Raw genomic sequence first — 55,623 nt, 5'->3', positions numbered from 1 at the left:
CCGGCATCGAGGTCTTCAAGAACCTGCCCAAGGACGCCCCGCTGATCGTCGTCGAGGCCGTCTGGCAGTACAGCCACCATGTTCTGGCCGGGTTGCGCGGCCACCGCGGCCCGATCCTGGTCGTGGCCAACTGGAGCGGCGAGTTCCCGGGCCTGGTCGGCCTGCTGGGCCTGGCCGGCAGCCTCACCAAGGCGGGCATCGACTACTCGGTGCTGTGGAGCCCCGACTTCACCGACGACTGGGCGCGCGAGGGTCTGCGCACCTGGCTGGAGACCGGCACCCTGACCCACGACACCGGCCACGTCCGGCCGCTGCCCGAACTGCCGAAGGACGCCGAGACCGAACTCGGCACGGCCCTCGCCCGGCAGCTGCGCGAGGAGAAGGCGATCATCGGCGTCTTCGACGAGGGCTGCATGGGCATGTACAACGCCATCATCGACGACGAGTTCCTCAACCCCCTCGGCATCTACAAGGAACGCCTCTCGCAGAGCGCCCTGGTCGCGGAGATGAACAAGGTCTCCGATGTGGAGGCCCAGGCAGTGCGCACCTGGCTCGACGACGCCGGCATGACCTTCCACACCGGCACCGACGAGGCCACCGAACTCACCGACGCCCAGCTGCTCAGCCAGTTCAAGATGTACATCGCCGCGCTGCGCATCTCCGACGACTTCGGACTCGACGCGGTCGGCATCCAGTACCAGCAGGGCCTCAAGGACACCGTCCCGGCCAGCGACCTCGCCGAGGGCCTGCTCAACAACGTCCAGCGCCCGCCGGTGCACAGCCGCGACGGTGCCCGCGAGCTGTACGCCGGCGCGCCGCTGCCGCACTTCAACGAGGTCGACGAGGGCGTCGCCGTCGACTCCCTGGTCACCAACCGCATCTGGACGGCGATGGGCCTCGACCCGGCCACCACGCTGCACGACATCCGCTGGGGCGAGGAGTACGACGGCCGGTTCGTCTGGGTCTTCGAGATCTCCGGCTCCGTCCCCGCCTCCCACCACGGCGGCTACGACAAGTCGTACAGCATGCGGCAGCCGCCGATGTTCTTCCCGCTCGGCGGCGGCACCCTCAGCGGGGTCTCCAAGCCCGGCGAGATCGTCTGGTCGCGCGTCTTCCTGATGGACGGCCGCCTCCACGTCGACCTCGGCCGCGCGAGCGCCGTCGAGCTGCCCGAGGAGGAGACGCGGCGCCGACTGGACGCCACCAACCCGCAGTGGCCGATCATGCACGCGGTCCTGCACGGTGTCACCCGCGACCAGTTCATGGCCCGCCACCGCGCCAACCACCTCAACGTCGCCTACGCCCCCGACGCGGCCACCGCCGACCGGGCGCTGCGTGCCAAGGCCGCCCTCTTCGCCGAGCTGGGCGTCGAGGTGCACCTGTGCGGCGACGTGGCGCTGTAGTACTGCGCCGTCACCGGGCGGTTCGTAGCATGAGGCCATGAACGGCACAGTCCCGGAGACCATGCGGGCGGCGTACATCGACGCCGTCGGTCCGGCCGACGCCATCCGGTACGGAGAACTCGCCGTGCCGCCGGTGGGCCCCACGGACGTGCTCGTGCGGGTGGCCGCCGTGGCCGCCGACCCCGTGGACACCTTCGTACGCTCCGGTGCGTACGCCACACCGCTGCCGCTGCCCTTCGTCGTCGGCCGTGACCTGGTGGGCGAGGTCGCGGTGGCCGGGCCCGGCGCCGCGGACCTCACCGTCGGGCAGCGGGTGTGGTGCAACAGCCTCGGGCACGCGGGCCGGCAGGGATCCTTCGCCCAGTACGCGACGGTCGCCGCCGAACGCCTCTACCCGGCGCCGTCCGGCATCGACGCGGAGCACCTCGTGGCGGCCGCCCACCCGGCGGCCTCCGCCTGGCTCGCGCTGTTCCGGCACGGCCGGCTGCGGGCGGGGGAGACCGTGTACGTCGGGGGCGGCGCGGGGAACGTGGGCGGCGCCGCCGTCGCCCTGGCCTCCCGGGCCGGGGCCCGCGTGGTCGCCACGGCGCGTGCACAGGACGCGGGGGCGGTCCGTGAGCTGGGCGCCGCCGAGGTCCTCGACCACCACGCGCCCGACCTCGACGCCCGGGTGCGCGCGGCCGCCCCCGACGGCTACGACGTGCACCTGGACACCTCCGGGCACGGGGTGCTCGCCGACGCCGTGGACTCGCTGGCGCGGGGCGGGCGGCTGGTCGCGATGGTGGGACTGGGCACCGGGCCGGCCGCACTGTCCGTGGGCGGGCTCTACACGAAGGACGCGAGCATCGTCGGGTTCGCCATCAGCAACGCCACGACCGCCGACCTCGCCGAGGCGGCGCGGGGCGTGGTGGGCGTCCTCGCGGACACCCCGTGGCGCCCGCGCATCGCCGACCGGCTGCCGCTGTCGATGACGGCCGAGGCCCACCGCAGGCTGGAGGCCGGCCAGGTGCGGGGGCGTCTGGTCCTCAGGCCCTCTTGATCGTCTTTCCGGCCGGCCGGATGCGGTCCATGATGGGCATGTCGAGGAAAACTCAGAAATTCGAACCCGGAAGCCGAAACCCGAAACCCGTGACAAGAGCGTGGGGGTCCAGGAATGCGCCGTGAAGACCTGCCGGCACCGGAGTCGGGACTGCTGCTCACCCACTTCCTCACCGTGGCCGACGTGCCGCGCTCGCGTGCCTTCTACTCCGAGGTGCTCGGCGGCGAGGTCGTGCTCGCGGAGAACCCGTGCATCGTCAAGCTCGCCAACAGCTGGCTCATCATGAACCCGGGCGGGGGCCCGACGCCGGACAAGCCCGACGTCACCCTGCGCCCGCCGGACGACCCCGGGACGGCCACCAGCTTCCTCAACATCCGGGTGGCCGACATCGAGCGCTGCCACCGTGAGTGGAGCGCGCTCGGCGCCGAGTTCCTCACCCCGCCGATCGACCGGAAGGCCGAGCTGCGGTGCTACCTGCGCGACCCCGACGGGTACCTGATCGAGGTCGGCCAGGCCACCGGGCTGCTGGAGGGCATCCTCGCCGATCCGCCCGCCGGCCGGGGCTGACCCCGCCGGGGGTCCGGCCCTCCAGCGGGTCCGGCAGGGCTTCTCAGGGCTGCGGACGGACGGTCAGCATCTGCTGGGCGTGACCCACGGGGCCGTCCAGATCGTGCAGCACGGTGCTGGTGATGCCCTGACCGGTGGGCCCGAAGACGACGGTGGTGTCCAGTCCGGTCCAGCGCCCGCGCGGCGTGCGGTGCAGGTGCAGGGTCAGATCGACGTTCGGGAACATCCATTCCCGCGGCGACTGCCGCACCGCGATGCCGTTGGCCGTGTCGACCAGCGTGACGTAGGAGGCCAGCGGGCTCGCGCTCTCCCCGGCGACCAGGTCGAGGCCGGTGGAGACCCAGGCGGTGGTGCGACCCGGCCGGGGCGGGGCGAGCGGGCGTACGTCCAGGGAGGCGATGTATCCGCCGGGCCACTCGGTGTCCATCGGCCAGCGGGCCAGCGTGTCCGGTGGGGCGAGCCGGTCGGCACCGCCACCGGCGACGGCGCTCGTGTCCCCGTCGGCCAGCAGCCACGCCCTGGCCCGTGCCACCGACCGGTCCGCTATCAGCACGGTCGCCTCGACCAGCTCGATGGTGCGTCCCGGCCGGACGGTCTCCACCCGTATCTCGCACTCGTCGAGCGCCGGGCGGCCCAGGATGTCGAAGCTGATCCGGCTCAGTGACATGGCCGCACCGGCACGACCCGCCAGATGGCGGTCCACGGCGTGGACGATCAGACCCCCGAGCGGACTGAAGTGCTGCTCGTCCGGGCTCCACGCGCCGCCCGCGTGCGGGGTGGGCTTGTAGCGGTGCTCGTCGATCCGCTCGTAGTAGCTGTCCGGGGTCGCTGTGCTGGTGTTCAACGGGCTGCTCCTGAAACGACGGCGGGGCCGCGACCAGGATAGTTCGGCGGTGAATCACCGCCCCGACCGAGTGGGACGCCCGCGGCTGGGAACCCGGGTGACCCGGATGCCGATGTGAGGGCCGGGGAAGAAGTGAGGCGCCATGGACGGTGACGAGCAGGACCGGACCCGGGACGACTTCCACGAACTGGTGAACATGACACCGGCCGGACTGGACCGGTGGCTCGACACCGACGAGTCGGGCGACGCCGGGCACCACCAGGACGGCGGAGAATCCGTCGGACACGCGTCCGGACGCCGGATCGTCGAGATCCTGCACAAGAACAAGGCCGAACTCTCCGACGACGACTACGAGCACATGCGCAAGGTCGTCGGCTACGTCCGCCGCCACCTGGCCCAGCGCCCGTCGGGCGACGTCGAGGACACCCGGTGGCGGTACTCGCTCATGAACTGGGGCCACGACCCCCTGGCCCACCGTGGATGATTGGAGACGACCGAGTGCGGACCCGGAACCACCCGGACCACACGTCCCGCCCGGACGGCCACAGAACCTGACGGCCACTGAAACTGACGGCCGCCGCCCGGGTCCGCCCGCCCGGGCCTCAGTCGCGCCCGCGGGCCCGCTTGAAGCGGTCCAAGCCCTCGGAGAGGCCGACGATCGGGTCGGGGTAGGCGTCGTACGCGGAACGCTCCGCCTCCGGCAGCCGCCAGGGCTCGTGCACGGAGCGGCCCGCCAGTCCGGCCAGCTCGGGCACCCAGCGCCGGACGTACGCCCCGTCGGGGTCGAACCGCCGTGCCTGCGCGGTCGGGTTGAGGACCCGGTGCGGCCGGGTGTCGGTACCGGTGCCCGCGGCCCACTGCCAGTTCAGCTGGTTGTTGGCCACGTCGCCGTCCGCGAGCAGCTCCAGGAAGTGCCGGGCGCCGACCCGCCAGTCCAGGTACAGCGTCTTGGTGAGGAAACTGGCGACCAGCAGGCGGCCCCGGTTGTGCATCCACCCCTCGTGCCGCAGCTGGCGCATCGCGGCGTCCACCACCGGGTAGCCCGTGCGCCCGTCCCGCCACGCGGCGGCGTCCGCCTCGGCGGCCGCGCCGGTGCGCCAGCGGTCGTGCCGGGTGCGGTAGTCGGCGGCCGAGGTGTGCGGGCGGGCGGCCAGCACCTGGTGGTGGAAGTCCCGCCAGGCCAGCTGCCGTACGAAAGCCTCGGCTCCGGGGCCGCCCGCCCGCCGGGCCCGGTGGACCAGCTCGACCGGGGAGAGGGCGCCGAGGTGCAGGTCGGGGGAGAGCCGGGAGGTGGCGTCGCCGGCCAGGTCGTCGTGGTGGTCCGGGTAGCCGGCGAGGCCGCCGCGCAGCCACGCCGTCAGACGCTTCCTGGCGTCCCGCTCCCCACCGGTCGCCAGCCCGGGGGACAGCCCCGTCAGGTCCCCGCGGGCGGGCAGCGGCTCCGAGCCGACGCCGTCCGGGACCCGGACCCTGCGCGGGGCGGCCAGCGGGTCGCGGAGGGCTCGCTCGCTCCAGCGCCGGAAGTACGGCGTGAAGACCGCGAAGTGGTCGGAGGAGGCCGGGGTGACGGACCCCGGGGCCAGCACGGTGGTCACGGCGTCGTGCACGTGCAGCCGGCCGCCCAGGGCCGCGAGGGCGGACCGCAGGAGTTCCTCGCGCCGCTGCGCATACGCGCTGACGTCGGCCGCCAGGTGCACCTCGTCGGCCTCCGCCTCCCCGGCCACCGCGCACACCTCCTCGACCAGGTCGCCGGAGCGGACGACCAGCCGACCGCCCCGGTCCCGCAGCCCCGAGTCCAGGTCCCGCAGACAGTCGGCGAGGAGGGCGAGCCGGTTGGGTGCGGCGAATCCGGCGGCGGCCACGGCCCGGTCGCGGACGAACAACGGCACCACGGCTTCGGAGCGGTCCAGAGCCGCACGCAGCGGCGGATGGTCGTGCAGCCGCAGATCGCGGGTGAACAGGACGACCGACGTGGCCATGGCGCTCCTCGCAGGGGGTGTCGGGCGGGCGACGGTACCGGACCGGCGGCCCCCCGGCGCGGGGACGCGCTGACCGCCGCCGCGCCCGGTCGGTGCGCCCGCCCAGCCCCGCCCCGCCCGGGTCGGGCTCAGGAGCCGGTGCCGTCGGGGGCCGGGCCCGGTGGTCCGGCGGCGCGGGTGGCGGCGCGGGCGATGTTGCGGGCCATGCCGCCGAAGACCACGGCGTGGAAGGGCCACACGCTCCACCAGTAGGCCTGGCCCGCCAGCCCGTGCGGATGGAACAGCGCCCGCTGGCGGTACCGCGTTCGCCCGGCGTCGTCGGTCTCGGCGTACATCTCCAGCCAGGCGAGCCCCGGCAGCCGCATCTCGGCGCGCAGTCGCAGCAGCCGCCCGGGGACGATCTCCTCCACCCGCCAGAAGTCCAGCGAGTCGCCGACCCGCAGCCGCGCGGCGTCCCGGCGTCCCCGGCGCAGGCCCACCCCGCCCACCAGGCGGTCGAGCCAGCCCCGTACCGCCCAGGCGAGCGGGAAGGAGTACCAGCCGTGGTCGCCGCCGATGCCCTCGACGACCCGCCACAGCGCGTCCGGCGGCGCGTCGACGGTCAGCGCGCGGTCGTCGGTGTAGAGGCTGCCGCCGGCCCAGTCGGGGTCGGTGGGCAGCGGGTCGCTGGGCGCCCCGGGCACGGACGCGGACGACCAGCGGGTGGTGACCCGGGCCTCGCGCACCCGCTGCAGGGCCAGCCGCAGCGCGTCGTCGAAGCCGAGGGGGTAGCCCGGCGGCGGCGGCACGTACCGGACGATGTCGTTCTCGCGGCACACCACCTCGTGCCGCAGCGACTCGGTGAGCGGCCGCGCGATGGCCGCCGGGACCGGCGTGACCAGCCCGACCCAGTGGCTGGACAGCCCGGGGGACAGCATCGGCACCGGCAGGATCAGCCGTCTGGGCAGCTCGGCCACCCGGGCGTAGCGCTCCATCATCTGCCGGTAGGTCAGGATGTCCGGGCCGCCGACGTCGAAGGTGCGGGAGACCTCCTGAGGCATGGTCGCACTGCCCACCAGCGCGCGCAGCACGTCCCGCACGGCGACCGGCTGGATGCGGGTGTGGACCCAGTTGGGCGTGACCATCACCGGCAGCCGTTCGGTGAGGTAGCGCAGCATCTCGAAGGACGCCGACCCGGAGCCGATGACGACCGCCGCGCGCAGCACGGTCGTGGGCACGCCGGAGGCCAGCAGGATCCGGCCCACCTCGGCGCGGGAACGCAGGTGCGGCGACAGTTCGCCCTCCGGCACCCCGGCCGGGGTCAGGCCGCCCAGGTAGACGATGCGCCGCACGCCCGCCGCCTCGGCCCGCTCGGCGAAGGTGCGCGCCGCCCGCCGGTCGGTGGCCTCGAAGTCCTCGCCGGTGCCGAGCGCGTGCACCAGGTAGTAGGCGACGTCGACGCCCTCCATCGCCCGCGCCACCGAGTCGGCGTCGGTCACGTCGCCGTGCACCACCTCCACCCGTCCCGCCCACGGATGGTCGCGCAGCTTGTGCGGGGAGCGGGCCAGGCACCGCACCCGGTGTCCGGCGTCGAGCAGTTCGGGCACGAGACGCCCCCCGACGTATCCCGTCGCGCCGGTGACCAGGCAGCGCAGGCCCGCCCCGGCACCCCCGCCGCTCGTACTGCCGGATCCTTCGGCTGCCTGGCTCATGCGGCTCCGTCGCTCGCGGGACAGTTGTCACCGTGACCCCTTCCCCCGAACGGGACGGGTTTGACGCGTCCGGGCCCAGGTCGACCCTTCTATACGCTGATCACGTGGCGACAGCGAACCAGCGCGGACAGCACGCGCACGAGCGGGGGGCCGGACCCGGTCCCGAGGCGAGCGACCTGCACGTCCTCGCCGTCCAGCTGCGGCGGATGAACGGCGAGATCAACCGCGTCGTGCACGGTTTCGCCGGTGCCCACACGCTGCACGCCACCGACATCCAGGCCCTCGCGGCGATCCTGGATGCGCCCGAACCCATGACGCCGGGACGGCTGCGCCGGCACCTGGGGCTGACGTCCGGCGCGGTGACGGCGTGCGTGGACCGGCTGGAGCGCGCCGGACACGTGCGCCGGGTCCGGGAGAGCGCCGACCGCCGGGTCGTCCACCTGCACTACGTGCCCGAGGCCCGTGAGGCGGCCCGGCGGTACTTCCGTCCGCTGGCCGACGCCGCGGTGGCCGCCCGCGCACACTTCGACGACGGCGAACTGGCCGTCGTGGCCCGCTTCCTGGCGGCGTTGAACGAGGAGCTGGGCCACGTGGCGTCGGACGACCGCTGAGTCGGCCGCCGCCCCGACGGGCGGCGGCGGGCAGCGCCGCCCGGCGTTCCGCTGCCACCCCATAGTAACTCGATGATTGAGATTGTTTATGATCGAGCTGCATTTGGTGCCAGCGCCCCCCGAGATTTGGAGACCCGACACCGATGTCCACCCCCTCCCACCCGCCCCGAAGTGCCCGGCGCGCCCGATGGCTCGTCCCGGTGCTCCTCCTCCTGGTCTGGCTCGTCGTCGGCGGCGCGCTCGGCCCCTACGCCGGCAAGCTCGGCGAGGTCGCCACCAACGACCAGGCCTCCTTCCTGCCCCGAAGCGCGGAGTCCACGCGGGTCGTCGAAGCGCAGCAGGCCTTCCAGCAGGACGAGACGCTCCCCGTGATCGTCGTCTGGACCGCCGACGGCGACGGCGACGCCGCGGTCACCGCGCACCAGCAGGCCGCCACCCGCTCGGTCGCGGGCCTCGAAGGCGACCCGGGGATCGTCGGATCCGCGAGCCCCGCGCTGCCCGCGGACGACGGCCGGGCCCTCCAGGCCGTCGTCCAGGTCGAGCCGGACCTCGGCGAACGGCTCCCGGACGTGCTGGCGGACATCGGCGACGCCGCCGGGCAGGTCCCCGGCACCCGGGCGCAGCTCGCCGGGCCCGCGGCCTCCCAGGCCGACCTCTCCGACGCCTTCGCGGGCATCGACGGACTGCTGCTCGCCGTCGCGCTGGTCACGGTCCTGGTGATCCTGCTGCTCGTCTACCGCAGCGTGCTGCTGCCCCTGGTCATCATCCTGAGCGCGGTCTTCGCGCTGGCCCTGTCGTGCGCCATCGTCTACGCCCTGGCCGACCGCGACGTCCTGCGCGTCGACGGACAGGTCCAGGGCATCCTCTCCATCCTGGTCATCGGCGCCGCCACCGACTACGCGCTGCTGCTCACCGCCCGCTTCCGCGAGGAGCTCGCCCGCCACCCGGACCGCTTCGCCGCCGTTCGCGCCGCGCTGCGCGACTCCTGGGGCGCCGTCGTCGCCAGTGCGGCCACCGTCGCGCTCGGCCTGCTGGCGCTGCTGCTCAGCGACCTGACCAACAACCGCGCGCTCGGGCCCGTCGGCGCCATCGGCATCGTCTGCTCGGTGCTGAGCACGCTCACCTTCCTGCCCGCCGTCCTGGTGCTGCTCGGCAAGGTCGCCTACTGGCCGGCCAAGCCGGTGCGGACCGGCGACCCGGAGGCCGGACACCGGCTGTGGCACCGTGTCGCCGCGCTCGTCGACCGCGCACCGCGCCGCATCTGGGCCCTGTCGCTGGCCGCGCTGCTCGCCTGCGCCGCCTTCGCGCCGACCCTCAGCTCCAAGGGCGTCCCGCTCGACGAGATCTTCGTGAACGACGCGCCCTCGGTCGCCGCCCAGCAGACCCTCGCCGAGCACTTCCCCGGAGGTTCCGGCAACCCCGCCGTAGTCATCGCCGAGGCCGATCGCCTCGACCCGGTCCTCCGGGCCGCCCGCGACACCGACGGCGTCGCCTCGGCCGCCCCGGTGACCGATTCGGGCCGACCCGGCGCCGGTACGCCCCTGGTGGTCGACGGACGCGTACGCATCGACGCGACGCTCCAGGCGCCCGCCGACAGCGACGCGGCCAAGAGCACGGTGGTCCGGCTGCGGGCCGCCGTCCACCAGGTCTCCGGGGCGGACGCCCTCGTCGGCGGCTACACCGCCCAGCAGTACGACACCCAGGAGACCGCGGGCGAGGACCGCACACTCATCGTGCCGGTGGTCCTCGCCATCATCCTGGTCATCCTGATCCTGCTGCTGCGCTCCCTGCTGATGCCCCTCCTGCTGGTGGCGACGGTGGCGCTGAACTTCCTGGCCACCCTGGGCGTCTCGGCGCTCGTCTTCACCCATGTGTTCGGCTTCAGCGGCACCGACGCCTCCGTCCCGCTGTACGGCTTCGTCTTCCTGGTCGCCCTCGGCGTGGACTACAACATCTTCCTCATGTCCCGGGTCCGGGAGGAAGCGCTGCGCCACGGTGTGCGCGAGGGCATCCTGCGCGGGCTGACCGCCACCGGCGGCGTGATCACCTCGGCCGGCGTCGTCCTCGCCGCCACCTTCGCCGCGCTCGGGGTGATTCCGCTCGCCTTCCTGCTGCAGATCGCCTTCATCGTGGCCTTCGGGGTCCTGCTGGACACGCTGGTGGTGCGCTCCCTGCTGGTCCCGGCGCTCGCCCGCGACATCGACGCCGTCGCCTGGTGGCCCGGGCGGCTCGGACACCGGACCCGGGCGGGACGGGACTGAGCCGCCCCGCCCCGGCCGTCACGCCTCTGGACGCCGCTCCGACGGGCGCACGGTGCCGAGGAAGCGCCGTACGTCGATCTCGATGACGACCCGCTCCGGGTTCGCCCGGGGCTGCCGGTAGCGGGCCGCGTAGCGGGTCTCCGCGTCGCGGACCGCTCCGGCGTCGTCGCGCACGGAGGCCACGCCCTCCAGCGTGGACCAGCGCCGGCCGTCCACCTGGCCCACGGCGACGACCGCCCCGGCGGCCCGCCGCACGTTGCGCGCCTTCGCGGTGTCCCGGCTCGTGATCACCCGCGCCGTGCGGGTGGCATGGTCGTACGTCACCCCGACCGGGACCAGGTGCGGCGTGCCGTCGGCCCGCCGCGTCGACAGGAAGCACACCCGGCGCTCCTGCCAGAACCGGACGAACTCGCCGTCCGCGTCGTGCTGTTCCCCGGTGTCCATCCACTCTCCTCGGCCGTGCCACGTGTGTCCCGTGCGCACCAGCATCGCCCGGCGGTCCGTCCGGCCGCTCGGCGGGGTGCGTGGGCGGGGCCGGATCACCCAACAGCCGGTCCTCCAGGTACGTCATGTTCGCGCGGCGGGTGGGTAGGCGGCTCCGTCGAAGGACGAGTCGCCCCCGAGGAACGGAGCAGCCGAGCCGATGTCGCACACCTCCCCGTCCGCCGAACCGGCCACGAACCCGCAACTGGCGGGCTCGTGGTCGGACTGGGCCGGCGAGCACACCACCGCACTGATCGGGATACCGCTGCGCATCGCGCTCATCGTGGTGATCCTGCTCGTGCTGCGCGCGGTGGCCAAGCGGGCCATCACCCGGGTCGTCCAGCGGGTCCTGGAACCGTCGGCGGGCGAGGCCGAACGCAGCCGCCCCCGCAGACCCGCCCGCGGCGCCGCCGTCCTGCACCGCGACCGGTCCCGGGCACGGCAACGCCGGGAACAGCGGGCCCGCACCATCGGCTCGGTGCTCAGCAGCGCCGTCACCATCGTGCTGTTCATGGTCGGCGTGGCCATGGTGCTCGACCAGGTCGGCATCGCCCTCGGTCCGCTGCTGGCCAGCGCCGGGGTGGTCGGCCTGGCCATCGGTTTCGGCGCCCAGAGCCTGGTGGCGGACTACCTGTCCGGGCTGCTCATCATGGTCGAGGACCAGTACGGCGTCGGCGACTCGGTCGACCTCGGCGAGGCCGTCGGCGAGGTGGAGCACGTCGGCCTGCGCCTCACCCACGTCCGCGACCTCAACGGCGGCCTGTGGCACATCCGCAACGGCGAGATCCTGCGGGTCCGCAACGACAGCCAGGAGTGGGCCCGCGCCGTCCTGGACGTCGCCGTGTCCCACGAAGCGAACCTCGACACCGTCTACCGCGTGCTGGAGGACACCGGCCGGGCGCTGCGCGAGGAGCCGGACTTCGCGGACGTCCTGCTGGAGGACCCCGCGGTGTGGGGCGTGCAGTCCCTGGACGCCGACGGCGTGCTGGTGCGCCTCGCCGTCAAGACGGTGCCGCTCCAGCAGTGGGGCGTCACCCGCGAGCTGCGCCGCCGTACCAAGGAGGCACTGGACGACGCGGGCGTCGAGATCCCCTTCCCGCGCCGGGCGGTGTGGGTGCGCACCGACAGCGCCGGCGGCGCCGACAGCGCCGGCGGCGCCGACACCGCCGGCGGCGACGCGGCGGCGCTCACGCGCTGACGGACCGCTCGCCGGCGCCGGATTTGCGGGACCGGCAAAGACTTTTGGCGCCGCCGGCCCGGCCGGGGCAGCCTGCACACGGAGCGCGCGGCCCGCGCGCCGCCCGAGCAGACGACCCCGGCCCCAGGAGGCACCATGACCGACATCCCCGCCCCGGCTCCCGCCGCGGAATTCTGGGAGGCCCGCTACCGCGACTCCGGCCGCGTGTGGAGCGGCCGCCCCAACGAGCTGCTGGTGCGCGAGGCGGCCGGCCTGACCCCCGGCACCGCCCTGGACCTCGGCTGCGGCGAGGGCGGCGACGCCGTGTGGCTGGCCGCGCGGGGCTGGCGGGTCACCGGCGTGGACATCGCCGTCACGGCCCTCGAACGCGCTGCCGTGCACGCCGCCGAGGCGGGCGTCGGAGACCGTGTCGCCTGGCAGCGGCACGAGTTGGGCGAGTCGTTCCCGGAGGGCACCTTCGACCTGGTGAGCGCGCACTACCTGCAGTCGCCGGTCGCCCTGGACCAGCGGGGGGTCCTGCGCCGCGCGGCGGCCGCCGTCGCACCCGGCGGCACGCTCCTGCTCGTCCTGCACGCCGGCTGGCCGTCCTGGCAGACCGAACCTCCGTTCGACGCCGAGTTCCCCACCCTGGACGGCGTACTGGCCGACCTCGCCCTGCCGGACGGCGGATGGACCGTCGAGACCCGCGAGACCGTCCGCCGCGCCAGTACCTCGCCCGACGGCGTCGAAGGCCACCGCGAGGACCACGTGTGGCGGTTGCGGCGAAACCAGTGATGCCCGCTTTGCCTGATTTGTTGAAAAAGTTATCTCATGAGTTTTTTGAGAGATAGGCATGGTTTTGTGAGTACGGGGACACCTGTGGTGTGAAGGCTATTGGCCGACCAGAGGGAGATGGTGACATGCCTTCCAAGGAGACGGTGACCGAAGAGATCACCCGCACCCCGAACATCGACATCGACGCGGCGCTCGACCCGGCCGAGGCGGAAGGCGTCTTCCGCGACAGCCGCGAGTGCGCGGCACTGGCCCTGGCGGGCGGCGACTACGGCCTGCTGCTGTCGCCGCCGACCCCGCGCCCGAAGAAGGGCTGACCGACCGACAGGAGCAGTGAATGCACCAGCCAAGCACTTCGTCCTTCCTGACGGACGCGGTGCGGGAGTTGGCAACCGGCGTGGCCTCCGCTCTCAGCAGCGGGGGCCACGGCCCGGTGTCCGGGGACCTGTCGCCCGCCGCCGGCGCCGACGGCTTCGCACCGGCCGCCGTCCGGGTCCTGGGGGCCGACTTCCTGCTGCCGCACCACCTCTTCGGCACCCGCCCGGGCGAGGCCGAACTCGCCCTGTTCCGCCAGGCCGTGGAGAGCTACCCGCCACGTGCCGACGCCGCGCCCACCGTGGTGTGGAGCCACTGGGCGATGACCCGGACCCTGCACCGGGCGGCAGGACCCGGCCCGGCCGGCCCCGAACCGGCCGCCGGCTGGCTCGACGTAGCCGACTGGCGGACCCTGAGCCACCAGCTCGCCGTCCTGGCCCCGCTCGCGCTCCCCGGCGAGGAATGCGCCGTGGCCCGCGTGGCCCGGCAGCGCCCCCTCGACCTGGCCCGCGGCTTCGTCCGCGCGGTCCGCCGCCGGGACTGGCTCCAGGCGGCCGGCGCCGGCCGCTGGCTGACGCTGCTGGACGGCGTCCCGCAGACCCTCGGCCTGGAGTCCGGGCTGGACTTCGTGGAACTCATGGCCGACGGCGACCCGCAGGTGGGCCTCCAGGTACGGGCGGCCCGGCTGCTGCGGGCCGGAGCACTCGTGTGAGCGCCGCGCCCGTTAGGGAGGCGGTCCGCAGCGTACGGGACGTGGCGGACACGGCACTGGCCTGGGCGGACGCGCACCGCGACGCGTTCACCCTGGGCGACGACGCCCTCGCCGCGCACGCCGAGGTCGACCGCACCTGGAAACCGCTCGGCGAACTGGCCCAGGTGTGCGCCACCGTGACCGCGCTCACCGGCCCCGCCGACCCCCTGCACACCCGCGCCCGCGACCTGCTGGCCCACGCCTGGGACCAGACCGGCCGGGGCGCGCTCCTGGCCGCCCTGCAACGCCGGGAGCCCTTCGCGACGTACCCGCTGGAGGTCTACGCCGCCTTCGCCGCGGCCGGGCTGCGCCACCGCGACTACGAGCGGGCCGCCGCCACGGTGGCCCGTACCCGGGGCTGGCGGCTCACCGAGCAGGACCCGACCCGCCGGCTCGGCGTCCTGGCGGCCGAACGGCACAGCGGCATCACCCGGCCCGGGGACGACCCCGGCGCCGTACGGGACGGCACCTGGCTGGGCGGCCTGCCCGAACCGTGGACCTTCGAACGGTCCGCCGGATACGCCCTCACCCATGTCGTCTTCCACCTCACCGACTGGGGCCGGGCCGGTCCGGCCGGTGTCCCGGCCCGTCTCGCGCAGTATCTGACGCAGTGGCTGCCGCCCTGGCTCGACACCTGCCTGGACGCCGGCCAGTGGGACCTGAGCTGCGAACTGCTCGCCGTGGCGGCGAGCGTGCCCGGCTCCCTCGACCCGCCCGCCCTCCAGGAGGGGTGGCAGCGCCTCGCGGCGGCCCGGCACCCGTCGGGCGCCCTGCCCGAGGTGGCCGCGGCCCCCGCGGACGACTTCACCCACTGCTACCACTCCACCCTCATGGCCGCGTTCGCGGCGACCCTCACCCACGTACACCTCGGCGGACAAGGAGCGCTCGGATGACCGCCACGCGCCTGATGCACACCGTCGGGGCCCGCGCCCTGGAATGGCTGTGGGCCCACCGGGACGGCTTCCGGCTGGAGCCCGACGCGGACCCGGAGGTGGGTTTCCTCCAGCGCTTCAAGCCGATCGGCGAACTGGCCCTGATCTGCAAGGTGCTCTTCCGCGAGGGCGTGGCCGGCTCCCGGCAGACCGAACTGGCCCGGCGGCTCCTCGACCACGCCTGGCGCGAGAGCCTGGACGGCGGCCGCATGCTGGTGCGCGGCCAGCGCACGGAACCGATCTCGTCCATCCCCTTCGAGGTGTACCTGCCCTTCAGGGAACTCGGCCACAGCCAGCCCGAGCTGGAGCGGGCCGCCGTCCTCAACCACCGGCTGGACAGCTGGGCGGCCTTCGAGCGGACCCCCACCCGAAGACTGGGGCTGGCCGCGTTCCAGCGCCGCTTCGGCCTGAGCCCGCACCCGTCCGAGGCCGAGGCACTGAGCGACACCTGGCTGGCCCGCACCCCCGAACCCTGGACGGTCGAGGGCCACATCGCGTACGACATCACGCACGCCGTCTTCCACCTCACCGACTGGGGCGAGAACCCCACCGGCCTGCCGCCCCACGTCGCCGACTACCTCACGGCCTGGCTGCCGAGCTGGATCGACGACTGGACGGACCTGGAACGCTGGGACCTGCTCGGCGAACTCCTCGTCGTCGACGCCTGTCTGCCCGAACCCGTCCTCGACGAACGGGCCTGGGAGGCGTTCGCCGCCGCCCAGCAGCCCGACGGGGCCATGCCCGCCATCCGCGACATGCCCGAGGGCGACCCCGACGAGGTGTTCGACATCGTCTACCACCCGACGCTCGTCGCCGCCTTCGCCTCCCAGCTGGCCACCTCCCGCGCCCTCACCGAGCTGGCGCACTCCGCGTCGTGACGGGCCCTCGCACGCCCTGGCCGGGCGTCCCCGCCACCGAGGAGTCCGCCCCGCCGCAGCGGGCACCGGCCGACGACCCGGCGCTGCGCGAGCGGCTGGCCGAGGCCGTGCACGCCTGCGACGCGCCCGACGTCGTCCTCGCCGTCTCCCGGGGCGGCCGCCGCACCCTGTACGCCGGCGGCACCGGCCCGCCGCCCGCCGTACCCCGCGAGGACCTGCGCTACGAGATCGGGTCGGCGTCCAAGACGTTCGCCGCGCTGCTGCTGACGCGCCTGATCCGGCGCGGCGTACTCACCGGCGGGGAGTCGGCCGCCCGCTGCCTGGACCCCGGCCGGACGCCCGGCCCGCACCCGGTGACGCTCGCGCACCTGATCACCCACACCTCGGGACTGCCCGCCCTGCCGGCCGGATTCGTGCGCCGGGGCCTGCCCGCCTGGCACACCAACCCCTACGCCCGCTACCCGGCCGAGCGGCTGACCGACACCTTCCTGCGCCAGGAGCCGAAGCACCGCCCCGGAACCCGCTGGCACTACTCCAACTACGGCGTCTCCGTGCTCGGCCACGCCCTCGCCGCGGCCACCGGCACCGCCTGGGAGGACCTGATCACCGGACAGGTGCTGCGCGCCCTCGGCCTCAGCGGCACCGCCCTGCGGGGGGAGGGCCCCGAGACCGACGCCGTGGGCCACCGCAAGGACGGCCGCACCCCCGTGCCGCCCTTCGACGCGGGCGGCTTCCAGGCCGCCGGAGCCGTCCGGTCCACGCCCGACGACCTGCTCACCTTCCTGGAGGCGCACCTGGAACCGGACCGCTCACCGGCCGCCGGCGCGCTGCGGGCGGTGCGGGTGCCGGTGCTCCGGCGCGGACTCGGACACCGGCACGTGCACACGGTGGGGTGGTTCCGGCACCCCACCGACGGCGGGCCGATGTACTTCCACAGCGGCGCCACCCTGGGCCAGCAGGCGTTCCTGGGCTTCCGCCCCGACACGGACACGGCCCTGGCCGCCGTGTGCACCCGCAGGTTCCGCGCCCGGGACCCGTTCGTCGCCACCGCCTACGCGCTCCTGGCCGAGGGGTAGGCCGCCCGGACACGGGCCGGCGCGGGGCCGCTTCGGGCGGACCCGCGCCGGACGAACGTCCGTCAGACCCGCTGCCACAGGGCCGGGGCGCTCGCCGGTGACCCGGCGCCCTGGGCCTGGTGGCTCTGCAGGCAGCGGTAGCGCACGCCGTCGTAGGAGACGGTGGTGCCGACCTCGTAGACCCGGCCCGCGGTCCACGCGTCCGCCGCCGCGTTGTCCTGCGGCGCGGGTGTCCCGGTCGCGGCGGAAGTGGTCTTCAGGGTGAGGCCGAAGTCGCTGAGCAGCGGATTGACCGGCTGGTAGAAGGTGGTCCCGCCGTTGGTGCAGTCGCCGGAGCCGCCGGACGTGGTGCCCTGCGCCTGGACGCCCGACACGAAGGGGCCGCCGGAGTCGCCGGGTTCGGCGCACACCGTGGTCTCGGTCAGTCCGTCGACGGTGCCCTCCGGGTAGGTGACACTCGTGTCGTGCTGCTGGATCGTGCCGCAGTGCCACCCCGTGGTCGAACCGGAACGGCACACCGAGGCACCCACGAGCGCCTCCACCGACCCGGCGAGCTGGATCTTCTCGCCGCCCTCGGCCTTCACGTCCGGCGTGGCGGTCCAGTCGGAGTTGACGCCCACCCAGGCCATGTCCTTGCCGGGGAAGGTGGAGGCCTGGAAGGTGCCCTGGTCGGCCTCGTTGAACCCGGTGGTGGTGGCGCCCGGGTCGCCGCAGTGCCCGGCGGTGGCGAAGCCCTCCTGGTCGTCCTTGGTGACGGAGAAGCCGATGGAGCAGCGGGCCTGGTCGTTGATGTAGTAGGCGTCGCCGCCGACCAGGTCCTCCAGCACCCGCGGCTGGTCCGGCGAGACGCGGACGCCCACGTCCGCGGCCGGCACCCCGGCGGCCTCGACGAACGCGGCCGCGGCCGACGCGCCGGTCGCCTGCACCGTGACCCGGTTGGTCTTCACGTCGACGTACCAGACCGGCGTCTGCCGGGTCCGGGTGCGGACGGCGGCGGCGTCCAGCTTCTCCTTGACCGCGCGCAGCTCGGCGAGGTTTCGGCCCACGACGGCCGCCTTGGCGCCCTGCGCCTTGATGGCCGCGGTGTCCGCGGCGTCGGTGGTGGCGACGGTCAGCTCGGCGGAGGTCGCCCCGCTCACCCAGGCACCGGCGAAGCGGTCGCCCAGCGTGTTGCGCAGCATGCCCGCGCGGGTGCCCGCCTCCGCCTCGTTGACCAGCCGGGCCGCCGCCTGTCCGGGTGCCAGCCTCAGGTCGCGCTCCATCGCGCTCAGCATGCGCGCCGGCGCGGTGACGGCGTCGGGCGTGCGGGCCACGGCGGGCCGCGGGCCGGGAACGGGCGGCGGCGCCGCCGAGGCGGCCGAGGGCAGTGCGGTCAGAACCAGGGCGCCGAGCGCGGTGAGGGCTGCGCGGCGGCTGCGCGCGGCATGTCTGCCGACCATGCGATGTGCCTCCTTCGGGCGCTGTGCGAGACAGCGGTGTTCGGTGGGCGACCGTGGGTCACGGCGCGCCCGCGACGAAGTCACAGGCCTTGCCGCAAAATTCCGCGGCGATGCCCGCCCCCGGCCTGTTTCGCGCTATGGGGGACGCCGTGGGTGCCATGTGCAGTACGCGGCCGCCCGTCCGCCGGGCGATCCCGGGTCAGGCGGGCTTCAGCCCCGGTTCGCCCGCCTCGGTGACGAAGGACGCGGCCGTGGTCACGGCGGCGCCCGGCGTGCTGACGGCGGAGACCGTCCTGAAGTCGAGGTGGGTGGCCCGACGGCCGAGTTCGGCCCGGACGTAGCCGCGCTTGCCGTTGTAGAACTTCATGTGCGGGTTGGCCTTGAGATACAGGTCCCAGTTGGCGGGCTGCTCCACGCCGTCCCGGCCGCTGGCCACCGAGGTGCAGGTGACCTCGGTGCCGACGGTGGCGGAGGCCGGGTCGTCGAAGTCCTCCTTGACGTCGAGGGCGTAACCCACGTGCACGTCGCCGGTGAGGATCAGCCAGTTCTCGACCCCGGCGGCCCTCGCCCCGGCGACCACCCGGTCGCGCGAGGCCCGGTAGCCGTCCCAGGCGTCCATGGAGAGCGCGGCGTCGGCGGTCACGTCGAACTTGCGCTGGGAGAAGCACACCTGCTGGGGCATCACGTTCCACAGCGCGGTCGAGCCCTTCCAGCCGTCGAGCAGCCACTGCTCCTGCGCGGTGCCGGTGATGGTGCGCGCCGGATCGTCCGACTCGGCGCCGGGGGCGTGCGGCCGGTCGTCGTAGGCCTGGTCGGAGCGGTACTGGCGGGTGTCCAGGATGTCGAACTGGGCGAGCGTGCCCCAGTGCAGCCGGCGGTACAGCCGGGCGTCGGGACCCTGCGGCAGCTGGGCGGCGCGCAGCGGCTGGTTCTCCCAGTACGCGCGGTACGCGGCGGCCCGGCGCAGCAGGAACTCGGACGGCGGGATGTCGTTCTCCGGGATGCCGCCCGCGTAGTTGTTCTCGGTCTCGTGGTCGTCCCAGGCGACGACGAACGGGTGTGCCGCGTGTGCGGCCCGCAGGTCCTCGTCGCTCTTGTAGAGCGAGTAGCGCAGCCGGTAGTCCGCGAGGGTCATCGTCTCGCGGTTGAAGACGTCGGGCAGCGTGATGTCGGTGTAGCGGCGCTCCCCGCCCTCGGCGTTCACCGCGTACTCGTACAGGTAGTCGCCGAGGTGGAACACCACGTCGACGTCGTCCTGGGAGACGTGGCGGAGCACGGTGTAGTAGCCGTCCTGGTAGGCCTGGCAGGCCACCGCGGCGAGCTTCAGCGACGGGGTGGTGCTGCCCGCCGCGGGGGCGGTGCGGGTGCGGCCGGCCGGGCTGAGCCACGCCCCGGCACGGAAGCGGTAGTAGTAGACGGTTCCCGGTGTCAGGCCCTTCACGTCGACGTGGACGCTGTGGTTGTACTCGGCGTGGGCGTCGGCGGTGCCCCGGGACAGGACGGCCGCGAAGTACTCGTCCAGGGCCACCTCCCACTCGACGGTGACCCGCTCCGTGCCCATCCCGCCGTCCTCCAGGAACGGCTCGGGGGCCAGCCTGGTCCACAGCAGCACCGAGTCCGGCAGCGGGTCGCCGGAGGCGACACCGAGGGTGAAGGGGTCCTTGCTGATCCGGGCGGTGCGTTCGGGCGCGGCGACCGCGCCGCGGGCCGGCAGGTTGGTGGAGAAGGCGAGTGCGGCGGCGGCCGCGGTCACGGTGAGGAAGCGCCTTCGGCCGAGGTGCCGGGCGGCTGCGCCCAGCACGGCGTCGTGGGGGGAGAAGGCGTGCTCGGCCAGTGCGCTGGGTCGGCCCGTGGGCGCCATCTGGTGTCCTCTCGTACAACGGGGCGATGCGCGGACCCCGCATGTTAAGCAGACAAAACGCCTTGAACGGGCAGGGCTTGCGGAGTGATCACACAGGAGGAGGTACGCGCGGCCGGAGCTACGCACGCGCAGGGGCCGGACGGACGGTCCGGCCCCTGGCGGGTGGTGGCGGGTGGTGGCGCGTGGTCTACGACGGCAGCGGTGAGCGGCTCACCCGGATCTTGGACTGGCCGTGCGGCCGCTGCTCCCAGTCCTCCATGAACCGCGCGTGCAGGTTGTGCTGGGCGGCCAGGGTGAGCAGCGTGTCCGTGCGGTAGTAGAAGTCCTCGCGGAGCACCTGGTGCTCGGTGCCCTCCGTCCGGCCGAAGGTGAAGTCGAAGAACCCGGTGTCCGTCAGGACGCGTCCGACGTGCGCCAGGCACTCGTCGATGACGTTCAGCGGCGAGTGGGAGAAGACGCTGTGCGCGTGGACGACGTCGAAGTGGTCGTCGGGCAGGAACTCCAGCCGCAGGTCCCCGGTGATGGTCAGGTGCGGCAGCTTGGCCTGGAGTCCGCGCTCGGTCAGGGTCTTCTTGGCGGCGATCAGGATGTCCGGCGAGATGTCGACGCCGTAGTAGTGGCCGCTGTCGAGGTGGTCGATGAACCGCCAGCCGCCGCGCAGGTTGCCGCAGCCGATGTCGAGCATCCGGTGCTCGGGGCGCAGTCCGTGCTCGACCAGGTAGTCGAACTGCATCTGCCCGAGCGCCAGCCAGCGGCCGTGCGTCCGGCTGCCGACCGCGGCCTCGGGACTGCGCCGGGTGTCGGAGGCCATCACCGCCCGGTAGTAGCCGACGTGGTCGGGGTGCTTGACCCGCAGCCACGCGTCCCGGCCGGCCCGGCGGACGTAGGGGCCGACGCGCTCGGGGTGGCGCAGCGCGTACCCGACCTTGTGCGTGAGCGCGGCGCGGTTGCTGCGCAGCTTCTTCGGGGACTTGGCGTCCTTGGACATGGGGGACGACCTCCGTACGGGGGACTCGGGCAGGGGACTCGGACAGTGGGAGGTGCCGGCCGGGGTGTCAGACCCGGCGGCGCAGCAGGAGGACCGTGACGAGGACGAGCGCGAGCGCGAGGCCGCCGAGCAGCGCCGTGTCGGTCCACTGGAAGCTCCAGTAGTCGCCGGCCGGATTGGCCTCGTAGTAGCGGGAGACATACCCGTGCCGCGTCATGCACTCCCGCAGTTCCCGCCCGGAGGGGAAGGCGCACTCCAGCGCGGAGTCCCGCCGGCCCGAACCGGTGATCATGCCGTAGTGCCCGGTGGACCACTTGTCGCCCATCGGTTCCTTGGGCCGCCAGCCGTCGCTGACGTACCGGTGCGGCGGAACCAGCAGGCGGGCCCGGTGCGACCACTGCACCGCCACCGCCACCGCGCCGGTGACCAGCAGCGTCCAGGCCATCGCGGACAGCACCCGGCGCGTGAGCAGACCGGCGAGGGTGCCCACCGCCAGCCCGAACAGCGCGGCGGCGACCAGGGAGGGCCCGGAGCCGGTCAGCGCGGTGGCCTCGTACCAGAACAGGCCGTAGCCGCGGTTGGCCGCGGGCTCCCACCACCAGCGGAACAGCAGGGCCAGCGAGCCGGACAGCGTCACGGTGCCGAGCGCGGCCAGCGCGAACCGGGACGCGAACCACTGGGCCCGCCCGACGCCCTGGGTCAGGACCATCCGGTGGGTGCCCAGCTCCCGGTCGCGGCCCAGCAGCGGCGCGCCCCAGAACATGCCGACCAGGGCGGGCAGCGCGATGTTGAGCGCGCCGAGCAGCCTGAGCGGCTCCACGTCCAGGAACCGGGGCAGTCCGTCCGGCGCCCGGGTGCAGTACAGCGGCCCGGGGTCGCAGCCGTCGAACAGCCCGCTGCGCAGGTCGTCGACCATGCCCGCGCGGGAGTACGCGGCGAGCGCGGCGGCGGCCAGCAGGACCGCGGCGCCGCAGACGATCAGTGCCCGTTGCTGGCGCCAGGCCAGCCACAGCGTGCCCTTCACGCCGCCTCCCCGTGCGCGGCCGCGGCGTCTTCCTGGAGGTGTCCGAGCAGGATCTCCTCCAGGCCGGGCCGCTCGACGTGCCAGTCGCCGACGACCGGGCCCCGCGGGCGCACCAGGGCGGTCAGCTGCCGCCCGTGCGTACGACGCCGCACCACGGTGTGGTCCCGCAGCGCCGGCGCCTCGTCGACGTGCCCGGTGAGCAGGATGTGGCCCTCGCGGAGCGCGTCGGCGTCCTCGCTCAGCTGCACCCGGCCGGCCCGCAGCAGCAGCACCCAGTCGCAGGTCTGCTCCAGATCGGGCAGGACGTGCGAGGACATCACGATGCTCACCTCGCGCTCCGCCGCCTCGGCCATCAGCGTCGCCATGATCTCGGCGCGCACCACCGGGTCCAGGTCGGCGAGCGGCTCGTCCAGCAGGAGCAGTTCCGGCCGCTTGCCGAGGGCCAGGGCGAGCGCCACGCGGGTGCGCCGGCCCGGCGACAGCTCGCCCACCCTGGCCGTCGCGGCGATGCCGCCCTCGCGCACGACCCGCTCGGCCACCGACCGGTCCCACGAGGGGTTCAGCATGCCGCCCATGCGGAGGGTGTCGGCCACGGTGAACCGCGGGTAGAGCGGCCTGTCCTGGGTCAGCAGGGCCACCCGGGTGCGGGCCGCGGCGGCGTCCGGCGCGGAGCCCAGCACCCGTATCCGCCCGTGCGTGGGGCGCAGCAGCCCGCCGGCCAGGTGCAGCAGCGTGCTCTTGCCGGCGCCGTTGCGGCCGACCAGGGCGGTGATGCGGCCGCGCGGCACCGTGAACCCGCAGTCCCGCAGCGCCCGGTCGCCGCGGAACCGGTAGCGGAACCCGAGGTCCGTGGCGTGCAGCGCGGCGGGCTCGTCAGGCCCGGTCATGCGTCCTCCTGTTTCCGTCCCCGGTCGCCCGGGTCGTGCTCGTGTTGCCTGTCGTGCTCGTCGAGGGCCGCCGTGACCAGGGCGAGTACGTCGTCCCGCTCCAGTCCGGCCGCCAGGGCCCGTGCGACCCATTCGGCGACGTCCGCCCGCAGGGGCGAGTCGTCCTCCGCGCCGGGCCGCGCCAGCGACCGCGTCACGAAGGTGCCGAGCCCGCGCCGCGAGCGGACCAGGCCCGCCTGCTCCATGTCGCGGTACGCCCGGAACACGGTGTTGGGGTTGATGGCGGTGGCGGCGACGACCTCCTTGGCCGTCGGGAGTCTGTCCCCGACCCGCAGCACACCCATCCGGAGTGCCTGCTCGGTCTGCCGCACGATCTGCACATAGGCCGGGATGCCGCTCTGTCGATCGATCCGGTACTCGACCACGTCACCTTCCATGCTTTCATTAATTCATTAGTAGAAGCATGATCGGATCGCCCCCGGATGTCAAACGGCACTCTCCTTGGAATATTCGTCCAGCAACTGGACGTGTAGTCTGAGTCGCATGAACGAACCCGCGCTGGACGCCGAACGCGACGCCGTCCTCGCCGCGCTGCGCCCCGTCGTCGACGGGATCGTCGCGACGTTCGGACCGGTCTGCGAGGCGGTGCTGCACGACTACCGGCGCCCCGAGCGCTCGGTCGTGGCCGTCGCGGGGGCGGTGACCGGACGGACGGTGGGCGGGGCGATGAGCGAGATCGGCATGCGCGTGCTGGCCCGCGGCGACGAGGCGCACGACGAGCTGAACTACGTCACCCGCACCGCCGACGGCACCCTGCTCAAGTCCTCCACCATGGTGCTGCGCGACTCCACGGGCGCCGTGTTCGGAGCCCTGTGCGTCAACCTGGACGTCACCGCCGTCGACCGGGCCCACGCCCTCCTCGGCGCCCTCGCCGGGACCGCCCGCACCCCCGCCCAAGTACCGGCGACCACCTTCGGCGACGACATCGACGCCGTGGTCGACGCCATCGTGGACGCCCACCCGCTGCGCCGCGACACCAGTTGGGCGGCGCTGGACCGGGACCGGCGGCTGCAGCTGTTCCGCGACCTCGACGGGCGCGGCGTGTTCGCCGTACGCCGCTCGGTCGAGCACGTCGCCACCCGGCTCGGCATCTCCCGCGCCTCCGCCTACCACTACCTCTCCCAGGCCCGCGCCGACACCGGCCCGGCCGCCGACACCCCCTGAGGACACCCGTGACGACCACCACCCCGCCGGTCACCCTCGACGACGTGCGCTCCGCCGCGGCCCGCATCAAGGGCGTCGCGCACCGCACCCCGGTGCTGCGCTCGCGCACCCTCGACGCCCTCGTCGGCGCCGAGGTCTTCCTCAAGTGCGAGAACCAGCAGCGGGTCGGCGCCTTCAAGTTCCGCGGCGCCTACAACGCGGCCTCCCGCCTCACCCCGGAGCAGCTCTCCAGGGGCGTCGCCGCCTACTCCTCGGGCAACCACGCCCAGGCGGTCGCCCTGGCCGCCCGTGAACTGGGCACGACCGCGGTGATCGTCATGCCCGAGGACGCGCCGCCCTCCAAGCGGGACGCCACCGCGGGCTACGGCGCCGAGATCGTCACCTACGACCGCTACACCGGCGACCGGGTGGCCGTCGCCGAAGCGCTGGCCGCCGACCGCGGGCTGACCCTGATCCCGCCCTACGAACACCCGCACGTCATCGCGGGCCAGGGCACCGCCGCCCTCGAACTGGTCGAGGAGACGGGGGAGCTGGGCGCGCTGGTCGCCCCGGTCGGCGGCGGCGGACTGATCGCCGGGAGCGCCACCGCGGTCAAGGCCCTGCACCCCGGCACCCGGGTGATCGGCGTCGAACCGGAGGCCGGGGACGACACCGCGCGCTCCCTGGCCGCGGGCCGCCGGGTCACCGTGCCGGTCCCGCGCACCATCGCCGACGGCCAGGCCCTGCCCACCCCCGGCGAGCTGACGTTCTCCCTCAACCGGCGCCTGCTCGACGGGATCGCGCTGGTGTCCGACGACGAGATCCGGGACGCGATGCGGTTCGCCTTCGAACGGCTGAAGACCGTCCTGGAACCCAGCGGCGCCACTCCACTGGCCGCCCTCATGAACGGCCGGATCGACGCCCTGCCGCGCCGCGTCGGCGTGATCCTCTCCGGCGGCAACGTGGACGCCGCCCGGTTCGCCGAACTGTGCGGCACGCCCCGCTGACCAGGCGCCTGCCCGGACGGCGGCGTTCATGGCGCCGATCGCGCATGGACGACGACGGCACCGAGGGCGAGGGGCAACCGCCGCAGCGGTCGCCCCTCGCCCTCGATGCCGCTCAGGCGGCCAGGGTCACCGCCCCCACCGCCGGCGTCCGCAGCACCCGCCGGGCCGTGCCCAGGCTCGTCCCCAGCGTCACCGCCGCCGCCAGCGCCACCATCGCGAGCCACACACCGAGGAACTGGTCCGGCAGCACCGCGTCGGTGCGGACCACCGTGAACGGCACCACACCGGCCAGCGCGGCCACCGTGCCGAAGAACACCCCGGTGACCGTGAGGATCACACCCTCGGCGCCGACCACGCCCAGCACCTGCCCCGGCGTCGCCCCCGCCAGCCGCTGCTGGCCGAACTCGCGCGAGCGGTACGTCGTCGCCGCGTACAGCGAGTTGATCAGCATCACGCACACGAACACCGCGATGATGCCGACCACCGTGAGGTTCAGCGTCTCCAGGTTCTTGGCGTCGACCGACTTGACCAGACCCGAGGCCTTCACCGCGTCGCTCTCCACGGACTGCATCGTGACCGTCGCCGTCGACACCGCGGTGAACAGGATCAGCGAGACCAGGATCCCGGCCATGTGAGTCGCTCGCTCACGCAGATTGCGCACGGCCAGCCAGCCGCTCGCACCGTTCAGCGGCAACCGGTCCAGCACGCCCGTCAGCAGTCGCGGCGACAGCAGGGCGAAACCGACCGACAGCAGGATCGCCCCGTAGGCCGGAGCCGCCATCAGCATCTCGTCGGTCGCGGAGAACAGGAACGTGGCACCGGCCGCCGAGGCACCGGTGACCAGTGCCGCACGGGCCAGGAACCGCTTCGCGCCGGTCCGCTCCCGGCCACCGCCGGTCAGCCGCCGTACCGCCAGGAACGCGGCGCCCGCGGACGCCAGCAGGGTGATGGACACGCCGCTCGACAGCGCGACGGGACCGAAGGAGTAGTCCACGGACCCCGCCACCTGGCCGCTGTCCCGGAACATGTCCAGCAGTGCCCGTCCGCCGAGCATCGCCGGGCCGACGGCGAGCGCCGCGCCCACCAGGGCCACGGCCACCGCCTCGCCCACGACCATCCGCCTGATCTGCGCCGGGGTCGCCCCCGAGCAGCGCAGCAGCTCCAGCTCGGCGGTGCGCTGGCGCACGTTGACCGTCAGCGTCGAGGCCACCGCGAAGAACACCAGCAGGGTCCCGTAACCGCCGACGACCCCCGCCGACGTGCCCAGGGTCTCCGCGCTGACCGTGTCGACGCCGGTCTGCGCGGAGGTGTCGTGCATCGAGTTGAACGTCATGATGATCACCGCCCCCAGGAAGGCGGACAGCAGCGTCGCGAGGAACCGCCCGGGGCGCTGCCGGATCGACCGAAGAGCCAGTACGAACATCACACTCACACCCTCACCGGCACGTCGTCGCCCAGGTGCGCCAGCCGCTCCGCGACCGCGTCCGGGGTGGGCCCGTCCATCCGCCCCGCCAGCCGGCCGTCGGCGAGGAAGACCACCGAGTCGGCGTACGAGGCGGCGACCGGGTCGTGGGTCACCATCACCACGGTCCGCCCGTGCCCGCGCACCGCCTCCTGGAGCAGCAGCAGCACCTGCCGGGCGCTGCGCGTGTCCAGTGCGCCCGTCGGCTCGTCCGCGAAGATCACCCGCGGTTCGGTGACCAGCGCCCGCGCGATCGCCACCCGCTGCCGCTGACCGCCGGAGAGCTGGGCGGGACGGTGGCCGAGCCGGTCCCCGAGACCGACCGACGTCAGGACCTCCCGCGCCCGCTTCCGGTCGACGCGCCGCCCGGCCAGCTTGAGCGGCAGCACCGTGTTCTGCGCGACGGTCAGCGTCTCCAGCAGGTTGTACTGCTGGAAGACGAACCCGACCCGGCCACGCCGGAACTTCGTCAGCTCCGCCTCGCCGCCACCCGTCAGCTCCTTGCCGTCCACGCACACGATGCCGCTGTCCGGCCGGTCGAGGCCCGCCGCGCACTGCAGCAGCGTGGACTTGCCCGAACCGGACGGCCCCATCACCGCGGTGAACGTGCCGCGTCCCAGGCTCAGCGTCACCCCGTCCAGGGCGGTCACGGCGTTGTCCGCCGAGCCGTACGTCCGGGTCACCTTGACCAGCCGGAGGGCCTCGGAGGCGGGGCCCGGGTCGTGGTTGCCTCGTGCGCCGGAGCGAAACATCCTCATCACCTTCCGTGTGGCACGCCCTGTGCGGTGCCTCGTGGAAGACGCTACGGAGAGCGAGGCCGCACCACACTGGGCGCAGAGCCCGTATCGGGGGGTGTACTCAACGACACCCCGCCGCGCTACGAGCCGCCCACCAGCACCACCTCCAGGGTGCGCGGGCCGTGCACCCCCTCGACCCGGTCCAGCTCGATGTCACTGGTCGCGGAGGGCCCGGAGATCCACGTCAACGGCCGCTTCGGATCGAGGCGTCCGAGCGCCTCGGGCACCGAGGACACGACCTGGTCGGGCACCCGCACGACGCAGATGTGGTGGTCGGGGACCAGGGTGATGCGCCGCCGCCCCTGGTCGGGGGAGCCGTCCAGCACGATCGTGCCGGTCTCGGCGACGGCGACGGCGCAGCCGGTCACCACGCTGTCGACCCGGTCGAGTTCCGGTGCCGTGCCCGCCGCCGAGTCCTGGACGAGTGTCGTGTCGGCGGCCCCCAGCCACCCCGTCGGCAGCCCCGGCGGAACCACCACGCTCCCGGAACCGCGCGCGGACAGGAGCCGGGCCACGAGGCCGGGCAACTCCCGGTCCGCGCACCGGTGCACGACCGCCCGGTAGTCCGCCAGGTTCTCGGCGAGGAGGTCCACCGTCTCCGGCACCGACCGCTGCCCGTGCTCGCGCAGATAGTCCCGGGCGACGGCCTCCTCGTAGGGCCCCGCGTCGTCCGGCACGTCCGCCAGGGCCCGCCGCACCCGGCCCAGAATGCGTTCCCTGCTGTTCACTTGGTTCCGTCCTTCCCGCCGTGGGTGCGCTGCCACCAGTCCCGGAACGGCTCCGTCGGCACCGCCGGGAGGTCCCGGGTGCCGCTCCACGCCCGGCCGGGACCGGGCAGCGTGCGCGGATGCAGGCGCCGGGTACGCGAGGCGAGACGCTGCCCGGTCCGCAGCGCGCCCGGGTGCGTGAACGCCCACTGCGCCGCCCGCATCGCCGCCCGCTCGGCGGCGTGCCCCTTGGCCGGCTTCAGCACCACCCGGTTGCCGCCCCGGACGGCCGGCCCGCCCTGCACCACCCGCTCCCGCAGGTGCACCAGCACCTCGGGGATGTCGATGGCGACCGGGCACACCTCGTAACACGCGCCGCACAGCGAGGACGCGTACGGCAGTGAGGCGTCGATCTCGCTCCCGGTGCCCCGCAGTTGCGGGCTGAGGATGGCACCGATCGGGCCCGGGTACACCGAGCCGTAGGCGTGACCGCCCGCCCGCTCGTACACCGGGCACACGTTCAGGCAGGCCGAGCAGCGGATGCAGCGCAGCGCCTGGCGGCCGACCTCGTCGGCGAGCGTGTCGGTGCGGCCGTTGTCCAGCAGGACCAGGTGGAAGGTGCGCGGACCGTCCCCTTCCCCGGCCCGGCCGTCGCCGGTGCCCGTCCACATGGACGTGTACGGGTTCATGCGCTCGGCCGTCGAGGAGCGGGGGAGGGTCTGCAGGAAGACCTCCAGGTCCTGCCACCTCGGCACGATCTTCTCGATGCCGACGACCGAGATCAGCGTCTCGGGCAGGGTCAGGCACATCCGCCCGTTGCCCTCCGACTCCACGACCACCAGCGTCCCGGTCTCGGCCACCACGAAGTTGGCGCCGGAGATGCCGACCTTGGCCCGCAGGAACTTCTCCCGCAGGTGCAGCCGGGCCGCCTCCGCCAGTTCGGTGGGCGTGTCCGTCAGGTTCTCGGGCGCGGGGCGGCCCCACTCGCTCATCTCGGCGCGGAAGATGTCCCGGATCTCGCCGCGGTTGCGGTGGATGGCGGGCACCAGGATGTGCGAGGGCCGGTCCTTGCCCAACTGCACGATCAGCTCGGCGAGATCGGTCTCGTAGGCGTGGATGCCCCGGGCCTGGAGGGCCTCGTTGAGGCCGATCTCCTGCGTCGCCATCGACTTGACCTTGACGACCTCCGACTCGCCGGTCTCCTCGACGAGTCGGGCGACGATCTCGTTCGCCTCGTCCGCGTCGGCGGCCCAGTGCACGGTGCCGCCGGCCGCCGTGACCGCCTCCTCCACCTGCACCAGGTACCGGTCGAGGTGGCGCAGCGTGTGGTCCTTGATCTGCTTCCCGGCCTCGCGCAGTGCCGCCCAGTCGTCCAGCTCCGCCACCGCGCGGGCCCTCTTGTCCCGGATGGTGTGGGTGGCGTGGCGCAGATTGCCGCGCAGTGTCCCGTCGGCCACGGCCACGCGGGCCGCGACGGGAAAGGCCGGCATCCCCACGAACGTCCCGCTCATACGGCCGCCTCCTCCTGAGTGCTCGCCAGGATCTCCGCGATGTGCACCGGACGCATGCCCGTGCGCAGCCGCGCCATGGTCCCGCCGATGTGCATCAGGCAGGAGTTGTCGGCCGCGCACAGCACGTCCGCGCCGGTGGACTCGGCGTTGCGGACCTTGTCCGTGCCCATCGCCGCCGACACGTCGGGGTTCTTCACGGCGAAGGTGCCGCCGAAGCCGCAGCACTCCTCGGCGCCCGGCAGCTCCACCAGCTCCAGCCCCCGCACCGCCTCCAGCAGCCGCCGCGGCCGGTCGCCGAGGCCCAGGCTCCGCAGGCCGTGGCAGGTCGGGTGGTAGGTCACCGTGTGCGGGTAGTACGCCCCCACGTCGGTCACCCCGAGCACGTCCACCAGGAACTCCGTCAGCTCGTACGTCTTCGGCACCACCGGCGCCAGCACGGCCGCGAGCGTGTCCCCGCGCCCCTCCGCCCGCGCCCGCTCACCCATCCGCGGATACAGCTCCCGCACCATCGCGCCGCAGGAGCCGGAGGGCGTCACGATCGCGTCGTGGTCCGCGAACACGTCCGCGAAGCGCCGGGCCAGCGGCTCGGCCTCGTGCCGGTAGCCGGTGTTGTAGTGCGCCTGCCCGCAACACGTCTGGGCCATCGGGAAGTCGACCTCGACACCGAGTCTGGTCAGCAGCCTCACCACGGCACGGCCGGTGTCCGGATAGAGCGTGTCGTTGACGCAGGTCAGGAACAGAGCGACACGCATCGCGACTCCTCGTGTTCGATCATCGGATGAATGATGAATGCAGGCTAGTCGGCCGACCCGGCACGGGGGAGCCCCGGCTCACCGGTCGGCGAGTCGGTCCGCGGCCGCCCGCCAGCGCGCCGGGTCGCCGCGCGGTTCGTACCTGGTCAGCGACTGGGTACGCGCCACCAGTCGGCGCATCCCGGCGAGGTCGCCGACCAGTCCGTGGGCGCGGGCCTGCACCAGGACGTTGCCGAGTGCGGCGGCCTCGGTCGGACCCGCCACCACCGGCAGCCCGCAGGCGTCGGCGGTCAGTTGGCACAGCAGCGCGTTGCGGGTGCCGCCGCCGACGACGTGCACGACGTCGACCGGATGCCCGGCCAGCCGCTGCGCCTCCTCGACGGCCGCGCGATGGGCCAGCGCCAGCGAGTCGAGGATGCACCGGGTCACCTCGGCGGGCGTCTCGGGCACCGGCTGACCCGAGGCGCGGCACGCCTCGGCGATCCGCTCCGGCATCCGTCCCGGCGCCAGGAACGCCGCGTCACCGGCGTCGACGACCGAGCGCAGGGCCGGCTCCCGGGCCGCTTGCGCCAGCAGCCCGCCCAGACCGGGGTCGCCCCAGGCCCGCAGGCACTCCTGGAGCAGCCACAGCCCCATGATGTTGCGCAGGTAGCGGACCGTGCCGTCCAGCCCCAACTCGTTGGTGAAGTTGGCGGCCCGGCTCTCCTCCGTCAGCACGGGAGCGGTCAGTTCGAGCCCGGCCAGTGACCAGGTGCCGGTGCAGATGTAGGCGAACCGTTCGCCCGATGCCGGTACGGCGGCGACCGCGGAGGCGGTGTCGTGCGAACCGACGGCCGTCACCGGCACGGGCCCCGCCAGCCCCGTCTCCGCCAGCACCTCCGGCCGCAGCAGCCCCGCCGCGTCCCCGGGCCGGCGCAGCGGCGCGAACAGGCCGAGGTCGATCCCCAGCCGGTCCACGACCTCCCGCGACCAGTCCCGGGTGCGCGGGTCGATCAGCTGGGTGGTGGAGGCGTTGGTCAGCTCCGTGCCCTGCTCGCCGGTCAGCCAGTAGGTCAGCAGGTCGGGGATGAGCAACAGCCGCCGCGCCGCCGCGAACTGGGCCGTGCCCCGGGCCGCGACGAGCTGGTACAGGGTGTTGAAGGGCGCGTACTGCAAGCCCGTCGCCGCGTACAGCTCCGCGGCGGGCAGCGAGGCCCACACCCGCTCCGCGACACCCTCCGTGCGGGCGTCACGGTAGTGCACGGGGTTGCCGAGCAGGACCCCGTCCGCGTCCAGCAGACCGTGGTCGACGGCCCAGCTGTCCACGCCGACCGAGTCCACCGGCCCCGCCGCCCGCAGACCGTCCAGCACACCGGTGTACAGCGCGAGGACGTCCCAGCGCAGCCCGTCGGGCGTACGGACCGGCCGGTTGGGGAAGCGGTGCGCCTCGGTCAGCTCCAGCCGGCCGGCGCCGACGCGGCCGACCATGACGCGCCCGCTGGACGCGCCGAGGTCGACCGCGGCGAACGCCTTGGCATCGAGGGCGCCGCTCATCGCAGGAACGCGGCGGCGACGCCGGCGTCGACCGGGACGTGCAGGCCGGTGGTGTGCGTCAGGTCGCCGCCGGTCAGCGCGAACACGGCGCCCGCGACGTGCTCGGGCAGCACCTCGCGCTTGAGCAGCGTCCGCTGCGCGTAGAACTCGCCCAGCTTCTCCTCCGGCACCCCGTACACGGCCGCGCGCTTGGCACCCCAGCCGCCCGCGAAGATCCCCGAACCCCGCACCACGCCGTCGGGGTTGACGCCGTTGACCCGGATGCCGTGCTCGCCCAGCTCGGCGGCGAGCAGACGCACCTGGTGGGCCTGGTCGGCCTTGGTGGCGGAGTAGGCGATGTTGTTCGGGCCGGCGAACACGGCGTTCTTCGACGCGATGTACACGATGTCGCCGCCCAGCTCCTGCGCGGTCATCACCCGGGCCGCCTCGCGCGAGACGAGGAAGGAACCGCGGGCCATGATGTCGTGCTGGAGGTCCCAGTCCTGCGCGGAGGTCTCCAGCAGCGGCTTGGAGATGGAGATCCCCGCGTTGTTGACCACCAGGTCGACACCGCCGAAGGCCAGCACGGCCGCCCTGAACGCCTCGGCGATCTGCTCCTCGGAGGTGACGTCGACGCGCACGGCGACGGCCCTGTCGTCCCCGCCCAGCTCCTCCGCGACCGCCGCCGCGTTCTCGGCGTTCAGGTCGGCCACGACCACACAGGCGCCCTCGTCCACCAGCCGCCGCGCGATGGCCTTCCCGATCCCGCTGCCCGCGCCGGTCACGAGCGCGACCCGGGTGGCCAGCGGCTTGGGCCTCGGCATCCGCCGGAGCTTGGCCTCCTCCAGCGCCCAGTACTCGATGCGGAACTTCTCCGACTCCTCGATCGGCGCGTACGTCGACACCGCCTCGGCCCCGCGCATCACGTTGATCGCGTTGACGTAGAACTCGCCGGCCACCCGGGCGGTCTGCTTGTCCTTGCCGAAGCTGAACATGCCCACACCCGGCACCAGCACGATCGCCGGGTCGGCGCCGCGCATGGCGGGGGAGTCCGGCTCCGCGTGCCGCTCGTAGTACGCGGCGTACTCCTCGCGGTAGGCCGCGTGCAGCTCCTTGAGGCGGGCCACCGCCTCCTCCAGCGGCGCGGTCGGCGCCACGTCCAGGACCAGCGGCCGCACCTTCGTGCGCAGGAAGTGGTCCGGGCAGGAGGTGCCGAGCGCGGCGAGCCGCGGGTGCGCGGCGCGCGCGAGGAAGTCCAGGACCACGTCCGCGTCGGTGAAGTGGCCCACCTGCGCCCGGTCCCGGGACGCCAGAGCGCGGACGTACGGCGCCAGCGCCGCCGCCCGCTCCCGCCGCCCGGCCTCGGGCAGCGCCTGGTACCCCTCGATCACCGGGCCGAACGGCTCGGCCCGGCCGCGCTCGGTCAGGAAGGCCTCGGCGGTGCGGATGATGTGCAGCGAGTTGCGCTCGCACTCCTCGGAGGTGTCGCCCCAGGCGGTGATGCCGTGCCCGCCGAGCACACATCCGATCGCCTGCGGGTTGGCCTCCTTGACGGCCGCGATGTCCAGCCCGAGCTGGAACCCGGGCCGCCGCCACGGCACCCACACCACGGTGTCGCCGAAGCACTCGGCGGTCAGCTTCTCCCCGTCCGCCGCACAGGCCAGCGCGATCCCGGAGTCGGGGTGGAGGTGGTCGACGTGCGCGGCCCCGACGAGCCCGTGCATCGCCGTGTCGATCGAGGGCGCGGCGCCGCCCTTGCCGTGCAGGCAGTAGTCGAAGGCGGCGACCATCTCGTCCTCGCGCTCGACGCCCGGGTAGACGTCCTTGAGCGCCCGCATCCGGTCCAGCCGCAGCACGGCGAGCCCGCCCTCGGTGAGCGTCCCGAGGTCCCCGCCGGACCCCTTGACCCACATCAGCTCCACATCACCCCCGGTGACGGGATCGGTCGCGGTGCCCTTGGCGGACGCGTTGCCACCGGCGTAGTTGGTGTTGCGCGGATCGGCACCGAGCCGATGCGAACGGGCGAGGAGGGCGGCGGCAGCAGGGTGGGTCGCCATGTCTTCACAGTCCTTCTTGAACGAGGGGTGGGGGAGCGCCCCTCTTGAGGGGCGCGGGGAACTGCGCGACCAGCCACAACCGGCGCGCAGTCGCAAAACGACAGAAACCCGGCAGACGCCTACGCTCCCCACCCGGCCTGCTGCCCACCGACCCGCTCGGTGACAACCTTCTCCGCCCACCCGCAGGAGCGATACGCCTTCAGGGGCTCGGGGTCCAACCCCGACTCCTCCCGCACCTCCCGCAGCAGCGGACGCACGTCCGTGTCGTACGCGTCCATCAACGCGGCGTTCGCCTCGAGAACATCCCCCGCGGCCTGCGCCTCGGCCAGGGCGGGACCGTCGACCAGCAGCGCCTTCGCCGTGGCCTCCTGCACGTTCATCACCGACCGGATGATGGCCGGAATCTTCGCCTCGATGTTGTGGCACTGGTCGAGCATGAACGCGACGTCGGAGGTGAACCCGCCCCCGCGCACCACCTCGTACATGATCCGGAACAGCTGGAACGGGTCGGCCGCGCCCACCATCAGGTCGTCGTCGGCGTAGAACCGCGAGTTGAAGTCGAACCCGCCGAGCTTTCCCTCCCGCAGCAGCGTCGCCACGATGAACTCGATGTTCGTGCCCGGCGCGTGGTGCCCCGTGTCGACCACGACCTGCGCCTTCTCGCCCAGCTTGAGACAGTGCGCGTACGCCGTGCCCCAGTCCGGCACGTCCGTCGTGTAGAACGCCGGCTCGAAGAGCTTGTACTCCAGGAGCATCCGCTGCCCCTCGCCGAGCCGCTCGTACACCTCGGCCAGGCCCTCGGCCAGCCGGTCCTGCCGGGAGCGGATGTCGTCCTGCCCCGGGTAGTTCGTGCCGTCGGCGAACCACAGCTTCAGGTCGCGCGAGCCGGTGGCGTCCATGATGTCGACGCAATCCAGCAGGTGGTCGACGGCCTTCCTGCGCACCGCCGCGTCGGGGTGGCAGATGCTGCCCAGCTTGTAGTCGTCGTCCTGGAAGGTGTTGGAGTTGATCGCGCCGATCCGCACGCCCCGCTGCTCGGCGTGCGCCGCCAGCGCGGCGTAGTCCTCGACCCGGTCCCACGGGATGTGCAGGGCGACGGTCGGGGCCGCGCCGGTGAACTCGTGCACCTTCGCCGCGTCGTCCAGCTTCTCGAAGGGGTCGCGCGGGACACCGGCCTGGGCGAACACCTTGAAGCGGGTGCCCGAGTTGCCGTACGCCCACGACGGCGTCTCGACGGCCTGGGTCTTGAGCGCGGCTTTCACCGCGGCGAGCTCGGTCACTTCGGCGCTCCTGTGGCATCGGGTCGTGGCCTGCTGTGAGTACGACCATGTGTGAAACGATTCAGAACGCGAAGTTATGAGCCACCCGAAGGGGTGTCAACCCTTCCGGCCGCTCCGACTGTTCGTGACTCGGTCGTGACCTTCGGCTATCGAAAGTTTTTGGACCCGGAACCATTGACGTGACATACCCTCGCTGCCTAACGTCCCCGGCAACCGAGTTGAAACCTTTCACGACGCCGTGAGGGCCGTCCCGCCCGGCGTCGTCGAGGAGCCCCCAATGACCCACCCGTCCGACACGGGTTCGGCCCCGGTTCTGGCGCTCAGGGACGTCTCCAAGTCCTTCGGCGCGGTCCGTGCGCTGCGGGACGTCTCCCTGGAGCTGTTCCCCGGCGAGGTGCACGCCCTCGCCGGCGAGAACGGCGCCGGAAAGTCGACCCTCATCAAGACGCTGGCCGGAGTGCACCGGCCGGACGCCGGCCAGGTGCTGTTCGACGGCGCACCGGTCGTGTTCCACGGTCCCGGCGACGCCCGCGACGCCGGCATCGCCGTGATCTACCAGGAGCCCACCCTCTTCCCCGACCTGTCGATCGCCGAGAACATCTTCATGGGCCGCCGGCCGCGGCGCGCCCTCGGCCGCATCGACCACCGGGCGACCCACGACGCCACCGCCGCACTGATGCGGCGCCTCGGCGTCGAACTCGACCCCGACCGGCCCGCGCGCGGTCTGTCCATCGCGGACCAGCAGATCGTGGAGATCGCCAAGGCGCTCTCCTTCGACGCCCGCGTCCTGATCATGGACGAGCCGACCGCCGCCCTCACCGGCAGCGAGGTGGCCCGGCTCTTCGGCGTGGTGCGCACCCTGCGCGACCAGGGCGCCGCGGTGCTGTTCATCTCGCACCGCCTGGAGGAGATCTTCCACATCTGCGAGCGGGTCACCACCCTGCGGGACGGCGCCCGGATCGCCAGTGAGCCGCTGGAGGGCATGACCGAGGACGACCTGGTGCGCCGCATGGTCGGCCGCGACCTCGACGAGCTGTACCCCAAGCAGGAGGTCACCCCCGGCGAGACGGCCCTCAGCGTGCGCAGGCTGACCCGCGAGGGCGTCTTCACCGACGTCTCCTTCGAGGTGCGGCGCGGTGAGATCGTCGCCCTGGCCGGACTGGTCGGGGCCGGACGCACCGAGGTCGCCCGCGCCGTCTTCGGCGTCGACCGCTGGGACGCGGGCGAAGTGGAGGTCGACGGCAAGCCGCTCGTCAACGGCGCCCCCTCCACCGCGATGGCCGCCGGACTCGCCCTCGTCCCGGAGGACCGCCGCGCCCAGGGCCTGGTGATGGACATGTCCATCGAGCGCAACATCGGCCTCACCGGCCTGCGCACGACCGTGAAGGCAGGCCTCGTGGACCGCGGCGCCGAACGCAGCCGCTCCCTGGACTGGGCGGTCAAGCTCCAGGTCAAGTACGCCCGCATCGCCGACACCGTCGCCACCCTGTCCGGCGGCAACCAGCAGAAGGTCGTCCTCGCCAAGTGGCTGGCCACCGGCCCCAAGGTGCTGATCGTGGACGAACCCACCCGCGGCATCGATGTCGGCACCAAGGCCGAGGTGCACCGGCTTCTCTCGCAGCTGGCCGCCGACGGCGTGGCCGTCCTGATGATCTCCTCCGACCTGCCCGAGGTGCTCGGCATGGCCGACCGCGTCCTGGTGATGCACGAGGGCCGGCTGACCGCCGAGATATCCCGCACCGACGCCACCGAGGAGACCGTGATGGCCGCAGCCACGGGGAGGGCCGCCGCATGACGGTCACCGCACCGGAGAAGGCCCCCGCGGCCGACGTGCCGCAGGCGGGCGCCACCCGGCTGGTGGACCGCATCTTCAAGATGCGCGAACTGGCCATCCTGCTCGTCTTCCTGGTGATGATCGGCATCACCCAGGCCGGCAACAGCGAGTTCCTGTCCGAGCAGGGCATCAAGGACCTCCTGCTGAACGCGACCATCCTGGTCCTGGTCGCCACCGGACAGTCCCTGGTCGTCATCACCCGCAACGTCGACCTGTCCGTCGGCTCCACCCTCGGCATCAGCGCCTTCGCCGCCGGGACCTACCTCCAGGGCGGCGGCAACCCCGTCGTGGCCGTGCTGCTCGCAGTGCTGACGGGCGTCGGATTCGGCCTGCTCAACGGCGCGCTGGTCAGCCTCGGCCAGGTGCCCGCCCTGGTCGTCACCCTCGGCACCCTATACATCATCCGCGGCATCGACTCCATCTGGGTCGGCTCCCGGCAGATCACCGCGGCCGACCTGCCCGGCGGCTTCGTCGACTTCGGCTCCGGCGGCATCTCCGCCGTGCCCTGGCTGGCCATGATCGCCCTGGCGGTGCTCGTCGCCACGGCCTACTACCTCAAGCACTTCGGCAGCGGACGCGAGCTGTACGCCCTCGGCTCCAACCCGGAGGCCGCCCGACTGGCCGGCATCCCGGTCCGCAAGCGGATCCTGGCCGCCTACACCTTCTGCGGTGCCCTCGCCGGACTCGCCGGCGCCCTGTACCTGGCCCGCTTCGGCAACGTCGACTCGGGCACCGGCAACGGCTACGAACTGACCGTCGTCAGCGCCGTGGTGGTCGGCGGCGTCGTCTTCACCGGCGGCTCCGGCAGCGTCTACGGCGCCGCCCTCGGCGCGCTGCTGCTGACCTCGATCAACAGCGTGCTGCCCGCCCTCGGCGTCAGCTCCGTGTGGGTGCTGGCCATCAACGGCATCCTGCTCATCCTCGCCATCGCCGTCGACCGGATCGTCGCGCTGCGCGTGGCCAACGCCCTGAAGAAGAGGAACGCCCGCCATGGCTGACAGCTCCCTGACGCGCGCCGTCCGCTGGGACACCGTGGTGGGCGCGCTGCTCGTGGTCGTCCTGCTGCTCTCCTTCGGCTTCGTCGACGGCTTCGGCAACGCCCTCAACCTGTCCTTCCTGATCGGCAACACGCTGCCGATCGCCCTCATCGCCCTGCCGATGACGCTGCTGGTCGTCTCCGGCGAGATCGACCTGTCGGTCGCCTCCACCGCGGGCCTGTCCGGCGCGGTGATGGGGGCCCTGTGGAACCAGGGCATGACCATCGAGACGATCATCCCGATCTGCCTGCTCCTCGGCGTGGTCTGCGGCCTGGTCAACGGCCTGCTGGTGACCCAGCTCGGGCTGCCCTCCCTCGCCGTCACCATCGGCACCATGGCCGCCTACCGGGGCATCGCACAGATCGTGCTCGGCTCCGACGCGGTGACCGACTTCCCCTCGCAGTACCTGGACTTCGCGGCCGGACGCATCGACGGCACCTTCCTGCCGTACGCCTTCCTGCCGTTCCTCGTGCTGCTGGCGATCGCCGTCGTCGCCCTGCACGCCATGCCGTTCGGCCGCTCGCTGTTCGCCATCGGCGCCAGCGAGGAGGCCGCGCGCTTCGCCGGCATCCGGGTCAAGCGGCAGAAGCTGATCCTGTTCACCCTGACCGGCCTGATGTCCGCCCTCACCGGCGTCTTCTGGGCCCTGCACTACGCCAGCGCCCGCTACGACAACGCCACCGGGCTCGAACTGTCCGTCGTCGCCGCCGTGCTCCTGGGCGGCATCGACTTCGACGGCGGCAAGGGAACCCTCGGCGGGGCGATCGCGGGCGTCTTCCTGCTGGGCGCGCTCCAGAACGTCATGAGCCTCCAGGACGTCTCCGCCCAGTCGCAGATCGTCGTCACCGGCGTCCTGCTGGTCCTCTCCGTGCTCGGCCCCCGCGTCGCACGGCAGATCTCCCTCGCGAGGGCCGGACGCAGGGCGGCAACGGCGCCCCCGTCCAAGGCGCCCGCCCCCACCCCGTAACCCCGTCCCCGGCTCCGTCCACCCTCGTAAGGAACCCACCATGCGCAAGTCGTCCATCCGCCGCACCTGCGCGGCCCTCGCCGCCGTCACCTCCCTCGCCCTGGCCGCCACCGCCTGCGGCGGCACCACGAAGGAGGACGTCAAGGACGAGGGCGGCAAGGCCGCCACGGCGGGCAAGGCCGACCCGAACGCCGAGACGAAGAAGGGACTGACCGTCGGCTTCCTGCCCAAGCAGGTCAACAACCCCTACTTCACCGTCGCCGACAAGGGCGGCGAGAAGGCCCTCAAGGAGCTGGGCTCCAGCTACAAGGAGGTCGGCACCTCCAGCGGCACCGACACCGCCGGCCAGGTCTCCTACGTCAACACGCTCACCCAGCAGCAGGTCGACGCCATGGCCGTCTCCGCGCAGGACCCGGGCGCCCTGTGCACCGCGCTCAAGCAGGCCATGAAGAACGACATCAAGATCGTCACCTACGACTCGGACACCAACCCCGAGTGCCGCAACGCCTTCATCTCGCAGGCCTCCGCCGACGACATCGGCCGCACCCAGGTGCAGCAGATGGCCGAGCAGATCGGCAACAAGGGCGAGATCGCGATCCTGTCCGCCGCGCAGACCGCGACGAACCAGAACGCCTGGATCGAGATCATGAAGGACGAGCTGAAGGACCCGAAGTACAAGGACATCAAGCTGGTCAAGGTCGCCTACGGCGACGACGACGCCCAGAAGTCCTTCCAGCAGACCCAGGGCCTGCTCCAGGAGCACCCGAACCTGAAGGGGATCATCTCCCCGACCACCGTCGGCATCAAGGCCGCCGCCCAGTACCTGTCCGGCTCCAAGTACAAGGGCAAGGTCAAGCTGACCGGCCTCGGCACCCCCAACGACATGCGCAAGTACGTCAAGAACGGCACCGTCGAGGCGTTCGAGCTGTGGGACCCGGCCAAGCTCGGCGAGCTGGCCGCGCGCACCGCCGTCGCCCTGTCCTCCGGGCAGATCACCGGCAAGGAGGGCGAGACCTTCGAGGCCGGTGCCATGGGCGAGTACACCATCGGCAAGGACGGTGTGATCAACCTCGGCAAGCCGACCGTGTTCACCGCCGACAACGTCGACCAGTTCGACTTCTAGTCGCGACCCCAAGCCCCCAGCCCTCAGCACTCGTCACGGGAGCGGCAGTCCATGCAGCGCGTCTGTTTCCTGCTCAAGGTCCGAGAGGACCGCATCGCGGAGTACCGCGAACGCCACGCCGCCGTGTGGCCGGAGATGTGCGAGGCGCTCTCCGCCACCGGCTGGCACAACTACTCGCTCTTCCTGCGCGACGACGGCCTGCTCGTCGGCTACCTGGAGACCGAGGACTTCGCCGCCGCCCGGGCCGGCATGGAGGCCACCGAGGTCAACGCCCGCTGGCAGGCGGAGATGGGCCCGCTGTTCGAGACCCTCGACGGGGCCCGCCCCGACGAGGCGATGAAGCCCCTCACCGAGGTGTTCCACCTCGCCTGACGGGCGCCGTACCGGGGTGGCCCGGGTACTGTGTGAAGGTCCCGCGGCCGCCCCCACACCCACCCCGACCTCGGAGGTCCCTGCCCGATGGCCCATTCCGTGGGTATCAAGGACGTCGCCCGCGCCGCCGGAGTTTCCGTGGGCACGGTCTCCAACGTCATCAACCGCCCCGACACCGTCGCGACCGAGACCCGCGCGCGCGTGCTGTCCGCGATCGACCGGCTGGGCTACGTCCGCAGCGAGTCCGCGCGCCAGCTGCGCGCCGGCCGCAGCCGCATCATGGGGCTGCTCGTCCTGGACATGGGCAACCCGTTCTTCGTCGACGTCGCGCGGGGGGCCGAGCGGGCGGCCCGGGAGGCCGGGCTCGGCGTGATGGTCTGTAACAGCGCGCAGAACCCGGGCGAGGAGGCCGAGTACCTCTCGCTCTTCGCCGAGCAGCGGGTCCGGGGCGTCCTGCTCACCCCCGCCGACGCCACCGGCCGCAACATCGAGGGCTTCCGGCGCCACAACATCCCCTTCGTCCTCGTCGACCGCGTCGCCGAGGGCACCACCGAGTGCTCGGTCTCCGTCGACGACGTCGCGGGCGGCGCGCTGGCCGTACGCCACCTCGTGGACGCCGGACACCGCTCCATCGCCTACGTCAGCGGCCCGCCCGGCCTCAACCAGGTGCGCGACCGCCGCACCGGCGCCCTCGCCGCGCTCGCCGAGGCCGGGCTCGGCCCCGACGCGCTGCGCGAACTGCCCACCGAGCGCCTCGACGTCGCCGCTGGCCGCGACGCCGGCGCCCGCCTGCTGGGCCTCGCGGACCGGCCGACCGCCGTCTTCTGCGCCAACGACCTGCTCGCCCTCGGCGTCCTGCAGGCCATGTACGCCGCCGGGGTCGGCGTCCCCGACGACCTCGCGATCGTGGGCTACGACGACATCGAGTTCGCCGCCGCGGCGGCCGTCCCGCTCACCTCCGTGCGCCAGCCCGCCGTCACCATGGGTGCCATGGCCGCCGAGCTGCTGCTGGAGGAGACCGAGCTGGAGGGCACGGACCGGACCCACCCGCACCGGCGGGTCGTCCTCCAGCCGGAGCTGGTGGTGCGGCGCTCCAGCCTCGCCGCACGCTGATCGGCGGTTCAGTAGATCCTTCGGGACGATTTCATGATCCCGGGGGTCGGCGGCCGCAGGACGGTGTGCTGAACTGGGACGCGGCCGAAAGAATCGGCCGCCAGATCCGTCCGCCCCGGGAGACCCCTTGAGCGTCAGCTACCGCCAGCCAGGCGTCGTCCTCACCGACCGCCGTTTCACCGTGCCCCTCGATCACGCCGACCCCACCGGGGAGACGATCGAGCTGTACGCCCGCGAGGCCGTCGCGAGCGACAAGGCCGACAAGGACCTGCCCTGGCTGGTCTACCTCCAGGGTGGGCCCGGCTTCGGGGCGAACCGTTTCATCGGCCGTCCCGCCTGGTTCGGCCGCGCCCTGAAGGAGTACCGCGTCCTGCTCCTGGACCAGCGCGGCACCGGCGCCTCCACCCCGGCCAACCGCCAGACGCTCCCGCTGCGCGGCGGCCCCGCCGAGCAGGCCGACTACCTCACCCACTTCCGCGCCGACGCCATCGTCCGCGACTGCGAGGCCATCCGCCCCCAGGTCACCGGCGGAGCCCCCTGGACCGTCCTCGGCCAGAGCTTCGGCGGCTTCTGCACCGTCGCCTACCTCTCGCTGGCCCCCGAGGGTCTGAGCGCCGCCCTGATCACCGGCGGCCTGCCCTCCCTGGACGCCCACGCCGACGACGTCTACCGGGCCGCCTACCCCCGCATCGAGCGCAAGGTCGTCGCGCACTACGCCCGCTACCCGCAGGACGTCGAGCGCGCCCGCCGCATCGCCGACCACCTCCTCACCCACGACGTGGTCCTGCCGAACGGGTACCGCCTCACCGTGGAGGCCTTCCAGTCCCTCGGCATCATGCTGGGCGGCAGCGAGGGCAGCCACCGGCTGCACTTCCTGCTGGAGGACGCCTTCGTCCGCACCCCGAACGGGCACGAGCTCTCCGACGCCTTCCAGGAGCAGGCGCAGGGCCTGCTGTCCTACGCGGCCAACCCGCTGTACGCCCTGGTCCACGAGGCCATCTACGGCCAGGACGCCCGGCCCACCGACTGGTCCGCCGAGCGGGTCCGCGCCGAGTTCCCGCGCTTCGACGCCGCCAAGGCCCTCGCGGGCGACGAACCCCTGCTGTTCACCGGAGAGTCCGTCCACCCCTGGGTGTTCGACTGCGACCCGGCGCTGGGCCCGCTCCGCGAGACGGCCGACCTGCTCGCCGCCCGCGGCGACTGGACCCCGCTGTACGACGCCGCCCGCCTCGCCGCCAACGAGGTGCCGGCCGCCGCGGCCGTCTACCACGACGACATGTACGTCGACACCGCCCACGCGCTGAGCACCGCCCGGACGATCCGGGGCCTGCGCACCTGGGTCACCGACGAGTTCGAGCACGACGGCGTGCGGGCCGGCGGCCCCCGCGTCCTGGACCGGCTGCTCGCGCTCGCCCGCGACGAGGCCTGAACCGGACGACGCCGGGCGCGACGTCCGGGTGGGATCTCCGGGTGGCAGGCCGGTGGCTCGGGTTAGTGTGCGGGTATGACGGAGCCGACGATCACGCCACTGGAGCCCATGCCCGGCGACTGGCGCCGCGCCCTCGCCGTCGTGGCCCACCCGGACGACCTGGAGTACGGCTGCTCGGCGGCGATCGCGGCCTGGACCGACGAGGGCCGCGAGGTCGCCTACGTGCTCGCGACCAGGGGCGAGGCGGGCATCGACACGGTGCCGCCCGACGCGTGCGGCGCGTTGCGGGAGCGCGAGCAGCGGGCGAGCGCCGCCGTCGTCGGGGTGAGCGAGGTGGAGTTCCTCGACCACCGGGACGGCGTCGTCGAGTACGGCACCGCGCTGCGCCGCGACATCGCCGCCGCGATCCGCCGCCACCGGCCCGAACTGGTCATCACCCTCAACCACCGGGACACCTGGGGCGGCACCGCCTGGAACACCCCGGACCACGTCGCCGTCGGCCGCGCCACGCTCGACGCGGCGGCCGACGCGGGCAACCGGTGGATCTTCCCGGAGCTGACCGACCAGGGCCTGGAGCCCTGGAACGGGGTGCGCTGGGTCGCGGTGGCCGGTTCCTCCTCGCCCACGCACGCCGTGGACGCCACCCCGGGTCTGGAGCGCGCGGTGCGCTCGCTGCTCGAACACCGCACGTACATCGAGGTGCTGACCGAGGAGGACCCGGAGACGTACGTGCGCGGATTCCTCACCGGTTTCGCCGAGGCCGCGGGGGAGCGGTTCGGCGGCAGGCCGGCGGTGACCTTCGAAGTCTTCGCGCGGTAGCGGCATGACGGGGGAGCAGGGCATGCGGGGAGAACGGGACATGGGAGGAGAACGGGGCTTGCGGGGAGGACGGGACGTGGCGGGACAGCAGCGTCTCGCGGAGCGCTTCGAGGAGCACCGCGGGCAGCTCAAGGCGGTTGCCTACCGCATGCTCGGCTCCCTGGCCGAGGCGGAGGACGCCGTGCAGGAGGCCTGGCTGCGGCTCGACCGCTCCGACGCGGACGGCATCGACAACCTCGGCGCCTGGCTGACCACCGTGACCGGCCGGATCTGCCTGGACCTGCTGCGCTCGCGCACCGCGCGCCGCGAGGAGCCGATGACCGAGGGCTTCGACTCCTTCGTGCCCGACCCCGTGCTGCGGGCCCTGCCCCGGGCGGACCCGGAGGCGGAGGCGCTGCACACCGACTCGGTGGGCATCGCCCTGCTGGTGGTGCTGGAGAGGCTGGAGCCGGCCGAGCGGCTGGCGTTCGTCCTGCACGACATGTTCGCCGTGCCCTTCGACGACATCGCGCCGGTCGTCGAGCGCAGCCCGGCCGCCACCAGGCAGCTCGCCAGCCGGGCCCGGCGCCGGGTGCGCGACGCGACCCCCGCCGCCGAACCGGACCTCGGCCGTCAGCGCCGGGTGGTGGAGGCGTTCCTCGCCGCCAGCCGCGCCGGTGACTTCGAGGCGCTGGTGTCCGTGCTCCACCCGGACGTGGTGCTGCGGGCCGACGCGGGCGCACTGGCCCGGGGCATCGCGGCGTCCAAGGTGGTGCGGGGCGCCCGGACGGTCGCCACCGGGGCCTTCCACTTCCGCCACCTCTCCCCTCTCGCCCGCGTCGTCCTGGTCAACGACGCGGTCGGCACCGTCGCGCTGTCCGAGGGACGTCCCGTGTCGGTCACCTACGTCACCGTCGCCGACGGCCTCATCACGGGTCTGTACATCCTGTCCGACCCGGAGCGGCTGGCCGGGCTGGACGTGTCCGCGCTGGAGGCCTGACCGGCCGCGCGGGGCCACTCTCGGCCCCGCGCGGCGGCGGCCCGTATCCTCGGTGACATGCGAGAACACACGGCGGACCGGACCGGGACGCGGGACCCGGCGGAACTGCGCGGCGACTGCGCGAGCTGCTTCGGCCTGTGCTGCGCGGCCCTGCCGTTCGCCCGCTCGGCGGACTTCGCGATCGACAAGGACGCCGGAACGCCCTGCCCGAACCTGCGCACCGACCACCGCTGCGGCATCCACGAGAGGCTGCGGGAGCGCGGCTTCACCGGCTGCACGGTCTACGACTGCTTCGGCGCCGGGCAGCGGGTCTCGCAGGTCACCTTCGGCGGCCGGGACTGGCGCGCGGGCCCGCCGGAGCGGACCCGCCGCATGTTCGACGTGTTCCCCGTCGTCCGCCAACTGCACGAGCTGCTCTGGTACCTGACCGAGGCGCTGACCCTGCCCGCCGCCCGCCCGGTCCACGCCGGCCTGCGCGAGGCCCTCGCCGACACCGAACGCCTCGCCGAGGGCACCCCGCAGGAGCTGGCCGCCCTCGACGTGGCCGCACACCGGCAGCGGGTCAACGTGCTGCTGCTGCGCACCAGCGAGCTGGTCCGGGCCGGTGCCCGCGGCCGGAAGAAGAACCGCCGCAACGCCGACCTGATGGGCGCTCGTCTCAAGGGCGCCGACCTCGCGGGTGCCGATCTGCGCGGGGCCTACCTCATCGCCGCCGACCTCACCGGCGCGGACCTGCGCGGCGCCGACCTGATCGGCGCGGACCTGCGCGACGCCGACCTCACCGACGCGGACCTGACGGGCGCCTTCTTCCTGACCCAGCCGCAGGTCAACGCGGCCAGGGGCGGCCCCGGCACCGGGCTGCCGGACTCAGTCACCCGCCCGGTGCACTGGACAGCCGGGCGCTGAGACGGTGTCCTCGGCACCGTCGGCCGCCCCCGCTCCGCCCGCGTCGGCCGTGCGGCGACCGGGCGCCGGCGCGGCCGCGGTCCGCCGGACCAGGTGCAGGCGCAGCCCCTCGGGCATCAGCGTCAGCCGCTCGGTCACCCGCAGCCGGTAGCCGGGGTCCGGCCGCAGCTCGTAGCGGCGCAGCAGCAGCCCGAGGACCAGCGTCGCCTCGTGCAGCGCGAACTGCCGCCCGATGCACGCCCGCGCCCCCGTGCCGAACGGCTTGAACGTGTGCGGGGCCCGCGACCGTACGGCCTTCGCGTCGAAGCGGTCCGGGTCGAACCGCTCGGCGTCCGCGCCCCAGACCTCGGGATCGCGGTGCAGCATGCCCGTGAGCACCAGCGCCCAGGCCCCGCGCCGCATCGGGTGCGCGCCGCCGAGCACCGTGTCCTCGCGGGCCTCGCGCGCGAAGCCCGGCGCGGTCGGCCACAGCCGCAGCGACTCGTCGAGGACCCGGCGCAGGTAGCGCAGTTTGGCCACCTGCTCGTAGCCGGGTGCCTCGGTGCCGCCCCACACGCGGTCCACCTCGGCGCGGGCCCGGGCCGCCACCTCGGGGTGCCGGGCGAGGTAGTGCAGGGCGAAGGAGAGCGCGCCGGAGGTGGTCTCGTGACCGGCGACCAGGAAGGTGATGACCTGCCGGCGGACGTTCTCCGGGGACAGCCGCTCACCGGTCTCCGGATGGGCCGTCTCCAGCATCCGGTCCAGCAGGTCGCCGTCGCTGCCTCCGCTGCTCGCGCCGCCCGCGCCGCCGCTCGCCCGGCGCTCACGGACGAGGTCGTCGACCGTGCGGTTGAGGTAGGCGATGTCGGCGGCGTTGCGGCGGCCGGCGTCGCGCAGCAGCCAGGGGGCGAGCGGCGCGGGCACCGTGTTCAGGCGCTGCGCGTAGCCGAGCGTGCCCACCATCGCGTTGACGAAGGGATGCAGACGGGGGCGTTCGAAGGAGCCGAAGTCGTGCCCGAAACCGGTGCGCGCGATGGTTTCCAGCGTCAGTTTGGTCATGTCGCCGGGCACGTCCACCGCCCGGCCCGACGCCTCGGCCAGGTCCCAGTGGCCGGTGAGCCGCGCGGCCACGTCCAGCATCATCACGTGGTACCCGGCCATGGCCTCGCGGCTGAAGCCGGGTGCCAGCACGTCGTGCGCGAGCTGCCAGTTGGGCTCGTGGTTGTACGCCGTGAACAGCCCGTCCCCGGCCACCGGCCGCAGGTTGGCCACCCCCAGGCCCACGTGCTTGGCGAACCGCGTCTCGTCCGCCAGGTCGGCGGCGAGGGCCGCGCCCCACACGAACACGAACTCCTTGCCGAAGGCCCGCCGCCTGAATATCGGCCCCAGCCGCCGCGCGTACCGCAGTGAGTCCTGCATCGGGGTGCGCCTGCTCGCTCCCACGACGTCTCCGAGCAGGGGCAGCCGGTACGGGGGGTGCGGAATGCGGCGCAGTTCGGGCCAGCCCAGCTCGGCGCTGCGGAAGCCCTTCGGCAGTCCGTCCCGGGCCGGTTCCCTCGCTGTCTGGGCCATGACGCGATCTCCCTTGACGCAGCGGCGTGTTGCACGAGCCGAGGCGAGCGTGTTGTACATGGATTCAATAACGCGCCCCAGTCTCGACCCGTTGTTGAACCCGCGTCAAGTAAGGTGCGGGGCATGGCCGCGAACCAGGGCGAGCGCACCCGCCGCCGGCTCAGCACCGCCGAGCGCCGGGAGCAGTTGCTCTCGGTGGGCGCGCGGCTGTTCTCGGAGAGCCCCTACGACGAGGTCTGGATCGAGCAGGTCGCCGAGATCGCCGGGGTCTCCCGCGGGCTGCTGTACCACTACTTCCCGAACAAACGGGACTTCTTCGCGGCGGTCGTCGAGCGCGAGAGCGAGCGCATGCTGCGGATGACGGCGGCCGTGCCCGGCGTCCCGGTCCGTGAGCAGCTCACCGCGGGCCTCGACGCCTACCTGGAGTACGTCCGGGCCCACGCGCACGGCTACCGCGCCTTCCACCGCGCCGACGCGGCGGGGGACCGAGCGGTGCGCCGCGTCTACCAGAAGGCGCTCGCCGCGCAGGAGCGGCAGATCCTCGCCGCCCTGGCCGCCGACCCGGAGTTCGGGCCGGCCTTCGAGGAGCGCGGCGACGTACGGCTCGCGGTGCGCGGCTGGCTGGCCTTCACCACCGCGGTGTGCCTGGAGTGGCTGCGGGATCCGGAGCCCGCCCGCGAGCAGGTGCGGGACCTGTGCGCACGGGCGCTGCTGGGGGCCATCGCGCCCTGACGGCGCCGGTCCGGATGCTGGTTCGAGGGGATGTCGTGGTTGGCGCACTCCCCGATCTCCGCTAGGTTAGGTGAGCCTTACCTAATGAATTGCGAACGGAGGTTGGGGATGGGTGACAGCCACACCTGGACGGCCGCACCCGGCGCGGCGGAACAGGCCCGTTCCGTGCTCGCCGCCGCCTGGTCCTGCGCGGTGACCGCGGAGGGCGGCCGCGAGGAGTTCGTCGGCGCGCACACCGTGGCCGACGACGGCCGGGTGCTCCTGCACGTGCCCGAGGACAGCGCGCTGCTCGCCGCGGCGGTGTGCGCGCCCCGCGGAGAGCCGTCCGCCGTGCTGGAGTTCGCCGACGTGGCGCCCGTCCCGGTGCGGGGCCGGATCAGGGCCCGGCTCTGGCTCGCCGGCTGGTTCGCCGTGACGGACGGGCACCTGGCCTTCCGGCCCACCCGTGCGGTGCTGCGGCGGCCGTCCGGCGCCGTGGTGGTCGACGTCGACGAGTTCACCGCCGCGCGGCCCGATCCGCTGGCCCTGGCGGAGGCGCGGCTGCTGACCCATCTCGCCGACTGCCACGACGACGCCGTGCAGCGGCTGACCCGGCTGGTCGACCCGGACAGCCTGCACGGAGCGGTCCGGGTGCGGCCGCTCGCCGTCGACCGGCACGGACTGACCCTGCGGGTCGAACGCGTCCGTGACCACGGCGACGTACGCCTGCCGTTCCACGCGCCCGCCGACGAGATCGCACAGCTCACCGAGCGGGTGCACGTGCTCCTCGCGCAGGCGAGCGCCGTCTCCTGCCCGCGTGCCCTACAGCGGCAGCGCGCAGACGGCGACGGGTGAGGCGAAGGGCGCTCCCGTGCGCCGCAGTCCGCCGTCGCCCGCGCTCACCCGGAACGTGCTGACGGTGCCGGACCGCTGGTTGGCCGCGAACAGCAGCCCGCCGTCCGGGGAGAAGGCGATCTGCCGGGGGAAGTCGCCGCCCACCGGCACGGTGCCGAGGAGCCGGAGCCGTGCACCCTCCGCCTCCACCGCGTACCGCGCGACGCTGTCGTGCCCCCGGTTGGCGAGGAAGGCGTACGCGCCGTCGGACGTCACCAGGACCTGCGCCGGGTAGTTGGCGCCGGACCCCTGGCCCGGTGCCGCCCCGGTGGACTGCGGCTCGCCGACGCTCAGCCGTCCCGTCCCCGGGTCGTACGCGCAGACCGTGACGGTGTTGTCGGCCTCGTTGGCGACATAGACATGGCGTCCGCCGGGGTGGAAGGCGAGGTGCCGGGGCCCGGCGCCCGGCCGGGTCCGGGCCCGCGAGACCTCCGCCAGGGTCCCCGCGCCCTCGTCCAGACGGTAGGTGTACACGGTGTCCGTGCCGAGGTCCACGGCGAGGACATGGGCCCCGTCCGGGGCGGTGACGACCTGGTGGGCGTGCGGACCCCGCTGTCCCGGGCCCGGCGGGGGAGTGGAGTGCGTGACCAGGCCGGTGCGTTCGCCCAGTGCGCCGGAGGCGTCGACCGGGTGTACGGCGAGGCTTCCGGAGCCGTAGTTGGCGCTGAAGAGCCAGCGTCCGCCCGGGTGCACCGACAGGTGGCAGGGCGCCGCGCCGCCGGTGCTCCGGCTGCCCAGCACCCTGCGGTCCGACAGCCGGACGGCGGTCACCGCCCCGTCCTCGCGCTCGTTCACCGTGTACAGGGTCCGGCCGTCGGGATGCACCGCCAGGTAGGAGGGGTCGTCGACCTCGGCGAGGAGTCCGCTCCCGGTGATCCGGCCCGTCGCGGGGTCGTACTCGGCGAGCCCGACGCCCCGGCCGCCGCCCTCGGCGGAGGTGTAGGTGCCGAGCAGGAGCGGACGCCGGCCGGAGGCCCCCCGCTCCCTGCCGGGCGCGCCGCTGCTTGCCCGGGGCGCGGTGGACGTCGCGGCCGGCGCGTCCGTCTGCGCCGGGCCGCCGCACGCCGCCGCGGGGAGAGCCGCCGCCGCGGTGGCGGTCCGGGCGAGCAGCCCGACCAATCGCCGCCTGCTCCAGCCGTCCCCGTCCATGGCGTCCTCCCGCACCCGTACCGTCCTCCCGCACCCGCACCCGCACCCGCACCCGTACCGTCCGCCGCTACCAGTCCCCGTCCCGCACCGGCTTGCCCGGCGCGTCCCCCAGCGGGTGGACCTGGTGGGGCGCGGGCGGCTGCCAGGGCTCGTGGTCGTCGCCGATCCAGTCCCCGACCGGCTGCACGTCCTGCAGCGGCTCGGAGGGCGCGAGGTCGTGGGCGTCCTGGTCGTAGTAGTCGTACCAGGGCAGGCCGGCCCGGGTGTACGCGGCCCGGTCCACGGGGGAGGGCGGCGGCGCCTCGCCGGTGATGCGGTGCCACTCGGGCGGCGTCACCAGGTGCACGAAGACCCGGCCCGCCGGACGCTCGGCCCAGTCCGTCGGCGGGCGTTGGTCGCGGTACACCTCCTGGCGCATGGAGCCGCCGACGCCGAGCCCCATGGCGGGCGCAGACCGGGGCCGGGCCGCACCGCCGTACGCCGGGCTCCCGCCCGGGGCGGCCGGTGCCGACGCCGGTGCCGGAGCGCCGAGGGCCCCGCCCGGACGGGCCGCCCGGCGAGCCGCCCTGCGGGCCGTCTCCGCACGGCGCCGCTCCTCCTCGCGCCAGCGGGCCAGCTCGGTGTCATTGAGGGTGAACGCCTGCAACTGGACGCCTCCCCAGACCTCCTCGCCGGTGACCTGGCCCTCCACGGTCGCCCCCATGCCGAGCGGCACCGCGACGAACTGACGGACCGTGCCGGTCCCGGAGTTGATGCCGTCCAGCCAGGGCTGGCGGGGCAGGACCACGTAGTTCTGCGGATCCCGGGACAGCCGGTCGCTCCAGGGCCTGCCCGAGACCGCGCACACCTTGCCCACCCCCACCTGGAGCGCGGCGGGCTCCCGAGTGCCCGCGAAACTCAGCCACATGGCCTCCCGCAGGTACACCGGCAGCATCACGCCGCCCCGCGCCCGCCACTCCTCGGGCACGCTTTCGGCGTAGTCGGCGACCCGGCGGACCGGGAACTCGCCGAGCCCGGGCGGCAGCGGATGCGTGCCCGTCTCGGGCAGCCGCAGGGTGCGTACGAAGCGGACCGCCGCGCCACCGGGCAGTGTCAGCCGGTTCCCGTCGATCCGCACACTGGTGTCGGTCATCCGAACGCCCCCTCATTCGCCGTTCACGCGTCGTCGTCGGTCGCGCGTCGGTCGTGCGTCGCGCGTCGTTCGTCGTTCGTCGTTCCTCAAGGGGAACGCCGGGCGGCGGTGCCGCGGTTCCGCCTGCGCAGCACGGCCCGCGCCCGGTCCCGCAGCCGGGTCAGCCGCGGCATGCGCTCACGCTGCTCGCGCGTGTGGCGGTCCAGCTCCTCCAGGAGCCGGCGGGAGCGGTGCTCGGTGTCCATCTCGTCGATGATCCGGTTCACCTCGGCCAGCACCGCGCCCCGCAACTGCCACTGTGTCGCGTCGCGCCTGACCTCCTCCAGCAGCAGGTCGGCCAGTCTGTCCCGGGTGGCCGCGGCCTGGCGCAGCTCGGCGGTCAGACGCTCCTCCGCGGACTCGGCGTTCTCGCTGGCGTTGCTGGTGACCAGCACCGAGAAGCTCACCACGGCGTCGGCGATCTCGGACAGCAGCTGCTGGACGGCGGCGCCCGTCTCCGGCGCGAACAGGGGCTCCGGCTCGCGCTCCTTGGCGAGGTCGGTGAAGCTGCGCGCGAGGACCCGCATGACCACCGTGCAGATCTCCAGGGTGTCCAGGCCGGTGCGGAGCACGACCCGGTGGAGCAGCCCCTCGCGCACCCGGGGATTGAGCCGCAGGCTGTCCTCGGCCTGGCGCAGGTCCTCGTCCACCTCGCCGATGTCGTGGTCGAGCCGGCGGGCCTCGTGCAGCCGGGCCGCCGCCTCGTGGAACGGCGTGCTGCCGGCGGCCTCCTCGCCCATCCGCAGCATCAGTTGGCGCACCTGCCGGGCCAGCCCCATGACGGACTCCCCGGCCTGCTCCACCCACACCGGAGGCGCGAGGATCAGGTTGAAGGCGAGTCCGACGATCGCCCCGATCAGCGTCTCCACCACCCGGGCCCAGGCCAGGCTCCCGTGCGAGGTGACGCCGAGCACCAGCATCGCGCTGATCGCCACCTCGGCGGTGAACTCCTCCGCGCGCACCAGGTGCCCGACGCCCAGCGCCGCCACGATGATCAGGGCCAGGCTCCACCAGCTCAGCCCGACCAGCTGACTGAAGGCGACGGCGACCAGGACACCCGCGACCACGGCGTTCACCCGGCGGAAGCTCATCTTCAGGGTGGCGTACAGGGTGACCTGCACGACCAGCAGCGCGGTCAGCGGCGCGGTGAGCGGCGCCGCCGACTTGTCGGGGGTCAGCCGCACCGCGATGACGTAGGCGATCGAAGCCGCGGCGGCGGAGCGCAGGGCCTGTACGACCATCGGGTCCCGCAGCCACTTCACCCGCCGCAGAGTCGTCCTCGCGGCCTCAAGCACATCCCGCATCCTCGGGCTGTTCCCTTCCGCAGGCGCCTCGAACGTGTCCGATCAGGACGGTAGCCGGACGCGGGCGGCCGGGCCCCCTCTCACGCGCCGGGCGCCGCCGGACGGGTCAGCCCGTCAGCCGGTCACCTTGGCGACGAACGCGGACAGGTTGCCCAGCGTCCGGGCGACCTGTTCCTCCAGGGTGAGGCTCTCCTCGAAGCGGGCACCGCTCTGCGACACCTTCTTGCCCCGCAGATACAGCGAACAGGCGAGATCGGTGCACATGTACAGGCCGACCGAGTTGCCCTCACGGCCGGCCGCTCCGGCCTTGCGCGCCGTCATCAGGGCCACGCCGCCCCGGGGATGGGTGGTCAGGCACAGCGCGCACATGCTGCGCTGGAAGTAGCCGCTCCGGGCCGGCTGGAAGCGCAGCGCCACGCCGGTGGGGCGCCCGTCGAGATCGGCGACCAGATAGCTGCGGTCGGGCGCCCCGGGATCCCGCCAGCCGAGGAAGTCGAGGTCGTCCCAGGGCCGCTCGTCCAGGTCGCGGGGGACCGCCAGGCGTTTGGCCTCGCCCTTCGAGCAGTTGATGAAGGAGGTGCGGACGTCCTGCTCGTCGAGTGCTCTCACGGGAGCCTCCCTGGATCAAAGGAACCTAGGACCTCTAGGTTTACGCCTAGCATAGATAGCCTACGGGCGGAGTCGCCACCGGATTTCGGAGAGGCGAGTTCATAACATGAATTAAGCGCAAAGGGAAGTCGCGTGCGGCCCTGCGGCGGAGGTATCTTGCAGACCGGGCACGGTACGGGAGGAGCCACATGGCGGGGCGGAACGGGCGCACGGTGCGCGACCTCAGGAGGGCCAACCGTACGGCCGTGCTGCAACGGCTCTACTTCGACGGACCGCTCAGCCGCTTCGAACTGGGTCCGGCGACCGGCCTCAGCTCGGGTTCGGTCAGCAACGTGGTCGCCGACCTGGTCGCCGACGGGCTGGTGGAGGAGGCCGGCAGCGTCGACTCCGACGGCGGCAGGCCCCGCACCCTGCTGCGCGTGGCCCCCGCCAGCGGACACATGATCGGCGTGGACGTCGGCGAGACCCGGGTGCGGGTCGAGCTGTTCGACCTCACGCTCACCGAACTCGCCCGCGCCGAACGCCCGCTGGCCCCGCAGCGGCACGACGTCGACGTCATCGTCGGACACGTCCGCGACGGCATCGCCGAGGTGCTGGCCACGGCCGGACTCCCGCCCGAGCGGCTGCTCGGCGCCGGGATCGGCGTCCCGGGCATCGTCGAGCACACCGCCGACCGCGGTGCCGTGGTGCACGGCCAGACCATCGGCTGGGACGCGGTCCCGCTGGAGGCCCTGCTCCGCGCCGGCTCACCACTGCCCGACACCGTCCCCTGCCTCATCGACAACGGCGCCAAGACCCTCGGCCAGGCCGAGATGTGGTTCGGTGCGGGCCGCGGCGCCCGCAACGCGGTCGTGGTCCTCTTCGGCTCCGGTGTCGGCGCCAGCCTCGTCACCCCCGAGGCCGAGCAGGGCCGGGCGGTCGAATGGGGGCACCTGACGGTCCGGGTCAGGGGCCGCCGCTGCCGCTGCGGAGCTCTCGGCTGCCTGGAGGCGTACGCCGGTGCGGAGTCGCTGCTGGCCCGCTGGCGGGAGGAGGGCGGCCGGGTGCCCGAGGACACCGACGAGGAGACCGCCCTCACCGCGATGCTCGCCGCCGCCTACCCGGCCGACGGCGCGGCGGCCGACCCGGTGGCGCTCGCCGTCCTGGAGGAGACCGCCGAGTACCTGGGCGCGGGCCTGTCCGACCTGATCAACCTCTTCCAGCCGGAGCGCATCCTCATCGGCGGCTGGGCCGGCCTCCAGCTCGGCGCCCGCTTCCTGCCCGCCGTACGGCGCCACGCTGTGTCGTACGCGCTGCGCCACCCGGCCCGGAAGGTGACGGTCGACCTGGGGCGGCTCGGCCCGGACGCCGTCACCGTCGGTGCCGCGATCCTGCCGCTGGCCGACTTCTTCGCGCGGGGCGGCAGACGCCCCGAACCGGCCCCCGAGTACCCGGTCCCGGCCTGGCGCACGGCGCTCGAGGAGCGGGCACCGCACTGAGGTTTCGCCGGTCGCCGCGGAGGTACCCGACGTCGCTCCGAGACCCGCGGGAAGGGAGCGCGCCGTGTCCGACCACCGCCACGAAGGACCGGGTGAGAACGGTGCCCCCGTCCCGCGCGACATGCCCGACCAGCAGGCCGGCGACCACGAGGACCCGTGGGAGGCCGCCTCGCCCACCCGCGAGCAGCGCGAGCACCGCCAGGGCCTGGACGGCGAACGGCCCGCGGACGACGCGGAGAGCGCCGGTGACGGGGAGAGCGCCCGTGACGGGGAGAGCGCCGGTGACGCGGAGACGGGGCCCGTGCCCGACGTACCCGACACCGACGAGGCGGGCACGGGCCGGCGGGGTGCACCGCACTCGGCTGCCGTACACCCCGAGCACCCGGTGCCCGACGAGTCCCCCGGCTGAGGCCCGCGCGGCTTTACCCGCAGCCGGGGACGGGCACGCAAGGAGAAGCCCCGACCGCGACGGGGGAATCACGATCGGGGCGGTACGAGGTGGATACGGACGGCGGTCGCCTCTCGGCGAAAGGCTCCACAGGGCTTCAGCCGAACGATCGTCCCTGTGGGCAATAGGTGAGGCCCGGGGACACTGTCCCGTCCGTACCCACGGTCTGTTCAACGGCGAACCACCGGCCGGTGTTCCACCGTCTGTCGCGGTTTGGGGTGATGTGCGTCACTGCTCGGTGGACTCATGGGCCTCGGGCACGATCTCGGCCCACAGGTTCTCCGCCTGCAGCAGCAGCGTGCCGAGCACCGCGGTCCGGGCGGCGCCCTGCCCGGCGTGCTCCCGCAGCCCTTCCTGCAGCCGCAGGTGCAGTTCCTCCATCGTCTCCTCGGTGGCCGTCGCCGGTTCGGCCTCGGTCCGCTCGCCCACCCACCGGCCCGCCT

At 73.5% G+C, this 55,623-nt stretch carries 53 protein-coding genes (2 of these 53 only partly in view); 29 read left to right on the top strand and 24 right to left on the bottom strand.

The window, feature by feature from the left end:
- The 3 genes from ACH4D3_RS28860 to ACH4D3_RS28850 form a co-directional block, all read left to right on the top strand.
- Window positions 1–1,403, top strand: the 3' portion of a protein-coding gene (locus ACH4D3_RS28860) for a fucose isomerase (RefSeq protein WP_398327810.1). It extends 232 nt beyond the left edge of the window; only the last 1,403 of its 1,635 coding nucleotides appear in the window; its start codon lies off the left edge, out of view; it ends in the stop codon at window positions 1,401–1,403.
- Window positions 1,404–1,440: 37 nt separating this feature from the next.
- Window positions 1,441–2,442, top strand: coding sequence for an NADPH:quinone reductase (locus ACH4D3_RS28855; protein WP_398327807.1), 1,002 nt, complete (start codon window positions 1,441–1,443; stop codon window positions 2,440–2,442).
- A gap of 114 nt (window positions 2,443–2,556) precedes the next feature.
- Window positions 2,557–3,009, top strand: coding sequence for a VOC family protein (locus ACH4D3_RS28850; RefSeq protein ID WP_398327804.1), 453 nt, complete (start codon window positions 2,557–2,559; stop codon window positions 3,007–3,009).
- A 43-nt stretch (window positions 3,010–3,052) separates the two neighbouring features.
- Here ACH4D3_RS28850 and ACH4D3_RS28845 read toward each other — a convergent pair whose 3' ends face one another.
- Complete coding sequence (locus ACH4D3_RS28845; protein ID WP_398327801.1) at window positions 3,053–3,853, bottom strand: thioesterase family protein; 801 nt, start codon at window positions 3,851–3,853, stop codon at window positions 3,053–3,055.
- Between the two features lie 142 nt (window positions 3,854–3,995).
- On the opposite strand from ACH4D3_RS28845, the gene ACH4D3_RS28840 reads away from it, so the two are divergent.
- The gene (locus ACH4D3_RS28840; RefSeq protein ID WP_398327798.1) at window positions 3,996–4,337 is read left to right on the top strand and encodes a DUF3140 domain-containing protein; all 342 of its coding nucleotides are present in this window, start codon (window positions 3,996–3,998) and stop codon (window positions 4,335–4,337) included.
- Window positions 4,338–4,455: 118 nt separating this feature from the next.
- Here the strand turns inward: ACH4D3_RS28840 and ACH4D3_RS28835 are convergent, their stop codons facing one another.
- Together ACH4D3_RS28835 and ACH4D3_RS28830 are read right to left on the bottom strand one after the other, a co-directional pair.
- Window positions 4,456–5,832: a cryptochrome/photolyase family protein gene (locus ACH4D3_RS28835; RefSeq protein WP_398327795.1), complete on the bottom strand. Its 1,377-nt coding sequence runs from the start codon at window positions 5,830–5,832 to the stop codon at window positions 4,456–4,458.
- A 128-nt stretch (window positions 5,833–5,960) separates the two neighbouring features.
- Entirely contained in the window at window positions 5,961–7,523 is a 1,563-nt protein-coding gene (locus tag ACH4D3_RS28830; protein WP_398327792.1) for an SDR family oxidoreductase, read from the bottom strand.
- Between the two features lie 104 nt (window positions 7,524–7,627).
- On the opposite strand from ACH4D3_RS28830, the gene ACH4D3_RS28825 reads away from it, so the two are divergent.
- Both ACH4D3_RS28825 and ACH4D3_RS28820 read left to right on the top strand, forming a co-directional pair.
- The gene (locus tag ACH4D3_RS28825) at window positions 7,628–8,134 is read left to right on the top strand and encodes a MarR family winged helix-turn-helix transcriptional regulator (RefSeq protein WP_398327789.1); all 507 of its coding nucleotides are present in this window, start codon (window positions 7,628–7,630) and stop codon (window positions 8,132–8,134) included.
- A gap of 143 nt (window positions 8,135–8,277) precedes the next feature.
- Window positions 8,278–10,395 (top strand): MMPL family transporter, encoded by a 2,118-nt coding sequence (locus ACH4D3_RS28820; protein ID WP_398327786.1) that lies wholly within the window; start codon window positions 8,278–8,280, stop codon window positions 10,393–10,395.
- Window positions 10,396–10,413: 18 nt separating this feature from the next.
- Here the strand turns inward: ACH4D3_RS28820 and ACH4D3_RS28815 are convergent, their stop codons facing one another.
- Complete coding sequence (locus tag ACH4D3_RS28815; RefSeq protein WP_398327784.1) at window positions 10,414–10,839, bottom strand: PPOX class F420-dependent oxidoreductase; 426 nt, start codon at window positions 10,837–10,839, stop codon at window positions 10,414–10,416.
- 199 nt (window positions 10,840–11,038) lie between these two features.
- On the opposite strand from ACH4D3_RS28815, the gene ACH4D3_RS28810 reads away from it, so the two are divergent.
- From ACH4D3_RS28810 to ACH4D3_RS28780, 7 genes are all read left to right on the top strand, one after another.
- A complete protein-coding gene (locus tag ACH4D3_RS28810; RefSeq protein WP_398327781.1) occupies window positions 11,039–12,076 on the top strand; it encodes a mechanosensitive ion channel family protein in 1,038 nt (345 codons plus the stop codon).
- Window positions 12,077–12,211: 135 nt separating this feature from the next.
- Entirely contained in the window at window positions 12,212–12,850 is a 639-nt protein-coding gene (locus ACH4D3_RS28805; protein WP_398327778.1) for a class I SAM-dependent methyltransferase, read from the top strand.
- 125 nt (window positions 12,851–12,975) lie between these two features.
- Window positions 12,976–13,164 (top strand): hypothetical protein, encoded by a 189-nt coding sequence (locus ACH4D3_RS28800; protein WP_115740535.1) that lies wholly within the window; start codon window positions 12,976–12,978, stop codon window positions 13,162–13,164.
- 20 nt (window positions 13,165–13,184) lie between these two features.
- Window positions 13,185–13,874, top strand: a complete 690-nt coding sequence (locus ACH4D3_RS28795; protein WP_398327775.1) for a hypothetical protein — start codon at window positions 13,185–13,187, stop codon at window positions 13,872–13,874.
- On the top strand, window positions 13,871–14,806 hold the full coding sequence (locus ACH4D3_RS28790; protein ID WP_398327772.1) for a DUF6895 family protein: 936 nt from the start codon (window positions 13,871–13,873) through the stop codon (window positions 14,804–14,806). Before ACH4D3_RS28795 ends, ACH4D3_RS28790 begins: the two co-directional genes overlap by 4 nt.
- Complete coding sequence (locus ACH4D3_RS28785) at window positions 14,803–15,723, top strand: DUF6895 family protein (RefSeq protein WP_398327770.1); 921 nt, start codon at window positions 14,803–14,805, stop codon at window positions 15,721–15,723. The genes ACH4D3_RS28790 and ACH4D3_RS28785 overlap by 4 nt, the downstream gene beginning before the upstream one ends.
- Window positions 15,720–16,799 (top strand): serine hydrolase domain-containing protein, encoded by a 1,080-nt coding sequence (locus tag ACH4D3_RS28780; RefSeq protein ID WP_398327768.1) that lies wholly within the window; start codon window positions 15,720–15,722, stop codon window positions 16,797–16,799. The genes ACH4D3_RS28785 and ACH4D3_RS28780 overlap by 4 nt, the downstream gene beginning before the upstream one ends.
- A 62-nt stretch (window positions 16,800–16,861) precedes the next feature.
- Here ACH4D3_RS28780 and ACH4D3_RS28775 read toward each other — a convergent pair whose 3' ends face one another.
- From ACH4D3_RS28775 to ACH4D3_RS28750, 6 genes are all read right to left on the bottom strand, one after another.
- Window positions 16,862–18,238: an alpha-lytic protease prodomain-containing protein gene (locus tag ACH4D3_RS28775; protein WP_398327765.1), complete on the bottom strand. Its 1,377-nt coding sequence runs from the start codon at window positions 18,236–18,238 to the stop codon at window positions 16,862–16,864.
- 199 nt (window positions 18,239–18,437) lie between these two features.
- Window positions 18,438–20,099 carry an alkaline phosphatase D family protein gene (locus ACH4D3_RS28770; RefSeq protein WP_398327762.1) on the bottom strand — a complete coding sequence of 554 codons (1,662 nt, stop codon included), beginning with the start codon at window positions 20,097–20,099 and terminating at the stop codon, window positions 18,438–18,440.
- A 187-nt stretch (window positions 20,100–20,286) separates the two neighbouring features.
- On the bottom strand, window positions 20,287–21,087 hold the full coding sequence (locus ACH4D3_RS28765) for a class I SAM-dependent methyltransferase (RefSeq protein WP_398327759.1): 801 nt from the start codon (window positions 21,085–21,087) through the stop codon (window positions 20,287–20,289).
- Window positions 21,088–21,154: 67 nt separating this feature from the next.
- The gene (locus ACH4D3_RS28760; protein ID WP_398327756.1) at window positions 21,155–22,111 is read right to left on the bottom strand and encodes a transporter; all 957 of its coding nucleotides are present in this window, start codon (window positions 22,109–22,111) and stop codon (window positions 21,155–21,157) included.
- A complete protein-coding gene (locus tag ACH4D3_RS28755) occupies window positions 22,108–22,998 on the bottom strand; it encodes an ATP-binding cassette domain-containing protein (protein WP_398327753.1) in 891 nt (296 codons plus the stop codon). Before ACH4D3_RS28755 ends, ACH4D3_RS28760 begins: the two co-directional genes overlap by 4 nt.
- On the bottom strand, window positions 22,995–23,435 hold the full coding sequence (locus ACH4D3_RS28750; RefSeq protein WP_398327750.1) for a GntR family transcriptional regulator: 441 nt from the start codon (window positions 23,433–23,435) through the stop codon (window positions 22,995–22,997). The genes ACH4D3_RS28755 and ACH4D3_RS28750 overlap by 4 nt, the downstream gene beginning before the upstream one ends.
- Window positions 23,436–23,541: 106 nt before the next feature.
- Here ACH4D3_RS28750 and ACH4D3_RS28745 point away from each other — a divergent pair, with 106 nt between their 5' ends.
- The gene (locus tag ACH4D3_RS28745) at window positions 23,542–24,222 is read left to right on the top strand and encodes a transcriptional regulator (RefSeq protein WP_398327747.1); all 681 of its coding nucleotides are present in this window, start codon (window positions 23,542–23,544) and stop codon (window positions 24,220–24,222) included.
- Between the two features lie 8 nt (window positions 24,223–24,230).
- On the top strand, window positions 24,231–25,208 hold the full coding sequence (locus ACH4D3_RS28740) for a pyridoxal-phosphate dependent enzyme (RefSeq protein ID WP_398327744.1): 978 nt from the start codon (window positions 24,231–24,233) through the stop codon (window positions 25,206–25,208).
- A 112-nt stretch (window positions 25,209–25,320) separates the two neighbouring features.
- Here the strand turns inward: ACH4D3_RS28740 and ACH4D3_RS28735 are convergent, their stop codons facing one another.
- The 8 genes from ACH4D3_RS28735 to rhaI form a co-directional block, all read right to left on the bottom strand.
- Window positions 25,321–26,631, bottom strand: a complete 1,311-nt coding sequence (locus ACH4D3_RS28735; protein WP_398327741.1) for an FtsX-like permease family protein — start codon at window positions 26,629–26,631, stop codon at window positions 25,321–25,323.
- A 5-nt stretch (window positions 26,632–26,636) separates the two neighbouring features.
- A complete protein-coding gene (locus ACH4D3_RS28730; protein ID WP_398327738.1) occupies window positions 26,637–27,428 on the bottom strand; it encodes an ABC transporter ATP-binding protein in 792 nt (263 codons plus the stop codon).
- Window positions 27,429–27,547: 119 nt separating this feature from the next.
- Window positions 27,548–28,195 (bottom strand): lactate utilization protein C, encoded by a 648-nt coding sequence (locus tag ACH4D3_RS28725; RefSeq protein ID WP_398327736.1) that lies wholly within the window; start codon window positions 28,193–28,195, stop codon window positions 27,548–27,550.
- Window positions 28,192–29,685, bottom strand: a complete 1,494-nt coding sequence (locus ACH4D3_RS28720; protein ID WP_398327733.1) for a LutB/LldF family L-lactate oxidation iron-sulfur protein — start codon at window positions 29,683–29,685, stop codon at window positions 28,192–28,194. Before ACH4D3_RS28720 ends, ACH4D3_RS28725 begins: the two co-directional genes overlap by 4 nt.
- Entirely contained in the window at window positions 29,682–30,437 is a 756-nt protein-coding gene (locus tag ACH4D3_RS28715; RefSeq protein WP_398327730.1) for a (Fe-S)-binding protein, read from the bottom strand. The genes ACH4D3_RS28720 and ACH4D3_RS28715 overlap by 4 nt, the downstream gene beginning before the upstream one ends.
- Window positions 30,438–30,515: 78 nt before the next feature.
- A complete protein-coding gene (locus tag ACH4D3_RS28710; RefSeq protein WP_398327727.1) occupies window positions 30,516–31,970 on the bottom strand; it encodes a rhamnulokinase family protein in 1,455 nt (484 codons plus the stop codon).
- Window positions 31,967–34,006 (bottom strand): bifunctional aldolase/short-chain dehydrogenase, encoded by a 2,040-nt coding sequence (locus ACH4D3_RS28705; protein ID WP_398327724.1) that lies wholly within the window; start codon window positions 34,004–34,006, stop codon window positions 31,967–31,969. The genes ACH4D3_RS28710 and ACH4D3_RS28705 overlap by 4 nt, the downstream gene beginning before the upstream one ends.
- Before the next feature lie 119 nt (window positions 34,007–34,125).
- Window positions 34,126–35,286, bottom strand: coding sequence for an L-rhamnose isomerase (gene rhaI, locus ACH4D3_RS28700; RefSeq protein WP_398327721.1), 1,161 nt, complete (start codon window positions 35,284–35,286; stop codon window positions 34,126–34,128).
- Window positions 35,287–35,563: 277 nt separating this feature from the next.
- On the opposite strand from rhaI, the gene ACH4D3_RS28695 reads away from it, so the two are divergent.
- The 10 genes from ACH4D3_RS28695 to ACH4D3_RS28650 all read left to right on the top strand — a co-directional run bounded on the left by ACH4D3_RS28695 (window position 35,564) and on the right by ACH4D3_RS28650 (window position 45,865).
- Window positions 35,564–37,081: a sugar ABC transporter ATP-binding protein gene (locus ACH4D3_RS28695; protein WP_398327718.1), complete on the top strand. Its 1,518-nt coding sequence runs from the start codon at window positions 35,564–35,566 to the stop codon at window positions 37,079–37,081.
- A complete protein-coding gene (locus ACH4D3_RS28690; RefSeq protein WP_398327715.1) occupies window positions 37,078–38,118 on the top strand; it encodes an ABC transporter permease in 1,041 nt (346 codons plus the stop codon). Before ACH4D3_RS28695 ends, ACH4D3_RS28690 begins: the two co-directional genes overlap by 4 nt.
- Complete coding sequence (locus ACH4D3_RS28685; protein ID WP_398327712.1) at window positions 38,111–39,124, top strand: ABC transporter permease; 1,014 nt, start codon at window positions 38,111–38,113, stop codon at window positions 39,122–39,124. Before ACH4D3_RS28690 ends, ACH4D3_RS28685 begins: the two co-directional genes overlap by 8 nt.
- Before the next feature lie 40 nt (window positions 39,125–39,164).
- On the top strand, window positions 39,165–40,247 hold the full coding sequence (gene rhaS / locus ACH4D3_RS28680; RefSeq protein ID WP_398327709.1) for a rhamnose ABC transporter substrate-binding protein: 1,083 nt from the start codon (window positions 39,165–39,167) through the stop codon (window positions 40,245–40,247).
- A gap of 51 nt (window positions 40,248–40,298) precedes the next feature.
- Window positions 40,299–40,619, top strand: coding sequence for an L-rhamnose mutarotase (locus ACH4D3_RS28675; protein ID WP_398327706.1), 321 nt, complete (start codon window positions 40,299–40,301; stop codon window positions 40,617–40,619).
- Between the two features lie 87 nt (window positions 40,620–40,706).
- A complete protein-coding gene (locus ACH4D3_RS28670) occupies window positions 40,707–41,732 on the top strand; it encodes a LacI family DNA-binding transcriptional regulator (protein WP_398327703.1) in 1,026 nt (341 codons plus the stop codon).
- Between the two features lie 127 nt (window positions 41,733–41,859).
- Window positions 41,860–43,161, top strand: a complete 1,302-nt coding sequence (locus ACH4D3_RS28665; protein WP_398327700.1) for an alpha/beta fold hydrolase — start codon at window positions 41,860–41,862, stop codon at window positions 43,159–43,161.
- Window positions 43,162–43,236: 75 nt separating this feature from the next.
- On the top strand, window positions 43,237–43,980 hold the full coding sequence (locus ACH4D3_RS28660) for a PIG-L deacetylase family protein (protein ID WP_398327697.1): 744 nt from the start codon (window positions 43,237–43,239) through the stop codon (window positions 43,978–43,980).
- 40 nt (window positions 43,981–44,020) lie between these two features.
- Entirely contained in the window at window positions 44,021–44,959 is a 939-nt protein-coding gene (gene sigJ / locus ACH4D3_RS28655; protein ID WP_398327694.1) for an RNA polymerase sigma factor SigJ, read from the top strand.
- A gap of 57 nt (window positions 44,960–45,016) precedes the next feature.
- A complete protein-coding gene (locus ACH4D3_RS28650) occupies window positions 45,017–45,865 on the top strand; it encodes a pentapeptide repeat-containing protein (protein WP_398327691.1) in 849 nt (282 codons plus the stop codon).
- On the opposite strand, the gene ACH4D3_RS28645 is transcribed toward ACH4D3_RS28650, so the two are convergent.
- A complete protein-coding gene (locus ACH4D3_RS28645) occupies window positions 45,827–47,416 on the bottom strand; it encodes a cytochrome P450 (RefSeq protein ID WP_398327688.1) in 1,590 nt (529 codons plus the stop codon). The genes ACH4D3_RS28650 and ACH4D3_RS28645 overlap by 39 nt on opposite strands.
- Window positions 47,417–47,539: 123 nt before the next feature.
- Here ACH4D3_RS28645 and ACH4D3_RS28640 point away from each other — a divergent pair, with 123 nt between their 5' ends.
- Window positions 47,540–48,148 carry a TetR/AcrR family transcriptional regulator gene (locus ACH4D3_RS28640; protein ID WP_059296840.1) on the top strand — a complete coding sequence of 203 codons (609 nt, stop codon included), beginning with the start codon at window positions 47,540–47,542 and terminating at the stop codon, window positions 48,146–48,148.
- A gap of 108 nt (window positions 48,149–48,256) precedes the next feature.
- Window positions 48,257–48,982, top strand: coding sequence for a DUF2470 domain-containing protein (locus ACH4D3_RS28635; protein ID WP_398327685.1), 726 nt, complete (start codon window positions 48,257–48,259; stop codon window positions 48,980–48,982).
- Here ACH4D3_RS28635 and ACH4D3_RS28630 read toward each other — a convergent pair.
- From ACH4D3_RS28630 to ACH4D3_RS28615, 4 genes are all read right to left on the bottom strand, one after another.
- Complete coding sequence (locus ACH4D3_RS28630; RefSeq protein WP_398327682.1) at window positions 48,950–50,185, bottom strand: lactonase family protein; 1,236 nt, start codon at window positions 50,183–50,185, stop codon at window positions 48,950–48,952. The two genes, ACH4D3_RS28635 and ACH4D3_RS28630, sit on opposite strands and share 33 nt — an antisense overlap.
- A gap of 52 nt (window positions 50,186–50,237) precedes the next feature.
- Window positions 50,238–51,302 (bottom strand): hypothetical protein, encoded by a 1,065-nt coding sequence (locus tag ACH4D3_RS28625; protein WP_398327679.1) that lies wholly within the window; start codon window positions 51,300–51,302, stop codon window positions 50,238–50,240.
- Between the two features lie 86 nt (window positions 51,303–51,388).
- A complete protein-coding gene (locus tag ACH4D3_RS28620; RefSeq protein ID WP_398327676.1) occupies window positions 51,389–52,645 on the bottom strand; it encodes an aromatic acid exporter family protein in 1,257 nt (418 codons plus the stop codon).
- 114 nt (window positions 52,646–52,759) lie between these two features.
- Window positions 52,760–53,254: an FBP domain-containing protein gene (locus ACH4D3_RS28615; RefSeq protein WP_356856196.1), complete on the bottom strand. Its 495-nt coding sequence runs from the start codon at window positions 53,252–53,254 to the stop codon at window positions 52,760–52,762.
- 188 nt (window positions 53,255–53,442) lie between these two features.
- Between ACH4D3_RS28615 and ACH4D3_RS28610 the strand changes: the two genes are divergently transcribed.
- Window positions 53,443–54,732, top strand: coding sequence for an ROK family protein (locus ACH4D3_RS28610; RefSeq protein WP_398327672.1), 1,290 nt, complete (start codon window positions 53,443–53,445; stop codon window positions 54,730–54,732).
- 64 nt (window positions 54,733–54,796) lie between these two features.
- Entirely contained in the window at window positions 54,797–55,141 is a 345-nt protein-coding gene (locus tag ACH4D3_RS28605; RefSeq protein ID WP_398327669.1) for a hypothetical protein, read from the top strand.
- Window positions 55,142–55,408: 267 nt separating this feature from the next.
- Here ACH4D3_RS28605 and ACH4D3_RS28600 read toward each other — a convergent pair whose 3' ends face one another.
- A protein-coding gene (locus ACH4D3_RS28600; protein ID WP_398327666.1) for an aromatic acid exporter family protein crosses the window boundary here: on the bottom strand, window positions 55,409–55,623 show its 3' end. 985 nt of this gene lie beyond the right edge of the window; 215 of the gene's 1,200 nt are visible here — the last part of the coding sequence; its start codon lies beyond the right edge, outside the window — the gene reads right to left on this strand; the stop codon is at window positions 55,409–55,411.

The sequence above is a fragment of the Streptomyces sp. NPDC018026 genome (assembly GCF_044327745.1).
GTDB lineage: Bacteria > Actinomycetota > Actinomycetes > Streptomycetales > Streptomycetaceae > Streptomyces > Streptomyces rubrogriseus.
The sequence above is the reverse complement of the archived record's forward strand: the minus strand, read 5'-3'. Positions and strand labels throughout refer to the sequence as shown.

Bases quoted from the DNA above. Each gene is read 5' to 3' on its own strand.
- ACH4D3_RS28650 (WP_398327691.1), top strand. From the start codon at position 45,017: ATGCGAGAACACACGGCGGACCGGACCGGGACGCGGGACCCGGCGGAA.
- rhaS (WP_398327709.1), top strand. From the start codon at position 39,165: ATGCGCAAGTCGTCCATCCGCCGCACCTGCGCGGCCCTCGCCGCCGTC.
- ACH4D3_RS28770 (WP_398327762.1), bottom strand. From the start codon at position 20,099: ATGGCGCCCACGGGCCGACCCAGCGCACTGGCCGAGCACGCCTTCTCC.
- ACH4D3_RS28705 (WP_398327724.1), bottom strand. From the start codon at position 34,006: ATGGCGACCCACCCTGCTGCCGCCGCCCTCCTCGCCCGTTCGCATCGG.
- ACH4D3_RS28785 (WP_398327770.1), top strand. From the start codon at position 14,803: ATGACCGCCACGCGCCTGATGCACACCGTCGGGGCCCGCGCCCTGGAA.
- ACH4D3_RS28765 (WP_398327759.1), bottom strand. From the start codon at position 21,087: ATGTCCAAGGACGCCAAGTCCCCGAAGAAGCTGCGCAGCAACCGCGCC.
- ACH4D3_RS28720 (WP_398327733.1), bottom strand. From the start codon at position 29,685: ATGAGCGGGACGTTCGTGGGGATGCCGGCCTTTCCCGTCGCGGCCCGC.
- ACH4D3_RS28685 (WP_398327712.1), top strand. From the start codon at position 38,111: ATGGCTGACAGCTCCCTGACGCGCGCCGTCCGCTGGGACACCGTGGTG.
- ACH4D3_RS28745 (WP_398327747.1), top strand. From the start codon at position 23,542: ATGAACGAACCCGCGCTGGACGCCGAACGCGACGCCGTCCTCGCCGCG.
- ACH4D3_RS28610 (WP_398327672.1), top strand. From the start codon at position 53,443: ATGGCGGGGCGGAACGGGCGCACGGTGCGCGACCTCAGGAGGGCCAAC.
- ACH4D3_RS28755 (WP_398327753.1), bottom strand. From the start codon at position 22,998: ATGACCGGGCCTGACGAGCCCGCCGCGCTGCACGCCACGGACCTCGGG.
- ACH4D3_RS28635 (WP_398327685.1), top strand. From the start codon at position 48,257: ATGGGTGACAGCCACACCTGGACGGCCGCACCCGGCGCGGCGGAACAG.
- ACH4D3_RS28805 (WP_398327778.1), top strand. From the start codon at position 12,212: ATGACCGACATCCCCGCCCCGGCTCCCGCCGCGGAATTCTGGGAGGCC.
- ACH4D3_RS28695 (WP_398327718.1), top strand. From the start codon at position 35,564: ATGACCCACCCGTCCGACACGGGTTCGGCCCCGGTTCTGGCGCTCAGG.
- ACH4D3_RS28820 (WP_398327786.1), top strand. From the start codon at position 8,278: ATGTCCACCCCCTCCCACCCGCCCCGAAGTGCCCGGCGCGCCCGATGG.
- ACH4D3_RS28715 (WP_398327730.1), bottom strand. From the start codon at position 30,437: ATGCGTGTCGCTCTGTTCCTGACCTGCGTCAACGACACGCTCTATCCG.
- ACH4D3_RS28675 (WP_398327706.1), top strand. From the start codon at position 40,299: ATGCAGCGCGTCTGTTTCCTGCTCAAGGTCCGAGAGGACCGCATCGCG.
- ACH4D3_RS28620 (WP_398327676.1), bottom strand. From the start codon at position 52,645: ATGCGGGATGTGCTTGAGGCCGCGAGGACGACTCTGCGGCGGGTGAAG.
- ACH4D3_RS28710 (WP_398327727.1), bottom strand. From the start codon at position 31,970: ATGAGCGGCGCCCTCGATGCCAAGGCGTTCGCCGCGGTCGACCTCGGC.
- ACH4D3_RS28855 (WP_398327807.1), top strand. From the start codon at position 1,441: ATGAACGGCACAGTCCCGGAGACCATGCGGGCGGCGTACATCGACGCC.
- ACH4D3_RS28625 (WP_398327679.1), bottom strand. From the start codon at position 51,302: ATGACCGACACCAGTGTGCGGATCGACGGGAACCGGCTGACACTGCCC.
- ACH4D3_RS28840 (WP_398327798.1), top strand. From the start codon at position 3,996: ATGGACGGTGACGAGCAGGACCGGACCCGGGACGACTTCCACGAACTG.
- ACH4D3_RS28645 (WP_398327688.1), bottom strand. From the start codon at position 47,416: ATGGCCCAGACAGCGAGGGAACCGGCCCGGGACGGACTGCCGAAGGGC.
- ACH4D3_RS28815 (WP_398327784.1), bottom strand. From the start codon at position 10,839: ATGGACACCGGGGAACAGCACGACGCGGACGGCGAGTTCGTCCGGTTC.
- ACH4D3_RS28830 (WP_398327792.1), bottom strand. From the start codon at position 7,523: ATGAGCCAGGCAGCCGAAGGATCCGGCAGTACGAGCGGCGGGGGTGCC.
- ACH4D3_RS28730 (WP_398327738.1), bottom strand. From the start codon at position 27,428: ATGAGGATGTTTCGCTCCGGCGCACGAGGCAACCACGACCCGGGCCCC.
- ACH4D3_RS28850 (WP_398327804.1), top strand. From the start codon at position 2,557: ATGCGCCGTGAAGACCTGCCGGCACCGGAGTCGGGACTGCTGCTCACC.
- ACH4D3_RS28750 (WP_398327750.1), bottom strand. From the start codon at position 23,435: ATGGAAGGTGACGTGGTCGAGTACCGGATCGATCGACAGAGCGGCATC.
- ACH4D3_RS28735 (WP_398327741.1), bottom strand. From the start codon at position 26,631: ATGTTCGTACTGGCTCTTCGGTCGATCCGGCAGCGCCCCGGGCGGTTC.
- ACH4D3_RS28690 (WP_398327715.1), top strand. From the start codon at position 37,078: ATGACGGTCACCGCACCGGAGAAGGCCCCCGCGGCCGACGTGCCGCAG.
- ACH4D3_RS28800 (WP_115740535.1), top strand. From the start codon at position 12,976: ATGCCTTCCAAGGAGACGGTGACCGAAGAGATCACCCGCACCCCGAAC.
- ACH4D3_RS28640 (WP_059296840.1), top strand. From the start codon at position 47,540: ATGGCCGCGAACCAGGGCGAGCGCACCCGCCGCCGGCTCAGCACCGCC.
- ACH4D3_RS28775 (WP_398327765.1), bottom strand. From the start codon at position 18,238: ATGGTCGGCAGACATGCCGCGCGCAGCCGCCGCGCAGCCCTCACCGCG.
- ACH4D3_RS28660 (WP_398327697.1), top strand. From the start codon at position 43,237: ATGACGGAGCCGACGATCACGCCACTGGAGCCCATGCCCGGCGACTGG.
- sigJ (WP_398327694.1), top strand. From the start codon at position 44,021: ATGGGAGGAGAACGGGGCTTGCGGGGAGGACGGGACGTGGCGGGACAG.
- ACH4D3_RS28810 (WP_398327781.1), top strand. From the start codon at position 11,039: ATGTCGCACACCTCCCCGTCCGCCGAACCGGCCACGAACCCGCAACTG.
- ACH4D3_RS28670 (WP_398327703.1), top strand. From the start codon at position 40,707: ATGGCCCATTCCGTGGGTATCAAGGACGTCGCCCGCGCCGCCGGAGTT.
- ACH4D3_RS28795 (WP_398327775.1), top strand. From the start codon at position 13,185: ATGCACCAGCCAAGCACTTCGTCCTTCCTGACGGACGCGGTGCGGGAG.
- ACH4D3_RS28835 (WP_398327795.1), bottom strand. From the start codon at position 5,832: ATGGCCACGTCGGTCGTCCTGTTCACCCGCGATCTGCGGCTGCACGAC.